Origin of the sequence: Saccharothrix sp. CCNWYY140 (assembly GCF_037401995.1) — a bacterium.
Lineage (GTDB): Bacteria > Actinomycetota > Actinomycetes > Mycobacteriales > Pseudonocardiaceae > Actinosynnema.
Window position 1 is genome coordinate 1 of record NZ_JBBEGC010000009.1, and the last position, 57,671, is coordinate 57,671.

41 protein-coding genes (1 of these 41 running past the window's edge) are annotated in these 57,671 nt (G+C 72.8%); 24 read left to right on the forward strand and 17 right to left on the reverse strand.

What is annotated here, in order from left to right; genetic code table 11:
* The first annotated feature begins 241 nt into the window (after positions 1 to 241).
* The 12 genes from WBN91_RS07645 (at position 242) to WBN91_RS07700 (ending at position 24,518) form a co-directional block, all read left to right on the forward strand.
* Positions 242 to 907, forward strand: coding sequence for a TetR/AcrR family transcriptional regulator (locus tag WBN91_RS07645; RefSeq protein WP_337722557.1), 666 nt, complete (start codon positions 242 to 244; stop codon positions 905 to 907).
* Between the two features lie 51 nt (positions 908 to 958).
* Positions 959 to 2,125: a metallophosphoesterase gene (locus tag WBN91_RS07650; protein ID WP_337722558.1), complete on the forward strand. Its 1,167-nt coding sequence runs from the start codon at positions 959 to 961 to the stop codon at positions 2,123 to 2,125.
* A 257-nt stretch (positions 2,126 to 2,382) separates the two neighbouring features.
* The gene (locus tag WBN91_RS07655) at positions 2,383 to 2,598 is read left to right on the forward strand and encodes an MbtH family protein (protein ID WP_337722559.1); all 216 of its coding nucleotides are present in this window, start codon (positions 2,383 to 2,385) and stop codon (positions 2,596 to 2,598) included.
* A 136-nt stretch (positions 2,599 to 2,734) separates the two neighbouring features.
* On the forward strand, positions 2,735 to 8,362 hold the full coding sequence (locus WBN91_RS07660) for an amino acid adenylation domain-containing protein (RefSeq protein ID WP_337722560.1): 5,628 nt from the start codon (positions 2,735 to 2,737) through the stop codon (positions 8,360 to 8,362).
* A complete protein-coding gene (locus WBN91_RS07665) occupies positions 8,359 to 11,430 on the forward strand; it encodes an amino acid adenylation domain-containing protein (RefSeq protein WP_337722561.1) in 3,072 nt (1,023 codons plus the stop codon). Before WBN91_RS07660 ends, WBN91_RS07665 begins: the two co-directional genes overlap by 4 nt.
* Complete coding sequence (locus WBN91_RS07670) at positions 11,427 to 12,887, forward strand: FAD-dependent oxidoreductase (protein ID WP_337722562.1); 1,461 nt, start codon at positions 11,427 to 11,429, stop codon at positions 12,885 to 12,887. Before WBN91_RS07665 ends, WBN91_RS07670 begins: the two co-directional genes overlap by 4 nt.
* 80 nt (positions 12,888 to 12,967) lie before the next feature.
* Positions 12,968 to 13,651 (forward strand): DUF6875 domain-containing protein, encoded by a 684-nt coding sequence (locus WBN91_RS07675; protein WP_337722563.1) that lies wholly within the window; start codon positions 12,968 to 12,970, stop codon positions 13,649 to 13,651.
* A 2-nt stretch (positions 13,652 to 13,653) separates the two neighbouring features.
* The gene (locus WBN91_RS07680; RefSeq protein ID WP_337722564.1) at positions 13,654 to 16,857 is read left to right on the forward strand and encodes an amino acid adenylation domain-containing protein; all 3,204 of its coding nucleotides are present in this window, start codon (positions 13,654 to 13,656) and stop codon (positions 16,855 to 16,857) included.
* Positions 16,854 to 18,134: an MFS transporter gene (locus WBN91_RS07685; protein WP_337722565.1), complete on the forward strand. Its 1,281-nt coding sequence runs from the start codon at positions 16,854 to 16,856 to the stop codon at positions 18,132 to 18,134. Before WBN91_RS07680 ends, WBN91_RS07685 begins: the two co-directional genes overlap by 4 nt.
* Entirely contained in the window at positions 18,131 to 22,486 is a 4,356-nt protein-coding gene (locus tag WBN91_RS07690; protein WP_337722566.1) for a non-ribosomal peptide synthetase, read from the forward strand. Before WBN91_RS07685 ends, WBN91_RS07690 begins: the two co-directional genes overlap by 4 nt.
* 1 nt (position 22,487) lies before the next feature.
* Positions 22,488 to 23,486 carry a class I SAM-dependent methyltransferase gene (locus WBN91_RS07695; RefSeq protein ID WP_337722567.1) on the forward strand — a complete coding sequence of 333 codons (999 nt, stop codon included), beginning with the start codon at positions 22,488 to 22,490 and terminating at the stop codon, positions 23,484 to 23,486.
* Positions 23,487 to 23,546: 60 nt separating this feature from the next.
* On the forward strand, positions 23,547 to 24,518 hold the full coding sequence (locus WBN91_RS07700) for a phosphotransferase family protein (RefSeq protein WP_337722568.1): 972 nt from the start codon (positions 23,547 to 23,549) through the stop codon (positions 24,516 to 24,518).
* Positions 24,519 to 24,522: 4 nt separating this feature from the next.
* On the opposite strand, the gene WBN91_RS07705 is transcribed toward WBN91_RS07700, so the two are convergent.
* The 8 genes from WBN91_RS07705 to ribA all read right to left on the reverse strand — a co-directional run bounded on the left by WBN91_RS07705 (position 24,523) and on the right by ribA (position 33,932).
* Positions 24,523 to 25,374 carry a GNAT family N-acetyltransferase gene (locus tag WBN91_RS07705; RefSeq protein WP_337722569.1) on the reverse strand — a complete coding sequence of 284 codons (852 nt, stop codon included), beginning with the start codon at positions 25,372 to 25,374 and terminating at the stop codon, positions 24,523 to 24,525.
* 42 nt (positions 25,375 to 25,416) lie between these two features.
* A complete protein-coding gene (locus tag WBN91_RS07710) occupies positions 25,417 to 26,736 on the reverse strand; it encodes an FAD-binding oxidoreductase (protein ID WP_337722570.1) in 1,320 nt (439 codons plus the stop codon).
* Positions 26,729 to 28,591: an ABC transporter ATP-binding protein gene (locus WBN91_RS07715; protein ID WP_337722571.1), complete on the reverse strand. Its 1,863-nt coding sequence runs from the start codon at positions 28,589 to 28,591 to the stop codon at positions 26,729 to 26,731. Before WBN91_RS07715 ends, WBN91_RS07710 begins: the two co-directional genes overlap by 8 nt.
* Positions 28,588 to 31,425, reverse strand: coding sequence for a type 2 lanthipeptide synthetase LanM family protein (locus tag WBN91_RS07720; RefSeq protein WP_337722572.1), 2,838 nt, complete (start codon positions 31,423 to 31,425; stop codon positions 28,588 to 28,590). Before WBN91_RS07720 ends, WBN91_RS07715 begins: the two co-directional genes overlap by 4 nt.
* A gap of 6 nt (positions 31,426 to 31,431) precedes the next feature.
* Positions 31,432 to 31,623 carry a DUF6229 family protein gene (locus WBN91_RS07725; protein WP_309110528.1) on the reverse strand — a complete coding sequence of 64 codons (192 nt, stop codon included), beginning with the start codon at positions 31,621 to 31,623 and terminating at the stop codon, positions 31,432 to 31,434.
* Positions 31,624 to 31,760: 137 nt separating this feature from the next.
* Complete coding sequence (locus WBN91_RS07730; RefSeq protein ID WP_337722573.1) at positions 31,761 to 32,507, reverse strand: AfsR/SARP family transcriptional regulator; 747 nt, start codon at positions 32,505 to 32,507, stop codon at positions 31,761 to 31,763.
* Between the two features lie 156 nt (positions 32,508 to 32,663).
* Positions 32,664 to 33,188 (reverse strand): GNAT family N-acetyltransferase, encoded by a 525-nt coding sequence (locus tag WBN91_RS07735; RefSeq protein ID WP_337722574.1) that lies wholly within the window; start codon positions 33,186 to 33,188, stop codon positions 32,664 to 32,666.
* Between the two features lie 78 nt (positions 33,189 to 33,266).
* Positions 33,267 to 33,932 carry a GTP cyclohydrolase II gene (gene ribA / locus WBN91_RS07740; protein WP_337722575.1) on the reverse strand — a complete coding sequence of 222 codons (666 nt, stop codon included), beginning with the start codon at positions 33,930 to 33,932 and terminating at the stop codon, positions 33,267 to 33,269.
* A gap of 62 nt (positions 33,933 to 33,994) precedes the next feature.
* Between ribA and WBN91_RS07745 the strand changes: the two genes are divergently transcribed.
* The 4 genes from WBN91_RS07745 to WBN91_RS07760 are packed head-to-tail and all read left to right on the forward strand — an operon-like array spanning position 33,995 to position 37,021.
* Positions 33,995 to 34,393: a 6-pyruvoyl trahydropterin synthase family protein gene (locus tag WBN91_RS07745; RefSeq protein WP_337722658.1), complete on the forward strand. Its 399-nt coding sequence runs from the start codon at positions 33,995 to 33,997 to the stop codon at positions 34,391 to 34,393.
* A complete protein-coding gene (locus WBN91_RS07750; protein ID WP_337722576.1) occupies positions 34,390 to 35,403 on the forward strand; it encodes a glycosyltransferase family 4 protein in 1,014 nt (337 codons plus the stop codon). Before WBN91_RS07745 ends, WBN91_RS07750 begins: the two co-directional genes overlap by 4 nt.
* Entirely contained in the window at positions 35,400 to 36,155 is a 756-nt protein-coding gene (locus WBN91_RS07755; RefSeq protein WP_337722577.1) for a class I SAM-dependent methyltransferase, read from the forward strand. The genes WBN91_RS07750 and WBN91_RS07755 overlap by 4 nt, the downstream gene beginning before the upstream one ends.
* Positions 36,152 to 37,021, forward strand: a complete 870-nt coding sequence (locus tag WBN91_RS07760) for a lysylphosphatidylglycerol synthase transmembrane domain-containing protein (RefSeq protein ID WP_337722578.1) — start codon at positions 36,152 to 36,154, stop codon at positions 37,019 to 37,021. Before WBN91_RS07755 ends, WBN91_RS07760 begins: the two co-directional genes overlap by 4 nt.
* Here the strand turns inward: WBN91_RS07760 and WBN91_RS07765 are convergent.
* Both WBN91_RS07765 and WBN91_RS07770 read right to left on the reverse strand, forming a co-directional pair.
* Entirely contained in the window at positions 36,950 to 37,624 is a 675-nt protein-coding gene (locus tag WBN91_RS07765) for a creatininase family protein (protein ID WP_337722579.1), read from the reverse strand. The genes WBN91_RS07760 and WBN91_RS07765 overlap by 72 nt on opposite strands.
* Complete coding sequence (locus WBN91_RS07770) at positions 37,621 to 38,577, reverse strand: zinc-dependent alcohol dehydrogenase (protein ID WP_337722580.1); 957 nt, start codon at positions 38,575 to 38,577, stop codon at positions 37,621 to 37,623. Before WBN91_RS07770 ends, WBN91_RS07765 begins: the two co-directional genes overlap by 4 nt.
* 33 nt (positions 38,578 to 38,610) lie before the next feature.
* Between WBN91_RS07770 and WBN91_RS07775 the strand changes: the two genes are divergently transcribed.
* Together WBN91_RS07775 and WBN91_RS07780 are read left to right on the forward strand one after the other, a co-directional pair.
* Positions 38,611 to 39,351 (forward strand): CDP-alcohol phosphatidyltransferase family protein, encoded by a 741-nt coding sequence (locus WBN91_RS07775; RefSeq protein ID WP_337722581.1) that lies wholly within the window; start codon positions 38,611 to 38,613, stop codon positions 39,349 to 39,351.
* Positions 39,344 to 39,742 (forward strand): DoxX family protein, encoded by a 399-nt coding sequence (locus WBN91_RS07780; RefSeq protein WP_337722582.1) that lies wholly within the window; start codon positions 39,344 to 39,346, stop codon positions 39,740 to 39,742. The genes WBN91_RS07775 and WBN91_RS07780 overlap by 8 nt, the downstream gene beginning before the upstream one ends.
* On the opposite strand, the gene WBN91_RS07785 is transcribed toward WBN91_RS07780, so the two are convergent.
* Entirely contained in the window at positions 39,724 to 40,395 is a 672-nt protein-coding gene (locus WBN91_RS07785; protein WP_337722583.1) for a RibD family protein, read from the reverse strand. The genes WBN91_RS07780 and WBN91_RS07785 overlap by 19 nt on opposite strands.
* A gap of 144 nt (positions 40,396 to 40,539) precedes the next feature.
* Here WBN91_RS07785 and WBN91_RS07790 point away from each other — a divergent pair, with 144 nt between their 5' ends.
* On the forward strand, positions 40,540 to 42,096 hold the full coding sequence (locus tag WBN91_RS07790) for a sulfatase-like hydrolase/transferase (RefSeq protein ID WP_337722584.1): 1,557 nt from the start codon (positions 40,540 to 40,542) through the stop codon (positions 42,094 to 42,096).
* Between the two features lie 22 nt (positions 42,097 to 42,118).
* Here WBN91_RS07790 and WBN91_RS07795 read toward each other — a convergent pair whose 3' ends face one another.
* From WBN91_RS07795 to WBN91_RS07810, 4 genes are all read right to left on the reverse strand, one after another.
* On the reverse strand, positions 42,119 to 43,096 hold the full coding sequence (locus WBN91_RS07795) for a pirin family protein (protein WP_337722585.1): 978 nt from the start codon (positions 43,094 to 43,096) through the stop codon (positions 42,119 to 42,121).
* Positions 43,097 to 43,566: 470 nt separating this feature from the next.
* Entirely contained in the window at positions 43,567 to 43,977 is a 411-nt protein-coding gene (locus WBN91_RS07800) for a VOC family protein (RefSeq protein WP_337722586.1), read from the reverse strand.
* Positions 43,978 to 43,987: 10 nt separating this feature from the next.
* On the reverse strand, positions 43,988 to 44,362 hold the full coding sequence (locus WBN91_RS07805; protein ID WP_443217677.1) for a helix-turn-helix transcriptional regulator: 375 nt from the start codon (positions 44,360 to 44,362) through the stop codon (positions 43,988 to 43,990).
* A gap of 516 nt (positions 44,363 to 44,878) precedes the next feature.
* Positions 44,879 to 46,705, reverse strand: coding sequence for a PIG-L family deacetylase (locus WBN91_RS07810; RefSeq protein ID WP_337722588.1), 1,827 nt, complete (start codon positions 46,703 to 46,705; stop codon positions 44,879 to 44,881).
* Between the two features lie 178 nt (positions 46,706 to 46,883).
* On the opposite strand from WBN91_RS07810, the gene WBN91_RS07815 reads away from it, so the two are divergent.
* The 4 genes from WBN91_RS07815 to WBN91_RS07830 all read left to right on the forward strand — a co-directional run bounded on the left by WBN91_RS07815 (position 46,884) and on the right by WBN91_RS07830 (position 51,612).
* Positions 46,884 to 47,909 (forward strand): glycosyltransferase family 2 protein, encoded by a 1,026-nt coding sequence (locus tag WBN91_RS07815; RefSeq protein WP_337722589.1) that lies wholly within the window; start codon positions 46,884 to 46,886, stop codon positions 47,907 to 47,909.
* A complete protein-coding gene (locus WBN91_RS07820; RefSeq protein ID WP_337722590.1) occupies positions 47,906 to 48,322 on the forward strand; it encodes a GtrA family protein in 417 nt (138 codons plus the stop codon). Before WBN91_RS07815 ends, WBN91_RS07820 begins: the two co-directional genes overlap by 4 nt.
* Positions 48,319 to 50,493, forward strand: a complete 2,175-nt coding sequence (locus WBN91_RS07825; protein WP_337722591.1) for a hypothetical protein — start codon at positions 48,319 to 48,321, stop codon at positions 50,491 to 50,493. Before WBN91_RS07820 ends, WBN91_RS07825 begins: the two co-directional genes overlap by 4 nt.
* Before the next feature lie 147 nt (positions 50,494 to 50,640).
* On the forward strand, positions 50,641 to 51,612 hold the full coding sequence (locus WBN91_RS07830; RefSeq protein WP_337722592.1) for a helix-turn-helix domain-containing protein: 972 nt from the start codon (positions 50,641 to 50,643) through the stop codon (positions 51,610 to 51,612).
* A 108-nt stretch (positions 51,613 to 51,720) separates the two neighbouring features.
* Here the strand turns inward: WBN91_RS07830 and WBN91_RS07835 are convergent, their stop codons facing one another.
* Positions 51,721 to 52,935, reverse strand: coding sequence for a putative glycoside hydrolase (locus WBN91_RS07835; protein ID WP_337722593.1), 1,215 nt, complete (start codon positions 52,933 to 52,935; stop codon positions 51,721 to 51,723).
* 309 nt (positions 52,936 to 53,244) lie between these two features.
* Between WBN91_RS07835 and WBN91_RS07840 the strand changes: the two genes are divergently transcribed.
* Positions 53,245 to 57,381, forward strand: coding sequence for a hypothetical protein (locus tag WBN91_RS07840; protein WP_337722594.1), 4,137 nt, complete (start codon positions 53,245 to 53,247; stop codon positions 57,379 to 57,381).
* Positions 57,382 to 57,408: 27 nt separating this feature from the next.
* Here WBN91_RS07840 and WBN91_RS07845 read toward each other — a convergent pair whose 3' ends face one another.
* Positions 57,409 to 57,671, reverse strand: partial view of a hypothetical protein gene (locus WBN91_RS07845; RefSeq protein ID WP_337722595.1) — the 3' end only. The gene runs 1,663 nt beyond the window's last position; 263 of the gene's 1,926 nt are visible here — the last part of the coding sequence; its start codon lies off the right edge, out of view; it ends in the stop codon at positions 57,409 to 57,411.

The following is a 57,671-nucleotide window of genomic DNA, read 5'->3' on the forward strand; positions in this document are numbered from 1 at the left end:
CGGCTGCAACCCCCGGAAAATGTGGTAGCCCTTCGGGCAGGCCATACGGGGATGACACAAGCAAGAAGCCCAAGTTGCGCTGTGTCCTCCCCGGCGGACTGCCCACTCGCCGGCTCCGCCGAAGAACCCGCGCTGCGCGCCGAAGAACCCGAGTTGCGCGCGGAGAGGGGGTGGGCTGCGGGCGGGGAGGTGCGTGTGTGAGGAGTGTTGGAACAGACCGGTGGTCCGCTAGCCTCTTCGCATGGAGTTTCGGCGGGCTCGGCGGCCCGAGCAGGTTGCGGCTCGGCGGGTGGCGATTCTTGATACTGCCGAGGCCATGTTGGGTGAGGTGCCGGTTACCGAGGTGAGTCTTCGGGAACTGAGCTGTCGGGTTGGGTTGGCCAAGTCCAACGTGTTGCGGTACTTCGACAGTCGGGAAGCCGTCTTCCTCGGGGTGCTTGATCGGCGGTGGGCGGCCTGGTTGGACGATGTCGAGGGTGCCATTCGGGAGGCTCGGGTTGAGGGTGTTCCCTATGGGCGGGCGATTGCTGTTGCCACGGCTCTCGCCGAGTCTGTGGGGCGTCATGCGTTGTTGTGTGATCTTGTCGCCTCGATGGCGGGGGTGTTGGAGCGCAACATCGGGCTGGATACCGCTCGTGCGGTGAAGGCGCGGGCCACCGATCACACCGCTCGGTTGGCCGACCTTGTGCGTGCTGAGCTTCCTCAGCTTGACGAGCCCGCCGCCACCCGGTTTGCGCGGTCGGTGTTGGTTGTCATTGCTGGGTTGTGGCCGCATGCGCAGCCTACCGACGAAGTCGCTCGGGCTTCCGCCGAGTTGGGGTTGCCGCCTGCTGCCGAGCTGTTCGCCACCGACTTGCGTGAGGCACTGGTGAACCAGCTCATCGGGCTGGTCGTTCGGGCCAGTTGACCGCGTACGATTAGAGCCCACTGGTCCGTTAACGAGCACGGAGGCGCTTCTATGGCCACCACCGACGCCCCGCCCCGGCAGTCCGCGCGCCGCCGGACCGTGTTCCTCGCGGTGTTGACGGTGATCAGCACCTTGCTGTTCTGGGTGCCGTGGACCGGGCTGTTGGCACCTGGCGCGCAGTGGCCGGTAGGCGTGACCGTCGTCGGGACGGCCGTGATCGTCGCTGGGTGGGTGGCGTTGCCGCTGTTGGTGGTTCGGGCGTTCACCCGCGGCTCGGATGGGGCCACCCGGATCGCCATGCCGTTGTTGGGGATCGCGTGGATCGCGTTCGCCTGGACGTTGGTCACGCACCTCCTGCGGCTTGTGTTGGCGATCGCGGGGGTGGAGAACCCATTCCGCGCGCGGCTGGTTGCGGTGTTGCTGTTGGTGATCGTGGTGGGCCTCACCCTGCACGGCTACCGGCAGGCGATGCGCGTGCCGCGTGTGCGCCGGCAGGACGTGGTGCTCCCGCGTCTGGACCCGGCCTTCGACGGGCTCACCATCGCCGTGCTCGCGGACACCCACTACGGCCCCATCGACCTCGCTGAGTGGTCGCGTCGGACCGTGCAGCGGGTCAACGAGTTGAACGCCGATGTCGTCGTGCACGTCGGTGACATCGCGGACGGCACTGTAGAGCAGCGCCGCGACCAGTCCACCGCCTTGGGTGACGTCCAAGCGCCGCAACGGTTCTACGTCTCCGGCAACCACGAGTACCTGAGCAACGCCCAGGCGTGGATGGAGCACATGGCCGAGCTGGGCTGGACCTCCCTGCACAACCAGCACCGCGTGCTCGAACGCGACGGCGCACGGCTGGTGTTCGCGGGCATCGACGACATCACCGCCGTGCACTCCGGCGAAGAAGGTCACGGGGCGGACCTGGCGTCGGCGCTCGCGGGCGTCGAGGCGACCGACCCGGTGGTGTTGTTGGCGCACCAGCCCAGCGAGATCGGCAAAGCGGTCGAGGCGGGCGTGGACCTCCAACTGTCCGGGCACACCCACGGCGGCCAGATCTGGCCGTTCCACCTGCTCGTGCGACTCCAGCAACCGGTCCTGCAAGGGCTGTCCGACCACGGCGAGCGCACCCGCCTCTACACCAGCCGGGGCGCGGGGTTCTGGGGACCGCCGTTCCGCGTCTTCGCGCCCTCCGAGATCTCGCTGCTGACGCTGCGCTCGCGGTGACCCCATCGGATCGGGACCGTTCGGCACCCCGGCCTCCCCCGGGTGAGCGATCGGCCGGTGTTCGAATGTCGCAGCAATACCCGTTTCCGTGATCGGCCGACCACGGGCGGCAACGATCGATAGCGTATTCGAATAACCGGAGAACCGATCACCGAATGAACGGTTCGACCGTTCAGTGGATTTTCCGAAAGTCTGCCCGACGCGTAGCGTTGCCTGACCGGCGACCGCCCGCCGGCGAAGGGCAGGAGAACACCGTCATGAGCGACGAGAACACGGATGGCCGTGAATTCCTGGTCGTGGTGAACAACGAGGAGCAGTACTCGGTCTGGTTCGCCGACCGCGAGCTCCCGCTCGGCTGGCGCGCCGAGGGCACAGCCGGGACCAGGCAGGAGTGCCTCGACCACATCGCCGCGGTGTGGACGGACATGCGGCCCCGCAGCGTGCGGGAGCACCTCGCCGCGCACGGCGGCTGAGTCCGGCGCCGGGCCGCGCCGCGGTGCGGACGGCGGCCGTTCCACCACGTGATTCCACACCTTTTTGCGAGCGGTCGAAGGCTGCCCTGAAATAGCGGGCCCTTTCGACATGCCCGTTTGTTTGGGGGAGGCTTTGGTGTACCCGGATCCGGTTGTCCGGACCACGCCCGCACTGCCGTTGCAGAGCGGGATGCTCGCCGCCGGTCTGCGCGACCCGGCCGCGGGCACGGACGTGATCCAGTGCGTGCAGCGGTTCGCCACACCTTCCGAGGCGCGGGCGTGCCTGGCGGCGTGGCGCAGGGCGGTCGAGCGGCACCCGGTGCTGCGGGCGCGGTTCCGGTGGCGGCCCGACGGGCTGGCCGAGCAGTGGTTCGGCCCGGCGGAGGACGTGCCGGTGCTGGTCGACGACGGGGTGACCGACCTCGACGGGTTCCTGGCCGCCGACCGGCGGCAGGGGGTGGACCCGGTGGCCGGGCCGCCGCTGCGGGTGCGGTTGCTGCCGGGCGGGGTCGTGGTGGCGACCTTCCACCACGCGATCCTGGACGGCCGGTCGCTGGCGATCCTGCTGTCGGAGATCGACGACGACTGCGCCTCCGGCGGCACCACGACCTTCCTCGACCGCCCCGAGTTCGCCGACTACGTCCGCTGGTACGCCGAGCGCACCGCACCGGAGCACCCGCTGGCCGCGCAGGACCGCGAGTTCTGGGCGCGCGAACTGGCCGGGCTGCCGGAGCCGGGGCTGTTGCCGTTGGAGCACAGCGGTTCCGCGACACCGGTGATGGGTGTGGCCACCGCCGACCTGTCCGACACGGAGACCGCCGCCGTGCGCGCGCTGGCCGCCGTCGCCGGGGTCACGGTGAACACGGTCGTGCTGGCCGCCTGGGGTCTGGTGCTGGCCACCCACGCCCGCGGTCAGGAGGCCGTGTTCGGCGTGACCCGCGCGGCCCGGCACGGCTCGGTGCCCGGCGCGGAGGACATGGTGGGCCTGCTGCTGGCCACCGTGCCGCTGCGGCTGCCCGTGGACCTCGACGCGCCCGTGTCGCAGTGGCTGCGGACGGTCCGGGAGCGGTCGGTGGCCGCCCGCGACCACCAGTTGACGCCACTGCCGGACATCCAGCGCGCCGCCGGGCACGACCAGCTCATGCGCAGCCTGGTGCTGTTCGAGCACCGCGAGATCAACACCGTGCTGTCCGCCCGGCCCACCGCGCCCGCCGGCCGGACCGTGCACATCCTGCGCAGCCCCGGCTACGCGATGACGCTGTACGCGTTCGCCGAGCCGCACCTGAGCGTGCAGCTGATCCACGACGCGACCCGGTTCCCCGACTGGGCGCCCGACGCGCTGCTCGGGCAGTTCCGGGAGCTGCTGGCGGGCATGGCCGAGGCGCCGGACCGGCCGGTGCGGGAGCTGACCGAGCCGCGCGGCGCGGAGCTGGTGCGGCTGGTGGAGAAGTGGAACGACACGGCCGTGGAGTACCCGGCGGACGCGACCGTGCCGGAGCTGTTCGCCGAGCAGGTGCGGCTGCGGCCGGACGCCGACGCCGTGCACTCCCCCGACGGCTGGCTGTCCTACGCCGAGCTGGACCGGCGGTCCAACCGGGTGGCGCACGCGCTGCTGGCGCGCGGGGCGCGGCCGGACGAGCCGGTGGGCCTGGCGCTGCCGCGCGGGGCGGACCTGGTGACCGCGATGCTGGCGGTGGTGAAGACGGGCGCGGCCTACCTGCCGCTGGACCCGGCCAACCCGGCGGCGCGGGACGCGGCGGCGTTGCGGGAGTCCGGGACCCGGCTCGTGCTGACCGACCGCGAACGTCCGCTGCCCGAAGGGGTTTCCGGCCTCCTCCTGTCCTCTGTGGACGGACCGGACGGGCCGGTGCCGCCGCGGGCGCACCCGCTGAGCGTGGCGTACGTGAACTACACGTCCGGTTCGACCGGGCGGCCCAAGGGTGTGGCGGTGCCGCACCGGGGTGTCGTGCGCCTGGTGAGTCAACCGAACTTCGGGCGGTTCGGGCCGGGGCAGACGTTCCTGCACCTGTCCGCCACCGCGTTCGACCTGACGACGCTGGAGGTGTGGGGCGCGCTGCTGACCGGTGGCCGGGTGGTGGCCGCGCCCGAGGGTCCGCCCGACCCGGCGGTGCTCGGCGCGCTGGTGCGCGAGCACGGGGTGAGCGTGCTGTGGCTGACCGCCGGGCTGTTCCACCAGGTCGTGGCGCACGCGCCGGAGGTGCTGGAGCCGGTGGCCCAGCTGCTGGCCGGCGGTGACGTCCTGGCCCCGGACGCCGTGCGGTCCGCGCTGGTGGCGCGCGGCGGCAAGCCGGTGGTCAACGGGTACGGGCCGACCGAGAACACCACGTTCACCACGTGTGCCGTGCTCACCGACCCCCGGCAGGTCGGGGCGACGGTGCCGATCGGGACGCCGGTCCAGCGCAGCACGGTGTACGTGCTGGACGAGCGGATGCGGCCGGTGCCGGTGGGCGTGCCCGGCGAGCTGTACACCGGGGGCGCGGGCCTGGCGCGCGGGTACTGGGCGAACCCGGCGCTGACGGCGGAGAAGTTCGTGCCGGACCCGTTCGGGGTGCCCGGTGGGCGGCTGTACCGGACCGGTGACCTGGCGCGGTGGCGGCCGGACGGGGTGCTGGAGTTCCTCGGGCGGGCGGACCAGCAGGTGAAGGTGCGCGGGTTCCTGGTGGAGCCGGCCGAGGTGGAGGGCGTGCTGCGGGAGTGCGCCGGGGTGGCCGAGGCGGTCGTGCTGCCGACCGGTGACGGCGAGGCCCGGCACCTGGTCGCGTACGTGACCGGCGCGGTGGACGTGCCCGCGATGCGCCGGCACGTGGAGTCCCGCTTGCCCGCCTACCTGTGCCCCGCGCACTACGTCGTCCTGGACGAACTACCCCTGAACCGCAGTGGGAAGGTCGACCGGGCCGCGCTCCGAGCGGTGTCCTTGCCAGGGAAGCGCTCCGGCACCCCGCCCACGCCCGGGACGCAGCAACGCCTGGCGAGCCTCTGGCAGGCACTGCTGGGCGGCCCGGAAGTGCACGCGGAGGACGACTTCTTCGCGGTCGGCGGCAACTCGCTGCTCGCGGTGCGACTGGCGTTCCGGGTGCGCGAGGAGTTCGGCGTGGACGTGCCGGTCGCCGAACTGCACCGCGCCCGAACGCTGGCCGCGTGCGCGGCGGTCGTCGACGGCACCCGCAACGCCCGGACCCTGACCACGATCACCCGCCGCGACCGGACCGCCTACCGCATCCCCGCGCCGCGCACCCCCGTGCGCACCACGTCCGACGACCACCTCGTGGTCCCCCAAGGCACGGGCAAGTGGGCCGTGTGGCGCTGGGTCGAGTTGCGGGGCACCGGGTTCGGCATCCAGCCGCTGCTCGACATCGCCTCCCCCGACGCCGCCCGCGCCGCCGAAGCGGTGCTCGCGGCCGACGAGATCGTGAGCGAGGCCCGGTGGGCCGCGTTCAAGGCGTTGCGAGCCGTCGAGGACGCGGCACAAGGCGAGGAACGCTCGACACTGCGGCGCATCGGCCGACTGGTGCGCAAGGGCCGGTTCGCCGAAGCGCGGGCCGCGCTGGACGGGCCACCCGAGGTGGACGCCGCCCTGGCCACCGCCGCCCAAGCCGCCGCACGGCACGAAGCCACCCTGGCCGAGTACACCGCCGTGTTCGAGCGGAGCCGCGAGCGCACGGCCGACGTCCTCCACGGGATCAGCGGGGACGCCAAGTTCCGGGAAGCGGTCGCCTGGCAGAACCCCCGTGCCCTCCAGACCGCCGTGGACGCCCTGCACCGCAGCACGAGCCGGGTCCGCAACGTCGACTACCGGCGCTGGGAGCACACGGTCGTCAGCTACCTCCAGCGCTACTGCGCCAAGAACGACACCATCGGCTTCTTCGGCCCGGTCGGCTGGGCGCGCGTGGCCGACGGGGCCGCGCTCACCGTCCGCCCCGGCCCCGACCTGGTCGACCGCCGCACGGTCTACCTGGAGAACTGGGCCGTCCACGAACTCGCCGAGGCGCTGACCACCGACGCCGTCCGGCCGTGGGCGGTGCCGCGCCGGATGCCGTTCCTCGACCTCGACCACGACACCCTGCACGTCCCGCTGGCCGACCCGATCACGCTCCCGCCGCTGGACGCCGCCGTGTTCGCCGCGTGCGACGGCCGCCGCCGGGCCGTGGACATCGCCGACCACCTCGGCGTCGACCGGCAGGACGTCCTGGACACCCTCGACCGCCTGCGCCAGGCCAAGCGGATCGCGTGGACGCTGGAAGTGCCGCCGTCCGCGCTCACCCCGGAACTGGCCCTGCGCAAGCAGATCGACGCCATCGACGACGCCGAGACGCGCACCGAGGTCGCCGGCAAGCTCGACGGCATCGAGCGGGCGCGGGACGCGATCAAGGACGCGGTCGGCGACCCGGACCGGCTCGTCGCTGCCATCGGCGACCTCCAGGAGGAGTTCACCGCCATCACCGGCGCGGAGGCCGTGCGCCGACCGGGCCTGTTCTACGCGGGCCGGACGCTGGTGCACGAGGAGTGCCGCAGGGACCTGGAAGTCACGCTCTCCCCCGCCCTCCTGGACACCCTGTGGCCGGCCCTGGAACTGGTCCTCGAAGCCGCCCGCTGGTTCACGGCCGCGGGCGCGGCCCTCTACTCCCGCGCGCTGCGGGAGGTGTTCACCAAGAACGCCGGCGGCCGGTCGGAGGTCCGGCTCGCGGACTTCTGGCTGTGGGCCAACGACACCATCTTCCGACTCGACGACCGCCTGCTGGACCGCCTGGTCGCCGCACTCCAGCACCGCTGGGCCACGGCGCTGGGCGAGGGCCACCACCACTCCGTCAACGACGTGCGGGAAGCCGTGCTGGAGGCGTTCGCCGCCCCCAGGCCCGGGTGGCGCGGGGCGGTGCAGCACAGCCCGGACGTGCTGCTGGCGGCCAAGGACGCCGACGCGGTCCGGAATGGCGACTTCCAGTGGGTGCTCGGCGAGGTCCACCCCGGCGTGAACACCATGAGGTCCGCGCTGTTCGTCTCCCAGCACCCCGATCCCGCGCAACTGCGGCAAGCGATGGCACGGGACATGGCCGGGCCGCGGGTCGTGCTCACGACGACCCGCGAGCAGGGCGGCACGCCCCAGCGCCTCGCCGACGCCCTGGTGCTGCCGGAGGACCTGCGGATCGTGTTCGGCCACGACTCGTGCGGCCCGGACCTGGAAGGCGCGGTCCCCGTGGGCGCCTGCACGGTGGTCGACGTCGGCGGCAAGCTCAAGGCCCGCAGCCGCGACGGCCGCGTGGACCTCGACCTGGTGGAACTGCTCAACGAGCAGATCATGGCGCAGCTGGTCCAGAAGTTCCGGCTGCTGCCGGCGGGCGCGCACACCCCGCGCACCACGCTGGACCGGTTGGTGATCACCCGGGAGGGCTGGCAGCTCAACGCCGCCGCCAGCCGGTTCGCCTTCGCCCCCGACGAGCCGAGCCGGTTCCTGGGCGCGCAGGCGTGGCGGCGGGAGCACGGCATCCCCCGGTTCGTGTTCGTCAAGAGCCCGGTGGAGCACAAGCCGTTCTACGCGGACCTGGAGAGCGGTCCATCGGTGGAGTTGTTCGCGCACGCGGTGCGCGCGTTGGAGCGGGAGAAGCCGGACGCGTCGCTGGCCGTCGGCGAGATGCTGCCGGGGCCGGACGCGTTGTGGCTGACCGACGCGCACGGCAACCGGCACACCGCGGAATTCCGGCTGGTCGCCGTCGACCGCCGCGGTTGGCACCAAGGAGGAACGCGGTGAGCACGGTGACCCCCGAACTGTTCCGGTTCCCGGCTTCGTCGGGGCAACGCCGGCTGTGGCTGCTCGACCAGCTCATGCCCGCCACCCCGGTCTACAACATCGGCTGGCGGGTGGCGCTGGACGGGCCGCTGGACCCCGACGCCCTGCGCGCGGCGCTGAACGCGGTCGTCGCCCGGCACGAGGCGCTGCGGACCCGGTTCGCCGACGAGGACGGCGTGCCGGTGCAGGTGGTGTCCGAGGCGCAGCCCGTGCCGCTGCCGGTCCTGGAGACCGACGACGTGGACGGGGCCGTGCGGCGGCTGGTGCGCGAGCCGTTCGACCTGCACACCGGTCCGCTGCTGCGGGCGACCCTGGTCAACCACGAGGTGCTGGTCCTGGTGCTGCACCACAGCATCGCCGACGGCTGGTCGTGCGCGGTGCTGTTCGACGAGCTGGCGCGCTGCTACGCCGGGGACACCGACCTGCCGGAGCTGCCCGTCCAGTACCCGGACTACGCGCTGTGGCAGCAGGAGCAGGTCGAGGCCGGCGCGTTCGCCGACGACGCCCGCCACTGGGCGCAGGCCCTGCGCGGCGCGCCGACCGTGCTGCCCCTGCCCACCGATCACCCGCGCCCGGCCTCCCCCACCGGGCGCGGGGCCGAGCTGCGGCGGGAGCTGGCGGTGGCGGACGGGTCGTTCGCGCACCTGTTGGCGCTGTTCCAGTGCGTGCTGCACCGGGTGACCGGGCAGGCCGATTTCCTCCTCGCCACCCCGGTGGCGGCGCGCACCCGTCCGGAGACCGAGGGCCTGGTCGGGTTCGTCGCCAACACCCTGCCGCTGCGGGCGACCTTCGAGCCGGACACCACCCTCGGCGAGGTCACGGCGGCGGCCGAGCAGGCGACCGTGGCGGCGTTGGAGCACCAGGACCTGCCGTTCGAGCAGGTGGTGGACCTCGTCGCACCCGAACGGACCTTGGCGCACGCGCCGCTGGTGCAGGTGATGTTCGCGGTCGAACCGCTGCCGCCGGCGCGGCGGGCGGGCGCGCTGACCCTGCGGCCGGAGCCGGTGTCCAACGGTGGCGCGAAGTTCGACCTGTCCCTGACCGTGGAACGGGACGGGGACAGGTGGTTCGGCCGCTGGCAGTACGACGCCGAACTGTTCGATGAAGCCACGATCGCGGCTCTGCACCACGCTTTCGCCACCCTCACCGCGGGCGTCGACCCCGACACGAAGGTCGCCGAACTGCCCCTCGTCACGACCCCCACGCCCCAAACCCCTGCCCAGGCCACCGAAACCGCGCTCGACGTGATCGTGAAGGCGCTCGCCGCGCACCCCGACGCGGTGGTGGAGAAGCTGACGTACCGGGAACTCGACCGCGCCGCCAACCGCCTCGCGCACGCCCTGAAGTCGGTCGGCGCGCGCCCGGACGACCCGGTGGCGCTGTGCCTGGACCGGGGCGAACCCACGATCATCGGCATCCTCGCCGCGTGGAAGGTCGGCGCGGGCTACCTGCCGTTGGACCCGTCGTGGCCGGTCGAGCGCCTGACGACGATGGCGGTCGACGCCGGCGCGCCGATCGTGGTCACCGACGCGGCCTCCCGGGAGAAGACCGGTGTGCTGCGCGGGCCGTGGGCCACGGTGGACGTCACCGACGCCACCGGTCCGGGCACCCCGCCGGACGCCGTGCCGCCGATCCCGGAAAGCCTGGCGTACATCATCTACACCTCGGGTTCCACCGGGAAGCCCAAGGGTGTCCGGGTCACGCACGGCGGTCTGGCCGCGCTGCTGACGTCGATGGACCGCCTGTTGGACCTCTCCCCCGACGACCGCCTCGCCTCCATCAGCACACCCGCGTTCGACGTGTCCACGGTGGAGATGCTGGTGCCGCTCATGAGAGGCGCCGGGTTCACCGCGATCCCGGCGGCGGACGTGGCCGACGGGGCGCTGCTGCGGCAGCGGATCGCCGACTCCGGGGCCACGGTCGTGCAGGGCGGTCCGGCGAGTTGGCGGATGGTCGTGGCGGCCGGTGGCGTGCCCGCGCGGGTCCGGCTGCGGGTCACCGGCGGCGAGGTGCTGCCCCGGGACCTGGCCGACGACCTCCAGTCCCACGGCGCCACCCTGGTCGACGGCTACGGCCCCACCGAGACCACCGTGTACTCGACGGCCGGCGTGGTGCCGGACAGCCCCGCGCCGATCCGGCTCGGCCCGGCGGTCGACGGCACCACCCTGCACGTGCTGGACCCGTTGCTGCGCCCGGTCCTGCCCGGCGTGATCGGCGAGCTGCACATCGGCGGCGCCGGGGTCGCCCGCGGCTACCACGGCCTGCCCGCGCTGACCGCCGACCGGTTCCTCCCCGACCCGTTCGGCGGCGGACGCCTCTACGCCACCGGCGACCTGGTCCGGCCACGCGCGGACGGCCTCCTGGAGTTCCTGGGCCGCGCCGACCGGCAGGTCAAGGTCCGCGGGTTCCGCATCGAGCCCGGCGAGGTCGAGGCCGTGCTGCGGGCGCACCCGGCCGTGGCCGACGCCGTGGTCACCACGTGGTCGGCTGGTGCGGCGGACGTCCGGCTCGTCGCGCACGTCGTGCTGCGCCGGCCCGTCGCCGACCTGCGCCCGCACCTGGCGGCCAAGCTGCCCGAGTACATGATCCCGGCCGCACTGGTGGAGCTGCCCGCCCTGCCGCGCACCGGGACCGGCAAGATCGACCGGGCCGCGCTGCCCGAGCCCACGTGGACCGGGGCGGCCACCGAGCACGTGCCACCGCGCGACGACACGGAGGCGGCGCTGGCGCGGATCTGGCAGGACGTGCTGAGCCTGCCGGACGGCGTCGGCGTGCACGACAACTTCTTCGCCCTGGGCGGCCACTCCCTGACCGCGACCCAGATGCTGGCCCGCGTCCGCACGGCCCTGGGCGCGGACCTGCCGCTGGCGGCCCTGTTCGCCGCACCCACCATCGCGGGCCTGCGGGCTGCCCTGGACACCGCGGAGGCCGGGACACGCGGTCCCGCGCCGCTGCTGGACCAGCTGGACGACCTGTCCGACGCGGAGATCGACCGGCTGCTGGGCACGTTGAGCGAGGACGAGCTGTGAGCGGCACGGCGAGCGCGGGCAGGGCTGTTGTGAGCGGCACGGCGAGCGCGGGCAGGGCTGCGGCGAGCGCGGGCGGGACTGCTGTGGGCCGCGCGGTGGTGGTGGGCGCGGGTCTGGCGGGCTCGCTGGTGTCGGTCTACCTGGCCCGGCGCGGGTACGCGGTCCGGGTGCTGGAGCGGCGGGAGGACCCGCGCACGCCCGGCGCCCGCGAGGCGGGCCGGTCGATCAACCTCGGCCTGTCCCAACGCGGGATCGTGGCCCTGCGCGAGATCGGCCTGCTGGACACGCTCAAGCCGCTGACCGTGCCGATGCGCGGCCGGGTCGTGCACGCGCCCGACGGGGCGCTGCGCTTCCAGCCCTACGGCACCGAGGAAGACCAGATCCTGCACTCCGTGCTGCGCCACGACCTCAACGTGGCCCTGATCGACGAGGCCGAGAAGCAGGGCGTCGAGTTCCTGTGGGGGCGCAAGGTCGTCGGGCTGGACCGCGAGAAGCCGTCCGTGACCACGGAAACCGACGAGATCGAGGCCGACCTGGTGGTCGGCGCGGACGGGGCGTTCTCCGCCGTGCGCACCCACCTCGGCCGGGGCCGCCGGATGACCCTGCACCAGGAGTACCTGGAGTGGGGGTACAAGGAGCTGCTGATCCCGGTCGGCGACGACGGCGAGCCGCGCACCGAGTTGCGGGCGCTGCACGTGTGGCCGGGGGACGACGGGCTCATCGTGGCCCACCCCAATGCGGACGGCTCGCTGACCGCCACGGTGTTCCTGTCGTTCGACGGACCGCACGGCTTCGCCGGGCTGGACACACCCGCGCGGGTGCGGGAGTTCTTCGCCCGCCGCTTCCCCGACACGCTGACGCTGATCCCGGACGTGGTGGAGCAGTTCCTGGCCCACCCGCCGGCGAGCCTGGTCACCATCCGCACCGCGCCCTGGCACGTGGCCACCGGAGCGGGTCGCGGTGTGGTGCTGCTGGGCGACGCAGCGCACGCCGTGTACCCGTTCTTCGGTCAGGGCATGAACGCGGCCTTCGAGGACTGCTCGGTGCTGGACCGCTGCCTGGCCGCCCACCCGCACGACCTGCCGAAGGCCTTGGCCGCCTTCGAGGACGCCCGCCGGCCGCACACCGACGTGCTCGCGGAGCTGTCCAAGCGCAACTTCGTGGAGCTGCGCGCGAAGCTGCGGTCGCCGCTGTTCCTGGCCCGCAAGAAGGCCGACCTGGTGCTGCACCGGCTGTTCCCGCGTTCCTGGGTGCCGCTCTACACCCTGATCGCCCACACGACCACGCCCTACGGCGAAGCCCTGGCCCGTTCGAAGCGCCAGGACCGCCTGTTGGCCACCACGACCGCGCTCACCGGCGCGGCACTGGCGGGACTCGCACTGCGTTGGATTGCGTCGCCTCCGGCGCCGCGGCGAGGCCGCCTGGAAGTCGGCTCATCGCGCCGCCTTTCCCGGTGATCGAAAAGAGTGATCGCCGGGAAAGGCGACACGACAAGCCGACGCGGCCTCGCCAGAGTCCGCCGCAGAAGGCAGGTGAGATGATGCTGATACACCCGAACCGGCCGGCCCACCCCCTGGTCGAGCCCGGTGACTTCCGCGCCGAACAGCTCCCCGACGAGGTCGCCGCCCACGAAGCGGCGCTGCGGACGGTGTTCGCGTGGGCGGGCGACTACCTGTGCGCCCCGCACCCCGAACTGGGCCGGCGCGGCGACGTGTGCCCGTTCACCGACACGTCGATGCAGAAGGGCCTGTTCTTCCTGTCCGTGCACCCCGGCCGCCCGACCGAGCCGGCCGAGCTGGCGGACCTGCTGCTGCACTACCGCGACTGGTTCGCCGAGCTGGAGCCGCGCACCGGGCCGGGCGCGCAGTTCAAGACGATCCTCGTGCTGTTCCCGGAGCTGCGGGAGCCCGCCGCCTGGTCCGTCGTGGACCGGACCCAGCGGCTGCTCAAACCCGAGTACACCGCCAACGGCCTGATGGTCGGCGAGTTCCACCCCGGTCCGCCGGACAAGGCCGGCCTGTGGAACCCGGTGTTCCGCCCGTTGAACAGCCCGGTGCCCATGCTGGCCATCCGGCACATGGTGCCCACGGACTTCCCGTTCCTGCGCGACGACGACGTGACCCTCACCGCGTACCTGGAGCGCTTCGGCGACCGGGTGCCCTCGCACCTGCGCGGCGACGTCCGCGCCGCCGCCGACCGACTCGCCACGTCCGGGAGCTGACCATGACCCACCCCGACGCCGGGTCCGCCGCGCGCAAGCGGGAGCTGCTGGCCCGCAGGCTGCGGGAACGGGCGGCGAAACCGGCCGCCTACCCGCTGTCGTTCGGGCAGCAACGCCTGTGGTTCCTGGAGAAGTTCGCGCCTGGCGGCGCGGTCTACAACATCCCGCTGGGCCTGCGCCTGCGCGGACCGCTGGACAAGGCCGCGCTCCGCAAGGCACTGGACGCCGTGGTGGCCCGTCACGCGGCCCTGCGCACCACCTTCCCGGACTCCGGCGGCGAGCCCGTGCAGCTGGTCGCACCGACCGGCGCGGCCACCGTCGAGGACTTCGAACTACCCGAGGGCGACCGGGACGCCCTCGCGCGGGCGTTCGCCGACCAGCGCGGCGCGGTGGGCTTCGACCTCCAGCGCGGGCCGCTGTTCACGGCCTCCCTGGGCCGGTTCGCCGACGACGACCACGTGCTGGTGCTCAACCTGCACCACATCACCTCCGACGCCTGGTCGCTGTCGGTGCTGCTGCGCGAGCTGGGCGAGGGGTACGCGGCAGCGCTGGACGGGCGCGCGGCGGACCTGCCGGACCTGCGGTTGCAGTACCCGGACTTCGCGGTGTGGCAACGGGACCGGATGGGGGGCGAGGTCGCGGAGGCCCACCTGGACCACTGGGCGCGGCACCTCGACGGCGCCCCCGAACTGCTGACCCTGCCGACCGACCGGCCGCGCCCGGCCGTGAGCACCTACCGGGGCGCGCTGCGGTACGGCGACGTCCCGGCGGGCACGCTGGCGGCGCTGGAGTCGTTGGCGCGCAAGCACGGCGTGACCCTGTTCATGGTGCTGCTGGCGGCGTTCTCAGCCCGGCTGGGCCGGTTGGCGGGCCAGGACGACGTGGTCGTCGGCACCCCGGTCGCCGGCCGCTCCCACCCCGACCTGGAGAACCTGATCGGGTTCTTCGTCAACACGATCGCCCTGCGCACCCACGTCGGCGACGACCCCACCTTCGCCGAACTGCTGGAACGCGCCAAGAAGTCCACTGTGGACGGACTCGCGCACGCCGAGCTGCCGTTCGAACGGCTAGTGGAACACCTGCGCCCCCAACGCAGCCTGGGCCACGCGCCGCTCTTCCAGGCCCAGCTCATCCTCCAGAACACGCCACCACTGGCCATCGGCCTGCACGGGCTCGCAGTCGAGTCGATCACGCCGGACCCGGGCGTCTCGAAGTTCGACATCACGGTGGCCGCCGAGCACCGCGGCGACGCGCTCGCGCTGGGCGTCGAGTACAGCACGGACCTGTTCGACGAACCCACCATCGCCGACTTCACCGACCGCCTGATCGCCCTGCTCACGGCCGCCGCCGAGCACCCGGAGCGGCGGATCTCCGAGCTGGACGCGCTGACCGGTGTGCGCCGCTGGGAGGTGCTGGAGGGCTTCAACGCCACCGATCTGCCGCTACCGGAGGCCACCACCGCCCTCGACCTGATCTCCGGCGAACCCGACGCGCCCGCGGTCGGCCCGCTGACCTACCGCGGGTTGGACGAACGCTCGGACCACATCGCGGCGCTGCTGCAAGCCCACGGCGTGGGCCGGGGTTCGCTGGTCGCCCTGCACCTGCCGCGCACGTCCGACCTGGTCGCGGCCGTCCTCGGGGTGTGGAAGGCGGGCGCGGCCTACGTCCCGCTCGACCCCGGCTGGCCGTCCTCCCGGCTCGCGCTGATGCTCGCGGACTCGGGCGCGGAGGTCCTGCTGACCGACCCGGCGCTGGAACCGTTGCCGTGCAGGACCATCCTCGATCTGGATGACGTGAAACCGGCGCGACCCGAGCCGTGTCCGATGCACGCCGAAGACCTGGCTTACGTGATCTACACGTCCGGCTCGACCGGCACGCCCAAGGGCGTCGAGGTGCCGCACCGGGCCGTGGTGAACCTGCTGGTGTCGTTCCAGCAGCTGTTCGGGCTGACCCCGGAGGACCGGCTGGCGGCGGTCACCACGCTGTCGTTCGACATCTCCGTGCTGGAACTGCTGCTCCCCCTCACCGCCGGCGCGTCGGTCGCGGTGGTGCCGCCGGAAGTCGCCGGCGACGGCCCGGCGTTGCGGGACGCGCTCGCGGGCGTGACCGCGCTGCAAGCGACCCCGGCCACCTGGCGGCTGCTGGTCGAGGCGGGTGGCGTGCCGGACCACGTCACCACGAGGATCTGCGGCGGCGAAGCGCTCCCCCGTGACCTCGCCGACGACCTGCTGACCGACGACACCCTGCTGTGGAACGTCTACGGCCCCACCGAGACCACCGTGTGGTCGTCCGCCGGGCTCGTCGACCCCTCGCCCGCGCCCGTCGTCCTCGGCCCGCCCATCGGCAACACCCGCCTGTACGTCCTGGACGCCGGCCTGGAGCCGGTGCCGCCGGGCGTGGTGGGCGAGCTGCACATCGGCGGGCTCGGCGTGGCACGCGGCTACCACGACCGGCCGGGGCTGACCGCGAGCCGGTTCGTGCCCGACCCGTTCGCCACGACCCCCGGTGCGCGGCTGTACGCGACCGGGGACCTGGTCCGCCACCGCGCCGACGGCACGCTGGAGTTCCTGGGCCGTGCCGACCACCAGGTGAAGGTGCGCGGGTTCCGGATCGAGCTGGGCGAGGTCGAGGCCGCGCTGGTGGACACCGGCGAGGTCCGGCAGGCCGTCGTGGTGCCCCGGGACGCCCGGCTGGTCGCCTACCTGGTCACCGACCACCCGGTCGACTGGGCGCGGCTGCGCGCGGCGCTGGCCGGGCGGCTGCCGGACTACATGCTGCCCGCGACCGCCGTCGTGCTGGACGCGTTCCCGCTGACCCCCAACGGCAAGATCGACCGCCGGGCGCTGCCCGAGCCGGACTGGACGGCCGCCGGCGACCGGGTGCCGCCGCGCAACGCCGTCGAGGAGGTGCTCGCGGGCATCTGGCGCGAGGTGCTGGCGGTGCCCGAGGTCGGGGTGCACGACGACTTCTTCGCGCTGGGCGGCCACTCCCTGCTGGCGGCCAAGGCGTTGGCGCGGGTGCACGGTGCGTTCGCCGTGGCGGTGCCGATCGGCCGGATGTTCGCCGCGCCGACCGTGGCGGGCCTGGCGTCCACCCTGCTGGCGCTGGACGAACCGGACCGCATCACGGCCGTCGCGGAACTGCGGGTGCAGCTCGCGGGGCTGTCCGACGAGGAGGTCGCGGCCATGCTCGGGGAGGGCTCGTGAAGCGGTTCGCGGTGGTGTGGGCCGGGCAGCTGGTCAGCGTGATCGGCTCGGCGCTGACCGCGTTCGTGCTGGGCGTGTGGGTGTACCTGGGCACGGGGTCGGTGACCCAGTTCGTGCTGATCCAGTTCTGCGCGGTGGTGCCGGGCATCCTGCTCGCGCCCTACGCGGGCGCGGTCGCCGACCGGTACGACCGGCGCAGGATCATGCTCCTCGCCGACTCGGGCGCGGGCCTGGTGACCGCGTTGCTGCTGGTGTCGGTGAGCACGGGTTCCCTTGCCGTGTGGCAGGTCTACGTGGCTTCGGCGCTGACGGCCACGCTGAACTCCTTCCACATCATCGCCTACCAGGCGCTGGTGCCCGCTCTCGTGCCGGCGGAGCACCTGGGGCGGGTCAACGGCCTGATGCAGCTCACCCAGGGCGTGCAGATCGCCGCGCCGCTGGTGGCGGGTGCGCTGCTCGGCCTGGTCGGACTGCGCGGCGTGCTGGTCATCGACGTGGTGTCGATGGTCTTCGCGGTCGCCGCGCTGCTGCTGGCCCGGCTTCCCGCGGGCGCGAGCGGGAGCCGGGGCAGCGGCGCCCAGGGGTTGGGCGCGGGACTGCGGTGGCTGCGCGGCGCCCCGGGGCTGTTCACGCTGTGCGCGGTGTTCGGGGCGTGGAACTTCCTGTTCGCCGTCGCGGGCGGGCTGGTGCAGCCGCTGATCCTGTCGTTCTCCTCCCCGGCCACCCTGGGCGTGCTGATGGCGGCGGGCGGCAGCGGGTTGTTCGTCGGCGGCCTGGTGATGGGCGCGTGGGGCGGGCCGAAGCGGCGGGTGCACGGCATCTACGCCGGGCTGGGCCTGGGCGGGGTGTTCCTGGTGCTGCACAGCCTCGCGCCCTCGCCGTGGCTGATCGGGGTGGCCGCGCCCGCGTTCCTGTTCACGTTGCCGCTGATGAACACGTGCTGCGTGACGTTGTTGCAGACCAAGGTGGACAAGGACGTGCTGGGCCGGGTGCTCGGCGTGGTGCGGACCCTGTCCACGGCGGCGATGCCCATCGCCTACCTGGTGATCGGCCCGCTGTCCGACGGCGTGGCCGAACCGCTGATGGCGCCCGACGGCGCGCTGGCGTCCTCGCTGGGCGCGGTCATCGGCACCGGCGAGGGGCGCGGCATCGCCCTGATCTTCCTCGTGGTCGGCGGGCTGATGCTCGCGCTGACCGCGTTCGCGTGGTCCCGGCCCCGGCTGCGGACCGTGGACGACCTGCCCGACGCGGTCATTCCGGAGAGGACCCACTCGTGACCGAACTGTCCGACCACCGCGAGCGGCTGCTGGAGCGCCTGCTCGCCCAGCGCGGCCTGGCGGGCCGTTCCTCCAGCGTGCCGCGCCGGCCGGAGGGCGCGGTCGTGCCGTTGACCGGCAACCAGCGCGGGCTGTGGCTGACCAGTCGGCTGGGGTTGGACTCCGGGGCCTACGCGATGTTCGCGGCGCTGCGGGTGCACGGCGAGGTCGACGTCGAGCAGTTGCAGCGGGCCGTGGACGTCGTCGTGGACCGGCACGAAGCCCTGCGCACGCGGATCGTGGACGACGAGGGCACGCCGGCGCAGCGGGTGGCGGCGGAGCTGTCGGTGCCGGTCGTGGCGACCGAGCTGGAAGGGTCGCTCGAAGACCTGGTCGTGTCCGAAGTGGACACACCCTTCGACCTGGAGGACGGCCCGCTGGTCCGGGTCCGGCTCATCCGGATGCCCGGCTCGTCGGCCTTGGTCGTGACCGCGCACCACATCGTGTGCGACGACCTGTCCCTGGGCCTGGTGGCCCGGGAGATCGGCGACGTCTACGCGGGTGTGCCGCTGGAACCGGTCGGGGCGCAGTTCCCCGACTACGCGCACTGGCAGTCCGGGCGGCTCGCGGACGGCGAACGCCAGCGCCAACTGGACCACTGGGCCGACCGGCTCGCGGGCGCGCCCGACGTGCTGGACCTGGCCGCCGACCGGCCGCGCACCCGGCACCGGACGGTCGCCGGCGGCAGCCACCGGTTCGTCGTGCCCGCCGCCCTGGCCGCACGGCTGGCCGAGCTGACCCGCGCGCACGGCTGCACCACCTTCGCGGGGCTGCTGGCCGCGTTCGGCCTGGTGCTGTCCCGCCGGTCCGGCACGGACGACCTGGTCGTCGGCTCGCCGACCACGCACCGGCCGTTCCCCGAGCTGGAGCGGTCGGTGGGCATGTTCGTCACCACGACCGCGCTGCGCCTGGACCTGTCCGGCGACCCGACCGTGGCGCAGCTGCTGGCCCGCGCCAAGGCCACCGCGATCGACGCCCTCGACCACGCCGAGGTGAGCTTCGACGAGGTCGCCGCCCGCGTCGCACCCCGCCGGGACGTGGCGCACCACCCGCTGTTCCAGGTCATGCTGGTGCTCAACCGGGGCGGCGGCGCCGGGCGGTGGGCCGGGCTGCCCGCCGAGCCGCTGACCGTGGACCGGGGCACCAGCCGGTTCGACCTGACCCTGCACGTCCGCGAGACCGACGGCGACTGGCCCGCGAACCTCGACTACAGCACGGACCTGTTCGAGCCGGACACCGTGGCCGGGTTCGCACGCCAGCTGCTGACCGTGCTGGAGTCCTGGACCGCAGACAGCCGGCTGTCCGAAGTGGACTGGATCTCCGAGGACGACCGGGCGGCGGCCGAGCGGCTCAACGACCAACCGGCCCCGGACACCCCGGACGTGCTGGACCGCATCGCCGAGCAGGTCGCCGCGCATCCGGACACGACGGCCGTGCTGGAGGTAGGCGGCTCGTCGCTGACGTTCGCGCAGCTGGACCGGCGGGCCAACAAGGTCGCCCACGTCCTCGCGGACCTCGGTGTCGGGCCGGAGGTCCCGGTCGGGCTGGCGCTCAAGGCCGGGACGGACGCGCTCGTGGCGCTGCTGGCGATCCTCAAGGCCGGCGGCGCGTACGTGCCGCTCGACCCGGCGCACCCGCCCGCCCGGCTAGCCGGGTTGCTCGCCGACTGCGCCGCGCCCGTGGTGATCACCGCGCCCGGCACGCGTGACCGGTTCGGCGACTACCACGGGGCGCTGCTGGACACCGCCGACGACGCTTTCACCGGGGAAGCCGCCGAACCGCCTGCGGTCGAGACGTACCCGGGCCGATTGGCGTACGTGATCTACACGTCCGGCTCGACGGGTGTGCCCAAAGGCGTGCAGGTGCAGCACGACACGCTGGCCAACCTCGCGCGGACGTTCGTCGACCTGCACGACTTCGGGCCGGGCGACCGGATCCTGATGATCCCGCCGCTGAGCTTCGACGCGTCCGTGGGTGACGTGTTCCCGGCGTGGTGCGCGGGCGCGGCGGTGGTCGTTCACCCGGAGCCCGCCGCGATCGGCGGCCCGGACCTGCTGCGGCTGTGCGCCGAGCACGACCTGACCGCCGTGGACGCCCCGGCCGCGCTGTGGAAGCGATGGGTGGCCGACCTGGAGGGCGTGACCGACACCGGGAGCCCGTTGCGGGTCATGATGATCGGCGGCGAGGCCGTGCCGCCGGCGACGGTCGCCCAGTGGGCCGCCGCCACCGGGGTCGAGCTGGTCAACCACTACGGGCCGACCGAGACCACGGTGTGCGCGACGGCCTACCGGACGGTGGACGCGTCGGAAGTCACCGCGTCCACGCTGCCCATCGGCCGGCCGCTGCCCGGTGTCCGGGCGTACGTGCTGGACCGGGACCTGCGGCCGGTCGCGGTGGGCGTGCCCGGACAGCTCCACATCGGCGGTCGCGCACCGGCACGCGGGTATCGGGGCGACCCGGCACGCACGGCGTCGGTGTACCTGCCGGACCCGACGGTCCCGGGCGGCCGGATGTACGCGACCGGTGACCTGGTGCGGCTGCTGCCGGACGGGACGCTGGAGTTCCTGGGCCGCGCGGACGACCAGGTCAAGCTGCGCGGGCACCGGATCGAGCCCGGCGAGGTGCGGGCCGCGCTGCTCGGGCACCCCCGCCTGGCAGAGGCGGCGGTGGCCGTGCGGTCGGACACCCTGGTCGCCTACGTGGTGCCGCGCCCCGGGCAGACCGCGCCGGAACTGGACGAGCTGCGGGCGTTCTGCGCCGAGCACCTGCCCGAGGCCATGCTGCCCGGCGCGCGGGTGGTGCTGGAGGAACTCCCGCTCACCGCGCACGGCAAGGTGGACGTGCGCAGGCTGCCCGAGCCGGTGGTGGCCGCCAAGCCCTACGAGCCGCCGCGCACGACCGTCGAGCGGGTGCTCGCGGAGATCTGGTCGGAGGTGCTGGACGCGCCCCTGGTCGGCCGGCACGACTCGTTCTTCGGCCTGGGCGGGCACTCGCTGATCGCGGCGGCCGTGCTGGCCAAGGTCCGGTCGCTGCTGGGCGTCACCGTGCCGCTGCGGGCCTTGTTCGCCACCGCCGACCTCGCCGAGTTGGCCGAGGTGGTGGAGAGCGCCGCCGCGTCGGACCACACGTTCGCCAAGCGGTACTCCTCGGGGCTGCCCAGCGTCGAGCAGATGTGGCGGGACGCCACGCCGCCCGACGACGTGGTCCCGCACGGCCCGGTGGTGACCGGTGCGCCGCAACGGGTCCTGCTGACCGGCGCGACCGGGTTCCTCGGCGCGCACCTGCTGGCCGAACTGCTCGGGCGGACCGAGGCCGAGGTGCACTGCCTGGTGCGGGCGGAGACGCCGGCAGTCGCGTCCGCGCGCCTGCGCGCCAACCTGCGCCGGGCGCACCTGGACGTGCCCGAGGACGTGCTGACGCGGGTCGTGCCGGTGGTGGGTGACATGTCGAAACCCATGCTGGGCTTGGAGTCCCGCGAGTTCGACGCGTTGGCCGAGGGCATGGACGCCGTCTACCACAACGGCGCGGTGATGAACTTCGTGCTGACCTACCAGTGGATGATGCCGCCGCACGTGGGCAGCACCGTGGACGTCCTGCGCCTGGCCACCCGCTACCGGACCAAGCCGCTGCACCTGATGTCCACGCTCGGCGTGTTCCTCGGCGCGTCCTACGACCGGCAGGTGGTCACCGAGTCCGACCGGCCGGAGGACCCGGCGGGCCTGGACACCGGCTACCACACCACGAAGTGGGTCGCCGACATGATGGGCGTGCTGGCCCGCGACCGCGGTGTCCCGGTGTCGATCCACCGGATCGCCGCGATCGTCGGCGACGTGCGGACCGGCACGGCCAAGACCGAGTCCTACCTGAGCCGCCAGATCGCCACCTGCGCGCAGACCGGGGCCGTGCCGCGCACCGAGGACGTGATCGACATGCTGCCGGTGGACCGCCTCGCCGCCGCCATCGCCGGCCTGTCCACCCGCCCCGACCAGGTCGGCCGCGACTTCCACTACTACCGCGCCGACGGCTTCCGCTACGCCGACCTGGGCGACGTGCTGACCGCCAAGGGCTACCCGACCAAGGCGCTGGAGTACCACGACTGGCGGGCGCTGATGCTGGAGAGCCCCGACAGCGCCTTCGGCCCGCTGGCGTTCGGCCTCACCACCACCCGCCGCGCCCACCCCGTGTTCGACTGCTCGGCCACGTGGGCCGCGGCGGCGGAGTGCGGCGTGGAGTTCCCGCCCGCCGACGCCGAGATGATCGGCCGCCACATCGACTTCCTCGCCACCGCGGGCGTCCTGCCGGAAAGGTCCTGACATGCCACTGCACCTCGAACCCGGCGACGGCCCGCCGTCCTTCGTGGACCTGATCGCCACGGCGGGCTACCGCGCGATGGCGGCGGCGCTGCGCCTGGGCGTCTTCGCCGCCCTGTCCGGCGAGCCGCTGACCGCCAAGGACCTGGCGGCGGCCCTGGGCACCGACCCGCGCGGCACGGGCCTGCTGGCCGAGGCGCTGGTCGCGTTCGGCTACCTCGAACGCGACGGCGACACCTACCGCAACACCGCGCCGACGCAGAAGTGGTTGTCCGGCGACGGGTACAGCGAGGTCGACCGGTTCTGGGCGAGCGTGCTGTTCGAGTCGTGGGACGGCCTGGAGGACTCGATCCGCACCGGCACCCCGGCCCTGGACTTCTACGGCTGGCTGTCCGACCGGCCGGAGGCGCTCCAGCGGTTCCAGCGGATGCTGTCCGGGCACGCCGACAGCATCGCGCCGGAGGTCGCCACCCACGTGCCGGTCGGCGCCACCCTGCTGGACGTGGGCGGCGGCCACGCCAAGTACGCGATCCGCCTGTGCACGGCCCACCCCGACCTGCGGGCCACGGTCATCGACCTGCCCGAGGCCCTGGCGGTGGGCGCCGAAGCCGTGGCGGCGGCGGGGCTGGCCGACCGCGTCACCCTGCGTCCGGGCGACTACGACGACCTCGACCTGGGCACGGACTTCGACACCGTGCTGCTGTTCAACGTGGTCCACGGCCGGACCGCGCCCGCCAACCGGGTCCTGCTGGACCGGGTGGCCGCCGCGCTGCGCCCCGGCGGGTCGGTGGTGCTGCTGGAGCACGACGAGCACAGCGAGGACCGGGCCAGCGACGCGTTCGCCCGCGTGTTCAGCCTCAACCTGTTCCACGGCCAGGGCGGCCAGGTCTACCCGGCGTCCGAGATCACGTCGTGGCTCACGGCGGCCGGTTTGACCGACCCGACCACCCACCCGCTGCGCACGTCACCGGGTCAGTCGCTGATCATGGCCCGGCGCCCTTGACCCGTCCGCCGCCGACAGGCAGGGTGGGAGCGCTCCCAACCCACTGAAAGCGGAACACCCTTGCAGAGTCGGACCAAACGCCACCTGTCCCCGCAAGACCTCGACGCCTTGGTGCACCGGTCCCTCGGCGTCGGCTGCCGCCTGGAGACCGAGCTGACCGACGGCTGGTTCAACACGGCCTACCGGGTCCGGCTCCACGACGGCCGGGCCGCCGTGGTCAAGCTGGCGCCGCCGGCCGACGCGGCGGTCCTGCGGTACGAGCGCGGCATCATGGCGACCGAGGCCCTGGTCTACCGGCGGCTCGCGGCGCTGCCCGACGTCCCGGCCCCGGACCTGCTCTGCGCGGGTGCGGACTTCCTCGCCGTCTCTGTGCTGGACGGCGTGCCGTGGGACAAAGCGGTCGACCTGCCCGAGGACACCCAGCGGGCGTTGCGCCGCGAGCTGGGCGCGATCACCGCCCGGCTGCACACCCTGGCCCCGGAGGGTGGCCGGTTCGGCTACCCGGCGGCGGAGTCCGCGCTGTCCGCCCCGAACTGGCGGACGGCGTTCACCGGCATGGTGGACGCGCTGCTGGCCGACGCCGAGCGCTGGGGGACGCCGCTGGGCGTGACCCCTGAGGAAGTCCGGGCACTGGTGGCCGCGGGCGGGTACGCCCTCGACGAGGTCACCGAGCCCCGGCTGGTCCACTTCGACCTGTGGCCGGGCAACATCTTCGTCGACGTGCCCGACGACGGTCCGCCCCGGATCACCGGGCTCATCGACCACGAGCGGGCGTTCTGGGGCGACCCGGCGGCCGAGCTGGTGTCCCTGGCCTTCGGCGGCGACACGGGTCCCGACAGCGACCTCGTGGCCGGGTACACCGCGGCCGGCGGCACCCTCGACGACTCCCCCGCCTTCCGGCACCGGCTGGCCCTCTACCACCTCTACCTGGGGCTGCTGCTGGTCATCGAGTGCGGTCCGCGCGGCTACGGCCCCGACCACGTCGAGTTCTGCCGCGGGCTGCTGGCCCAGTACCTCGACAAGCTGCGGTGACGGGTCAGCCGGCCCGGACCTGGTCCCGGATCTCGGGCAGCGCGCGGAACCCGGCCGACCGGTAGGTGGCGACCGCGCCGGCGTTGGCGCTGGGCGTGGCGACGACCGCGCTGGACGAGCCGAGGTCGCGCAGCGCCGCCGCGGCGGCCACGCTGATCGCCTTGCCGTAGCCGCGACCGCGGTGGTCCCGGTGCACGCCCATCGGCTCCAGCAACCCGGGCTTGCCCGGACCGGCCGACCACACCGTCACCGCCGCCACCGCGTCGTCCTGCTCGTAGGCCACCAGGCACCGCGCGTCGGCGTAGGCCACGCCGGCGGCCATCGTCAGCCAGCGCTCCTCGGAGAACGTGGACCCGTCGAACGCCGCCCGCTGCACCGCCACCCGTTCGGCGACCCGCTCCGGCCCGACGACCTCGACCCGCACGCCCGGGTCCTCGACCGGGTGGGACAGGTCGCGGTGCAGGGGCGTCCACGGCTCGCCGGGGGTCCAGCCCGCCTCGGACAGGAAGTCCTTGAGCAGGAGTCCGGTCGGGGAGTCGACGGCCGCCTCCCCCTCGGGCAGCACACCCCGGGCCGGCTCGGCGATGTCCTCGCACATCCGCCGCGCCAGCTCCGGGTCCCGCCGCACGTCCGGCGCGGTCGTCAGGCGCAGCAGCCCCGGGCCGTCCAGCAGCCCGAGGGCGAGCACCCGGCCGTCCCGCCGCCAGGACCGGACCGCGCCCGTCCCGGCGCCGAACCGCCGGAACCAGCCCAGGTCACCGGGGTGCAGCTGCATCGGCGCACCTTCGACCTGCCACTCCCGCAGGACACCCACGGCCTGGTCGAGGTCGTCCAGCGTGCCCAACACGATCGCCATCCCCCGATCACACACCACGACCTCGGCCGGCCGCATCCGAATTCACAGTGGGATGGACTGGGGGAAGCGGAAGACGTTGTCCGGGTCGTAGTGGCGCTTCACCGCCCTGAGACGGTCGGTGTGGTGGCCGTAGTAAGCGGTCAGCCAGTCGGGCAGGGCCGGGTCCGGGAAGTTCGGGTAGACGCCGCCGGTGCCCCAGGGGTGGACGATGTGCCAGCTGTCCGCCAGCCAGGTCAGCACCTCGTCGCCGCGCCTGGCCGCGCCGCCGGGGCCGACCAGGACGGTGTGCTTGATCAGGAAGTGCGGGTCGCGGTGGACGAACGCGGTGTCGTTGGTTCGGCCGTAGGCACCACCCCACGGGGTGAAGGAGATCTCCCGAAGCTCGCCCATCTCGCGGTTGGCCGCGAAGTGGTGCAGCAAAGCGGTGATGGCCTCGTTGGGGAGGGGCCGGTCGAAGAACTCCGTCTTGGCCGTGGACATCCCGGGGCGTTCGTGGACGAGCGGGATGCTCGTGGGGTCGAGAGCCGCCGCCGAGTACGGGGTGGCGTGCAGGCGGGCCGCGTCCACAGCGGACAGTTCCACCACCTCTGCGGAGATCGGGTCGAGCGGAACCGCCGGGAGGCTGGGGGCGGCGCCGACCAGCAGGGCCACCGGGTCCTCCTCCGGGTACTGCGGACACATCAGCACCAGCTCGGCCGAGACGGCGTCTTCGGCGAACGGTGCCCACTCCTGCCACCACCGGATCAGCTCCGCAGCCCGGTGCAACGGCCACTCCAGGCGGAAGTGGGTGCGCGGGGTGGTGGCGTGGGTGCGGAAGGTCGCCGTCGTGACCACGCCGAAGTTCCCGCCGCCGGCACCGCGCAAAGCCCACAGCAACTCGGGTTCGTCGTCGGTGTGCACGACCCGGCCGTCCGCCAGCACGACCTCCGCCGACAGCAGGGCGTCGCAGGTCAGGCCGTGCAGCCGCCCGTGACTGCCGAACCCGCCGCCCAGCGCGGCCCCGACCAGTCCGACCGACGGGCACGAACCGGACGGCACCACCCGCGCGTGGAGAGCGGCGGCCACCTCACCCACCCGCACGCCCGCGCCGACGGTCACCGTTGTGGTGTCCGGCTTGATGTCGTTGTTGGGGGTCAGGTCGATCAGGAGGCCGGTGGTGCTGGAGTGGCAGGCGTTGCTGTGGCCGCCGCCTCGGACGGCGAACGGCATGTTGTGCGACCGTGCCCAGGCCAAGGCCTCCACCACGGCGTCGGTGTCGGGGCAGAACGCGATGGCCTGCGGCAGGACCTCGACCGGTCGGCCGATGAACTGGCTGCGGGACAACGCGTAGCGGGGGTCGGACGGGAGCACGAGGTCAGGCATCGGCGTACATCCGGGCTTGCAGCTCGTACAGGTCCGCGTACCGGCCACCCAGGGCCAGCAGCTCCGCGTGCGTGCCCTGCTCGACCAGCTTCCCCTCGTGCAGCAACAGGATCCGGTCGGCGTGCCGGACGCTGGCCAGCCGGTGGGTGATCAGCACGACGGTCCGGTCCGCGGCCAACGCCCGCAACGACTCGTACACCGCGAACTCGGCCTTGGCGTCCAGCGGCGCGGTCGGTTCGTCCCAGATCAACAGGGGCGCGTCCCGGAACAGGCCGCGGGCCACCGCCAGGCGCTGCCACTGCCCTCCGGACAGCTCGACGCCGCCCCGGAACTGCTTGGACAGCAACGTCTCCCACCCGGCGGGCAGGCCGTCCACCACCTCGTCGGCGCCGGCCTGGCTCGCGGCCTGCTTCACCGCCACGCCATCCGGGTCGGGCCGGTCGTGCCGGCCCACCCGCACGTTCACGCGGGCGGTGTGCGGCCAGCGGACCGGGTCCTGCAACACCATCATCACCTGGGAGGCCACGCTGTTCCGGTCGGCCGACGCGATGTCGTGCTCGCCCCACAGGACTTGACCGGAGGTGGGCGTGTAGAGGCCGGCGACGAGCTTGGCCAACGTGGTCTTGCCCGACCCGTTCTCACCGACCAGGGCCACCGTCTCGCCCGGCTCGATGGTCAGCGTCACCCCGTCGAGGGCGAGACGGGTGCTGTCCGGGTAGCGGAAGGTGACGTCGTGCAAGGACACCCGGCTGGGGTCGAGGTCGGCCTGGTCGGGTGTCGCCGGTCGGGCGGCGGAGGCCAGGAAGTCCTGGTAGTCCGCGATGTACAGGCCCTGCTCCACGAGCTGGTTGGCCGCCAGCACCAACCGGTTCAACGCGGTCGTGGCCACCCGGATCGCGATCACCGCCGTGCCCGCCACGGCCAGCGGCACCCACTCGTACCGGACCAGCAGGCCCAGCACCACGTACGTCACCGCCAGGCCGAGCCCGGACAGCGCCCGCCCGACCCCGCGCACCCGGGCCTGCGCGGTGGCCAGCCGGACGTCCTCGTCGCGCAGCGGGTCCGCCGCGAGCCGGTACTCCTCCAGCACGAACGGCTCCGCCTGGTAGGCCCGGACCTCGGCGGCCGGCTCCCGTTCGGTGGCAAGGTCGGACACCATCTGCACCCGCCGGTCCAGCACGACCGTGCGGCCCACGCTCGCGTACGCCAGCCGCGCGGCCCGCTGCACGGCCCACCCGTCCGGCAGCACCGCGAGCAGCAGCACCGGCAGCAGCACGGGGTGCAGCACGGCCAGGCTGCCCGCGGCGGCGGCGATCCCGAGCAGCGAGCCGACCAGCTCGACCAGGTTGTCGGCCGCGCGTTCGAGGAAGAACAGGCCCCGGTCGCGGGCGCGGTGCATCCGGTCGTAGAAGCGGGCGTCGTCGAACGCGGCCAGGTCCGCGCCCAGGCTCGCCGCGTACAGCCGTTCCTCGGCCAGCCGCCGCACGGACGGCGTGATGCGGGCGTGGGCGAGCGAGACACCGACGTCCATCGCGCCGCGCAGCCCGAACGCGCCGGCCACCAGCAGCAGGTCCGGCAACGCGGCGACCACCCGGTCGGTCGTCGGGCCGCCGGCGAGCAGGTCGGTCAGGACGCCCGTGGTGGCGAACAGGCCGAACGCCGCCGCGAGCCCCGACACGACCTGCATGACCGCGACCGCCACCGCCGCGCCGGGGGCCGCGTGCCGGATGGTCTTGAGCACCGGCCAGGTCGCCGCCGGCACGTCCCTCAGGCTGCGCCGCGTGGCCGACGAGTCGTCCAGCTGCCAGTGCGGGGTGACCAGGTTGCCGTCACGGGGGTCGTCGGTGTCGGTCATCGCGCCTCGCCCAGGAGGAGGACGGACGGCAGGGTGCAGTCCGGGTGCATCCGGAGCAGTTGGTAGGCGACTCCGCCTGAGCCGGACATGATGCTGGGCGAGTAGACCTCGCGCGCCAGGCCCGTGGTGATGCCGTTGGATTCCAGGCTGCCCAGCACTGTGGCGTCCAGGGTTGCGCGGTCGAGGCCTTCCGGGGCGGCGTTGTGGTTCAGGGCGGTGGTGAGCAGTTCCCAGACGCCGGTGTCGCCGTGGCACAGGGTGTGGGTCCAGCCCAAGCCGTCCCGGTGGGCCGAGAACGCTGCCCGCCGCAGCACGTCCTCGCCTGCCAGCGCGGGGACGTCGGCTGCTGCCAGCCCGACGCCGATCGCGCCGTGGCACCAGGCCGCCGCGATGGTGTCCGGTTCACGTGGGTCCATCCAGGCCTGTCTTTCCTTGCTGTACCAGGTTTCCTCGAACCTCGCCGCGCCCTCGACCAACGCGGTGAACCGTTGTTCTCCGGTTGCGGCACCGAGTTTCGCCAGTGCCCAGGCGATGCCGGTGCCCCCGTGGGCGAAGCCGCCGATGCCGCCGGGGAAGTTGGGAGCGGGCCAGCGCACGACACCGTTGGTGCGGACAGCGTCCTCGGCGAGCTTGTCCCCTGCCGTGAGCGCGAGGTCGGTCCAGGACTGGTCGCCGGTGCGGGCGGCCAGTGCCAGCAGGGGCACGATCGCGCCGGCGGTGCCGACCACGAGGTCCGGGCCTTCGCTGGCGTCGAGGGACGCGGGGAGTTGGCGGGCCAGGAACAGGGCGTCCTCGACGCAGTCCAGGCCCAGGCGGTCCAGGGTGAGCCAGCACCAGATCTGCGAGCCCAGCCCGATGTACCCGCCGGCCGGGTCGGGTCTGCGGCGCGTGTGCTCGGCTTGCGCCGCCCACCACTCCTGCGTCAGGCGGGCGGTGCGGACGGTGGCGTGGAGGAGGTCCGACACGCCTTCGACGGCGTCTGCCCGGCCCGCTTGGACTTCGTGCTCATAGCCCGCCAGCAGGACTGCCACGCCCAGGGTTCCGCCGTACAGGTCGGGGGTCAGAGGTGTGGTCTGCCAGCCGGAGCGGTCCAGGATCGGCGCGAACCACGTGGCTGTGGCGTCGCCGCCCCGCACGGCTTCGGCGGAAAGCTCGCTCATCAGCTGTGCGGCCAGCTTTCGCCGCCGTGTGTCCACAGTGGACTCGTCGAGGGTGCCGGACCACATCCGGCTCAGGTCGGGTTCCGCGCCCTGGTTCAGGTAGGCGCTGACCAGGGCGGCGTGCGTGACCCGGCGTTCCAGCGCGAAGTCCGCCGTGCGCCAGTTGTGCAACGCCAACGCCACCTGGTCCACGCGCGGACCGCACACCAGGCCGCCCGGGGTGTGCAGCCACCCCTCGGCCGGGGTCGTGGTGAACACCGGGATGTCCCCCACCAGCAGTTCGGCGACCTCCGCCGCGTGCACGTCCGGGTCGCCCGGCCCGCGCGTGTTGATCGAGTGCCGGGCCAGCAGCGCCCGCGCCTTGCGCTCGGCGGTCTCCTGGTCGTGCAATCCGGCCGGGTGCCAGAGCATGCGGGCCAACTCGGTGTAGGACTCGGTGTCCCGGACGATCACCCGGACCACGCAGTCGGCGAAGGTCGCCAGCAGCGGTTCCAGCCGGCCCTCGGCGTCCAGCGCGGTGATGCGGGCGGCCATCTCGTCGAACCCGGCCACCACTCCCGGCCAGTGGCGGGCCAGGCGCGGGTGCGGGGTGGGCAGGTTGCGGGTCGGCGGCGGTTGGGAGGGCACGATCGCCACGCGCGCGGTGTCCGTGCCCGCGCCGACCAGGTCGGGCAGACCGATGTCGGGCTGCTCGCCGGGCAGGCCGCCCATCGCGGACCCGTCCACGCCACGCCACCCCAGGCCCGCGCCCCGGCCCGGCAGCAGCCCGGTGCGCAGCACGGTCCCGTTGAGCTGCTCGGCGACCTTGTCGGTGGCCTCGCCGGCCCCGGTGGGCGGGTGCGGGGGTCGGGGCGTGAAGACGCTCTCACAGTCCACGACGACCGGCACCGGGCCGCACGCGATGATGTTCTCCGCGTGCAGGTCCGTGCCGGCGACCAGGCGCATGACCGCCAGCCAGTGGCCGAGGTTGCGGTAGAAGGCGTCCAGCTCGGCGTCGGTGGCGCAGTAGCGGTGGGCCACGTGCTCGGCCCACCCGTGGTCCTCGCGGACGAGCGCTCCGGGCACGCGGATCGGGTGCTCGTCGCCGACGGTCAGCACGGCCAGCAGCTCCGCCAGGCGCTGGTCCACCTGCATCGGCCGAGGCTTGTAGACGACGGTGCCGCCCGTGCAGTGCACCAGAGTCACGGTGTGGCCGCCGTGGTGGCTGTCGCCCGCGCCGAACTCCACCTTCACCAGCTCGCCGGCCTCGGTGCCCAGCAGCGCGGACAGGTGGTGGCGGTCGGCGGCGAACCGGCGGGCCATCAGGTGGATCGCGTCGATCCGGTGGTCGACCGTGGTGCGCAGGCGGGACACCAGGTGCGGGTAGTGGCGGGTGAGGTCGTCCCAGAAGTCGGGGCGCGCGGCCGAGTCGAGGAACTCCGTCCAGCGGCCCGCCGGGTCGGGTGCGGTGAGCCTGCCGGTGATCCGGGCGGCGTTCAATTCCAGCACGAGCACGCGGATCACCTTGCGCCGCACCACGTCCAGGAGGACCTCCCGGGTGGCGGCGAGCACGGCGTCCGCCTCGGCGGCGCCGAGGTCGGCGACCTCGGCCAGGCAGCGGGCCAACCGGTCCGACGCGGGACCGATCAGCCAGTCCAGGGTTCGGTCGAGTGCGCCGACCTCGTCACCGGTCATGTCCGGTCAGCAGCAGTACACCGGACGGGACGCCGTGCACGACGAACAGCGGCTGCCGGGCGGGTTGCACGCCACGATGTCACCCTCGGCGAACTCCCCGTTGGCGAACAGCGGACCGGCCGGGTTGTCGACCTCGTCCAGCCCCGCGCGCCAGCGGGCCACCAGTTCCTCGGCGCTTTCGAGCAGTGCGGTGGTCATCCGAACTCCTTCCGTGGACAGGAGCGGCGAGTGTAGAAATGGGATGCACACGGGAGCGCACACGCGGAAGCGGTGCCCCGGCGGTCAGTCGCGCCTCGGGTCGGTGTCGCGCCTCGGGCCGGGTCGGGGTCGCGTGCTCAGCGGCCGTCGCGGCGGACGGTCTCGTAGAGCGAGGTCGTGGCGGCGCTGGGCTCGACGCCGAGTTCCGCGTCCAGCACTTGGACCAACCTCCCGTACACCGCAAGGGCTTCACTGCGCCGACCAGACGCCGCCAGCGCGCCCACCAGGAGCCGCCACAGCCGTTCGCGCAGCGGGTACTCGACCACCAGACCGGCCAGCGCGGCGACCAGCTCGGCGTGGAACCCCTGTGCCAACCGGACTTCCGCGAGGTCCTCGATGGCACCGACCCGTTGTTCCTCCAGCACGGTCACGTCCGGCCGCACGACGTCCGGAACCAGCACACCGGCCATCACCGGACCGCGCCACAACGCCACCGCCCGCTCCAACGACTGGGCCGCGGCGGCGTCCTCCCCGTGGGCGCGCAACTCGCGGCCCTCCCGCACCAGGCGTTGGAACCGCGTGACGTCCACCGCGTCGGGAGCGGCGGCCAGCACGTAACCGTCGCGGGAGGTCACGATGGACGGACCGCCCGGCGCGAGGTCGGCCAGCAGCCGCCGCAGTTCCGCCAGGTGCGAGCGGACGTTCGCGGCGGCCGAGGCGGGCGGCTTCCCCGGCCACAGCGCGTCGATCACCCACTCCAGCGGCAGCGCCCGGTTGGCCCGGACCGCCAGCACCCCCAACAGGATGCGCACCATCCGCCGCGCGGGGTGCCGCGTGACCCCGTGCCCGCGCACCGCGGGCCGACCCAACACCAGGACCGCCATCGCCCCACCCCTCGCCGAACCGCTCAGGTCCACCAGGATCGGCGAGCATCCGTCGGTTTCAGCGCGCGGCAGGCCCCGCGGTGTGGTGAGACTGCGTGTTCGCGAAGTGGTAAGGGTTTTCGCGCCCGACCGGTGCAGCGGTGCGTGGCCGACCGGTCACCCAGCGGTGCTCCCGCCGACCCGGTCGGACAGCAGCAGCCCCGGCCACTCGCCGACCATGAACGTCTGCACGGGCTGGAACCCGTTGCGCTGGTAGTACTCCGCGAGCCGGCCGTCCCCGCCCGCGTAGCAGTCGACGCGGACCAGGTCGACGCCCTGCTCCCGGGCCTGCGCGCGGGCGTGGTCGAGCAGCGCGCTGCCGACGCCCTTGCCGGCGTGCTCGCGCGAGGTCACCAGCAGCCTGATGTACAGCTCCGGCTCCTCCACCTGCGGCACGTACTCCATCGGCCGCTCGGAGTGCGTCAACGCGCCGGCGGGCGCACCGTCGACCTCCGCGATCCACACGACCTCGTCCCGCAGCTTCTCGGTGACCTTCCGGACCCGGTCCGGGTTCGTCGACCACGGCTCGGAGCCCCACTGCCCGGTGATCCCCTTCGAGCTCAACCACTCCACCGCGCCGTCCAGCATCGCCAGCACCGACGGCAGGTCGTCCAAGCCACCCCGACGGATCTCCACGCCCATCCCCCTTGATCATGCGATTGTCTCTGTGGTTGCGACTTTACGTCGTGAGAGGGGGAAACCCGCGCTTGGTGCGAGCGTTCACCAGGCGCGGGCGGCGTGCGGTCCAGAGTGGATGGTGTTGTCGGGTTGGGTGCCATCGATCTGGGGAAGGTCGTGGCCCAGGCGGTCGCGTTTGGCTTGCAGGTAGGCGATGTTGTGCGTGTTCGGGGGGATGAGCAGCGGGATGCGGGCGGTGACCTGGATGCCGTGGTGTTCCAACGCCTTGATCTTGTCCGGGTTGTTGGACATCAAGCGGACCGACTGGATCCGGAGGTGTCGCAGGACACGGGCTGCCGGGGTGTAGTCGCGGGTGTCAACCGGGAGGCCCAGGGTGGTGGCCGAGTCCAGGGTGTCCAGGCCCTGCTCGTCCTGGAGGACGTGCGTGCGGACCTTTTCCACCAGGCCTATCCCCCGGCCCTCGTGGCCCCTCAGGTAGATCAGGACGCCGCTGCCCTCCCGGACGATGGCGTCCAGGGCGGCGTCCAGCTGTTCGCCGCACTCGCAGCGCATGGCGCCGAAGATGTCGCCGGTCATGCACTCGGAGTGGACGCGGACCAGGACGTGGTCGCGCAGCCGGGTCCTGCCGTGCACCAGGGCCATGTGCTCGTGGCCGTCGGCGCGGAAGGCCACGGCGCGGAACGTGCCCCGGCGGGTCACCAGGTCGGACTCGGCGACGTCCTCGTCGCTGAAGGCGTGCTCGTACATCCGGTCCCTTCGTCATTACGCTCGTGGTTGCACCGTAGCTCGCACACCTGGTGGAGGTCACCCTGTACAGCATCACCGTCCGCGACCACGTGATGATCGCCCACAGCTTCCGCGGCGAGGTGTTCGGTCCGGCGCAACGCCTGCACGGAGCAACGTTCGTCGTGGACGCGAAGTTCAAGCGCGAAGGTCTCGACTCGGACAACATCGTCGTCGACATCGGACTGGCCACCCGGGAGCTGGGCGCCGTGCTGGCCGAGCTGAACTACCGGAACCTCGACGACGTGCCCGAGTTCGCCGGGGTCAACACCTCGACGGAGTTTCTGGCCAGGCACATCGCCGACCGGCTCGCCGACCGCGTCCGCGAGGGCGCGCTGGGGCCGGGCGCGCTGGGTCTGAGCGGCATCGAGGTGACCCTGCACGAGTCGCACGTGGCCTGGGCGAGTTACGAGCGCTCCCTGTGACCTTGTGGTTCGTGGTGCCCGCCGCCGTGGACGATCCCGCCGCACCCAGCGGTGGGAACGGCTACGACCGGCGGGTTTCCGCAGGTCTGGGCATGCGGGACCTGCTGGTGCCGGGGACCTGGCCGCTGCCGTCCGAGGCGTCTCGCCGTGCGTTGGACTCGGCGTTGGGGCGGGTGCCGGACGGCGGGGTCGTGTTGGTCGACGGGCTGGTTGCGTGTGGGGTGCCTGAGGTTGTCCTGCCACATGCCCGGAGGGTGCGGGTGGCCGTGTTGGTGCACCTGCCGTTGGCTGATGAAGTGGGGCTCGACGCGGCGGTGGCCGCTCGGTTGGACGCTGCTGAGCGGGAGTGCCTGCGTGGGGTGGCGGCTGTGGTGGCGACCAGTGCCACGGCGGCGGCGCGGGTGGCTGAGCGTCATGGTCTCGCTCGGGTGCACAGCGTTCCGCCTGGAGTGGAGCCTGCCGAGCTTGCCGCGGGGACCGACGGGGTGTCGAGGCTGCTGAGCGTGGCGTCGATTACGCCCCGCAAGGGGCATGACGTGCTGGTTCGGGCGTTGGCCACGGTGCTGGACCACCAGTGGGTGTGGGCCGTTGTCGGGCCGACACCTGATCGGGTGCACCTGGGTCACGTTCGGGAGTTGGTCTCGGGGTTCGGCGACCGGGTCGAGTGGGTGGGGCCGGTGGTGGGAGACCCGCTTGAGCGGGAGTACTCGCGGGCCGATCTGTTCGTGTTGCCGTCCTTGGCCGAGACCTACGGGATGGTGGTGACCGAGGCGCTGGCGCGTGGGGTGCCGGTGATGGCCAGTGCCGTACCGGACGCGCTGGGGAACGGCGGGCTGCTGCTGCCGGCCGGTGACGTTGGGGCTTGGTCGGCCGCTCTGCGCCGGTGGTTCGAGTCGGCTGAGCTGCGGCGGGAGTTGAAACGGGCGGCGTTGGAGCGGCGGGCGGGGTTGTCCACTTGGGACGAAACGGTCGCGGGAGTGGGGGCGGTGCTGGCTAGTCTGCGCGCATGACGGGATTCGCGCCGGAATGGCTGGCACTGCGGGAGGACGCCGACGCGCGAGCGCGGTCGGTCGAACTGGCGGATCGGGTTCGTGACCTGCTCGCGGTGAACCGGAACCCACCCGTCATCCGTGACCTGGGGTGTGGCACGGGATCGATGGGACGGTGGCTGTCCGCGCGGCTGGGTGGTCCGCAGCACTGGGTGCTGCACGACCGCGACCCGCGCCTGCTGGAACTGGCGGGTGCGTCCCTGAGCGGGGTGACGGTCGAGACGCGGCAGGGCGACCTGACCGCGTTGCGCGCGGCCGACCTCGCGGGGGCGTCGCTGGTGACGGCGTCGGCGTTGTTGGACCTGCTCACCCGCGCCGAGGTGAACGCCTTGGCCGCCGCTTGCGTAGAAGCGGGTGTGCCCGCGCTGTTCACGCTGTCGGTCGCCGGTCGGGTCGAGCTGGACCCGGCCGAGCCGCTCGACGTGCGCTTCCAGGAGGCCTTCAACGCCCACCAGCGGCGGGGCGGGCTCCTGGGGCCGGACGCGCCGGCGGTGGCGGTCGAGGCGTTCGAAGGGCTGGGCGCGCGGGTGGAGACCCGGCCCAGCCCGTGGCGGCTCGGGCCGGGAGCGCTGGTCCAGGAGTGGTTGCGCGGGTGGGTGGAGGCGGCGTGCGAGCAGGAGCCCGGGTTGACGCGGGGGGCGGACGAGTACCTGCGGAGGCGGGAGTCGGCGCGGGCGGTGGTGCACCACGTGGACCTCTTGGCCGTGCCGTGAAGGCGGTGCTGCGGGTCGGGTTGGCCGTGGGGGTGCTGGTGGCGCTCGGGGTGAAACTCGGGGCCGGCGCGTTCCTGGACGGCATCCGGGCCGTGGAGTGGTGGGCGGTCGTAGTCGCGCTGGTCATCGGTGGGGTGACGACCGTGTTCAGCGCGTTGCGGTGGTGTGAGGTGGCGCGCGGGATGGGGTTGGCCATCCGGGTGAAGTCGGCGGTTGCCGACTACTACCGGGGGTTGTTGCTCAACGCGGTGCTGCCCGCCGGGGTGCTCGGGGACGTGCACCGGGCCGTGCGGCACGGGCGGGATGTCGGGGACGTTCGCCGTGGTCTGCGGGCTGTGGTGGTGGAGAGGGTCGCCGGGCAGGTCGTGCTGGTCGTGGTGACGGTGGTCGCGGTGGTGGTGTGGCCGGTGGACGTGCCGGGGATGCCGGGGCGGGACGTGTTGCTGGCCGTGGTGGGTGTGGTGCTGACCGGGGTTGCGCTGTGGGGGCGGGCGGTGCTGTCGTGGCGGGTCGTGGTGTTTTCGCTGGTCACGACTGCTGGGCATGTCGGGCTGTTCGTGCTGGCGGCGCGGGTGGCGGGGGTGTCCGCGTCGATCGGGGACCTGGTGCCGTTGGCGCTGCTCGCGCTGGTGGTGATGGCGATCCCGGTGAACGTGGGCGGGTTCGGGCCGCGGGAGGCGTTCCTGGCCGTGGCGTTCGGGGCCACCGGGTTGGGCGCGGCGCTGGGCGTGACCACGGCGGTGGTGTACGGGGTGCTGGCGTTCGCGGCGAGCCTGCCCGGGGTGGTCGTGCTGCTACAGCGTCGCCAGGTGCCGGGCGAACCCGGTGACCAGCGCCGCGAGCAGGTCCCGGCCCTTGTCGGCTGACGCGCGGGACGGCCGGCCGACCACACCCGACCGGGTGTGCGGGGCCAGGCCGGTGGTCAGCAGGTGCCGCCGGTCGTCGGCCACGTGGTCGCCGGTCTCGTAGCCGGGCCGGACGACCTCGGGGTGGGCGTGCAGCAGGATCGACGTCTCGATCTCGCCGGCGTGCATGTCGGTGTTCGACGGCGTCTCGATGCCGGCCGCCGCGCGGGCCTCCGCCCAGTCCGCCGACGTCGGGTAGAGGGCCATCCGAGGGGACTCCTGCACGACGTTGGACAGCACGTAGTTGCCGCCGTGGGCGTTGACGACGACCAGCGGGAGACCGTGCAGGGACTCGGCGATGTCCGTGACCACGGCGTACAGGGTGCGTGCCGAGATGCTGACCGTGCCTGGCCAGGCCGCGTGCTCGTGGGAGCAGGAGATGGTGATCGGCGGCAGCAACTGCACCGGGTACGCGTCGGCGATGGCCTGCGCGATGGTGCACGCGATGATCGTGTCGGTGGCCAGCGGCAGGTGCGGTCCGTGCTGCTCGAAGCTGCCCACCGGGAGCACCGCGACCGCCGCGCCGCGCTCCCGGACGTCCTCGGTGGTCGCCAGGGTGATCACGAGTCACCGTACCGAACGCGGTGGCACAGCGCGGGCAGCCGCGTGAGCACGTCGGGCAGCTCGTCGAAGGTGCTCTCCCCCGAGATCAACGCGTCGAACCGGTCGTCGGCGAGCAGGTCCAGGGCCAGGGCCATGCGCTGGGCGTACGTGCGGTCCGAGCGGGCGACCGTGCCGACCTGGCTGCCGCGCACGGTCAGCCGCCGGGAGTGGAAGTGCTCCCCCAGCGGCACGGCGACCCGCCGGGAGCCGTACCAGCTCAGCTCGACGACGGTGCCCTCGGGCGCGAGCAGGTTCAGGGAGGTCTCCAGGCCGGCTTCGGACGCGCTGGCGTGCACGACCAGGTCGAGGTCGCCGCGCGCGTCGGCCGGGGTGGCGAAGTCGACGCCCAGGGCGGCGGCGGTCGAGGCTCGGTCCGGGTCGGTGTCCACCAGCTGGAGCCGCACGCCGGGGAACCGGGCGAGGAGGGCGGCGACCGCGCAGCCCACCATGCCGCCGCCGACCACCGCGACCCGGTCGCCGACCAGCGGCCGGGCGTCCCACAGGGCGTTCACGGCGGTCTCCACCGTGCCGGCGAGCACCGCCCGCGCCGGCGGCACGGCCGGCGGGACCGGGGTCACCGCCGAGGCCGGGACCACGTAGTGCGTCTGGTGCGGGTAGAGGCAGAACACCGGTCGTCCGCGCAGGTCGGAAGGCCCTTGTTCGACCACGCCGACGTTGAGGTACCCGTACTTGACCGGCCACGGGAAGTCGCCCTCCTGGAACGGGGCGCGCATGACCGCGTGCTGGTTGGCCGGCACCCCGCCGTGCAGCACGAGCGCCTCGGTGCCCCGGCTGACCCCGCTGAACAGGGTCCGGACCAGCACGTCGTCGGGGCCGGGGTCGGGCAGGCGAGCGGGTCGGATGTCACTCTTGCCCGAACCGGTGAACCAAACCGCCCTCGCGACGCGTGTCATCCAGCAACCTCCGAAAAACGACCGAGGGGCACGATGAGCACACTTCAGCACACCGCCGCGCCGGCCGTCCCGGAACAGGCCGCGTGGGCGGGCGCCCAGGTCCTGGTGCTCGCCGGGCTCGGCGGCACCCTCGGGCTGGGCCTGCCCGGCTGGCTCGCGGGCCTGGCGTACGGGCTGGCCACGTGGGCGCTGCTGGGCGCGGCGATGGCCCGTGCCGGGGTCCGCGCCCTCGGGCCCGCCGACCGGGTGACGCTCGCCCGGGGCCTGCTGGTGGGCGGGGTGACCGCGCTGGTGGCCGACCGGGCCGCGGCGACGGTCGTGGTGGTCGTGCTGGCGTCGGTCGCGTTGGCGCTGGACTTCGTGGACGGGCGGGTCGCGCGCCGGACCGGCACCGCGTCCCCGTTGGGCGCGCGGTTCGACATGGAGGTCGACGCGTTCCTGATCCTGGTGCTCAGCGTGCACGCGGCGCTGGCGTTCGGGCCGTGGGCGCTGGCCATCGGCGCCATGCGGTACGTGTTCGTGGCGGCGTCCTGGGTGGCGCCGTGGTTGCGCGGGGAGCTGCCGCCGAGCTTCGCGCGCAAGGCCGTGGCGGCCGGGCAGGGCGTCCTGCTGGTGGTGGCCGTCGCCGGGGTGGTGCCCTTCGCCGCGGTGCTCGTGGCGGTGGCCCTGGCCGCCCTGGTGTGGTCGTTCGGCCGCGACGTGCGGTGGCTGTGGCGGAACAGGGTTCGCGCGGCGGTGGGCGCCGCGCCGGTGAAGGGATACGCCCGTGTCTGACCAGACCGCCTCGGTGCCGGTGAAGGTGGGCAACATCGTCGTCTGGGCGCTCCAGCTCGCGCTGGCCGCCTACTTCCTCTACAGCGGGTGGATGCTGTTCGGCGACGGCCTCGTGAAGAAGTTCGACGACATCGGCTTCGGCCAGTGGCTGCGCTACCTGACCGGCACGCTGGAGATCGCCGGGGCGCTGGGCCTGCTGATCCCGCGGCTGTGCGGGTTGGCCGCGCTGGGGCTGTTCGGGGTCATGGTCGGGGCGGTGACCACGGAACTGTTCCTGCTGGACAACGGGGACGCCACGCTGCCCGCGCTGCTGGGTCTCGTGGCGCTGGTGATCGCCGTGCTGCGGCGGGACACGATCAGGGCCGTCGTGGCTCAGGTCTTCGGGAAGTAGCGGAGGACGGCGACATCACCGAGCCGGGTGACGTCCTCCAGGTGGAACCTCCGCGCGGGACCGCCCGGGAACCGGGCCGGGTGCAGGAACCGCGGCGCGGTGGCCTGGCCGATCAGCATGGGCGCGACCGCCATGCGGATCTCGTCGGCCAGGCCCTCGGACAGGAAGGCGGTGTGGATGCGGCCACCGCCCTCCACCATCAGCCGCTCCACGCCCCGCGCGCCCAGGTCGTCGAGCAGGCGGCCGAAGTCGACTCGGTGGCCGAGGGTGACGACGGTGGCCAGGTCGTTCAGCTCTCGTTCGGCGATCGGGCGGCCGGTGTCGGTGGTGTAGACGAGTTTGGCTCCGCCGTGGTGCCAGAACAGGAGGTTGGCGTCGAGGTCGCCGGATCGGGTGACGGTGACCTTGAGGGGGTATTCGGGCTTGCCCCGGGCGGTGCGTTCGGCGCGGCGGGCGGCGCTGTTGACCAGCAGGCGAGGGTTGTCCCGGCGCAGGGTCTCCGCGCCTACCAGGACCGCGTCGGACTCGGCGCGCAGGCGGTCCACGTAGTCGAAGTCCTCGGCGTTGGAGAGCGGGAACCGGTCCGCGCCCCGGTCGTCGATGTAGCCGTCGACGCTGACGGCGACGCTGAGCAGCACGTGCGGGCGGGTCACGCGCCCCACCGTAGGGGAGGCCTGAACCGGGTGCACCGGGCGTGCGTTGTCCGAGGGGTGGACGAGTTCTTGGCGGGTCGGCAGCGGGGCGGGTTTGTGGCGGGTCTGCGGGGCGAGTTCGTGGGGACGAGTCGACGGGGGCGGGTGCCTGCTCGAGTGGTGAGCGGGGCGGCGGTGGTGCTGGTGTTGTTCGCGCTGGTGGCGCCCGGTGATCTCGACCAGTTCTCGGTGGGTGCGTTCCTGCGGGTTCCGGTGGAGGGGCTGCTCGGGGTGCTGCTGGTGCTGGTCGTGCCCGGTCGGGCGCGGTGGGTGGTGGCCGGGGTCGGTGGCGCGGTGCTGGGGCTGGTCGTGGTGCTCAAGCTGCTGGACATCGGGTTCGACCTGGTCCTGTACCGGCCGTTCGACCCCGTGCTGGATTGGCCGCTGTTCGAGCCCGCGCTGGACTTCGTGTCGGTCACGGCCGGGCCGGTGGCCGTGGTTGCGGCGGTGGTGGTCGCGGCGGTGGTGGTGTTGGGGCTGGTCGTGCTTTCCGTGCTGGCTGTGCTGCGGTTGAGCCGGGTCGCCGTTCGGCGGCGGCTGCTCGCGACGCGGGTGGTGGCAGTGCTGGCGGTGGCGTGGATCACCTTGGCGTTGCCGGGCGTGCCGGTGGCGTCGGACAGCGCGGCGACGTTCGTGTACGAGCACGCGCGGCAAGTGCGGGTCGGGTTGCACGACCGGGAGGCGTTCGCGGCCTCGGCTTCGGTGGATCCCTTTGGGGACGTTCCCGGCGAGCGGCTGCTGACGTCGTTGCGGGGCAAGGACGTCGTGGTGGTGTTCGTGGAGAGCTACGGGCGGGTGGCACTGGATGACGTTGGTGTCACGCGGGTGTTGGACGACGGGACGCGGCGGCTGTCTGCGGCGGGTTTCGGCTCGCGCAGCGCGTTTCTGACCTCGTCGACGGCTGGGGGCGGGAGTTGGTTGGCGCACGCGACCCTGTTGTCGGGGCTGTACGTGGACAACCAGCAGCGGTACCGGACCCTGGTGAGCAGCGACCGGATGACGTTGAACTCCGCCTTCGCACGGGCCGGGTGGCGGACGGTCGGGGTCATGCCGGGCATCACGCGGGCGTGGCCGGAGGGGGCGTTCTTCGGGTACGACTGCGTGTACCCGGCGGACCGGCTCGGGTACCGGGGGCCGCGGTTCGGGTACGCGACCACGCCGGACCAGTTCACGTTGGAGGCGTTCGAGCGGTTGGAGCGGGGGCGTGGGCCTGTCATGGCGACGATTCCGCTGGTCACCTCGCATGCGCCTTGGGGGCCGGTGCCTCGGATGGTGCCGTGGGAGTCGTTGGGTGACGGGTCGGTGTTCGGGACCATGACGGCTGGTGAGGTGGCGCCGGAGGCGATTTTCAGCCGTGATCCTCGGCAGGTGCGGGCTGATTACGGGCGGTCGGTGGAGTACTCGGTGGAGACGCTGGTGTCTTATGTCGAGCACTACGGGGACGACGAGTTGGTGTTGGTGTTCGTGGGGGATCACCAGCCTGCCCAGGTTGTGACCGGGAGTGGGGCGTCTCGGGATGTGCCGGTCACGGTTGTGGCTCGGGATCCGGGTGTGGTGGAGAGGGTTGCCGGGTGGGGGTGGGAGGAAGGGTTGCGGCCGGGTGGGGATGCTCCGGTGTGGCCGATGGAGGGGTTTCGGGATCGGTTCCTGGGGGCGTTCTAGGTTGGGTTGCGGTGGGGGCGTTCTAGCGGGCGGGCTGGTTTGGGTTGCGGCGAGGCCGGAGGCGGCCGGTGGGGAGGGGCGGGGCTGGGAGTCGGGTACCGGGGTAGCCCTCGACTCGGCCGAAGCGGTCGGATTCGGCCTGCCACTCGTCGCGGAAGCGGGCGATCTCGTCGTGCGTGCGGCCGACGAAGTTCCACCACATGACGATCTCCTCGCCGAACGGCACCCCGCCCAGCAGCACGACCCGGGCTTCGTCGTCGCCGGGGTTGTCCAGGTGGAGGGTCGTCGCGCCGGCGGCCACGTAACCGAGTTCGCCGTGCTTGAGCGTGGTCCCGTTCAGGGTGGTGGAGCCCTGGTCGACCAGGATGCCGTGCTCGAAGGCCGGGTCCACGTCGAGCACCAGGCGTGCGTTCTTCTCCAGCACGAGTTCCGCGCCGAGGAGTGGCGTGTGGGTGGGCACCGGGGAGGTGTCACCGCAGAGCGTCCCGAGGAACACCCGCACGACCGCGCCGTTGAGCGCGACCGGTGACGGGACGTGGTGTTGGAAGGCGCGCGGGGCGTCCCGGTGGGCGTCAGGCAGCGCGATCCAGAGCTGGACGCCGTGCAGGACGGTGGTGGTCGGCGTGGAGACCTCGGAGTGGCAGATCCCCGAACCGCCGGTCATCAGGTTGAGCTCGCCGGGCCGGACCAGGGCGTGCACGCCGAGGCTGTCCCGGTGCTCGATCTCGCCGGTGAACAGCCAACTGGCCGTCTGCAACCCGGTGTGCGGGTGGGGTGCGACGTCCATCCCGCCGGTCTCGGACACGTCGTCGGGACCGTAGTGGTCGGCGAAGCACCAAGCCCCGATCATGGTCCGGTCCCGCTGCGGGAGGGTGCGCCGGACGGACATCGCACGGGGTCCGCCCAGGGGAACGTCTCGGGGGGCCAGCACTTCGACGGGGCTGTGGCCGGCCGTACTGCCGCAGACCAGTTCAACCGGGGTCTCTTCCACGTTGCTCATGACCCCGCCACACGCTCTCTAACCATCGACCCATTCTAGATGCCTGATCTTGTGGCGCTTCGCTTCTTCTTGGATGCGCTTCGCGCTCTCAAGCTGTCGCGCTGCGCGCTCTTGGGACGCGCTTCGCGCTCTCAAGATTAAAAGCGGCGCTCGCCGCGCGGCAGGCCCCCGGGGGTGGAAGGGCGTCGGTTTCTCCCCCGTACGGCCTGCCGGAGGCAACCACCCTTTGGCCCTCTTCGCAACCGGTAGAGCGTGGTTGCAAAGAGGACCAAAGCGTGGTTGGGCTTCGCCCAGGCCGTACGGGGGAGAAACCGAGGCCCTTCCTGTGGCTGGCAGCCACGCGGAGCGCCTGCGGCGCGAAGAGCTTGCGCCTTCGGCGCGGAAGCCCTGCGCATGCGGTGCAGAGGGCGGCGGGGTGCGGGGGGCGGGGTGAACGGGCCTGCCGGGCTGCCGGCAGGCCCGCGCGGTGGTCACTTCTTCTGGTTGAACCGCAGCATGTTGCCGGCCGGGTCGCGGAAGGCGCAGTCGCGGACGCCGTAGGGCTGGTCCATCGGCTCCTGGAGCACCTCGCCACCGGCGGCGCGGACGCGCTCGAAGGTGCCGTCGACGTCGTCGGTCGTGAAGATCACACCGCGCAGCAGCCCCTTGGCCAGCAGCTCGGCGGCGGCCTCCTTGTCGGCGGCGGTGGCGTTGGGCGTGGCGACGGCTGGTTCGAGCACGATGTCCACATCGGGCTGGCCGGGCGCGCCGACGGTCACCCAGCGCATGCCCTCGAAGCCGACGTCGTTGCGCACTTCGAGGCCGAGCGCGTCACGGTAGAAGTCCAGCGCCTTGTCGTGGTCGTCGACCGCGATGAAACAGGTGGAAACCTTGATGTCCATGCCGGTCACGCTAGTTCCGGCGATCGGGTTTCGCTTCTCCGTTCCTGATCGGTCGCAGGTACATCTTGGCGATGCACGCCGGGATGGCCGCACCGTCCTCGTGGTCGCGGGCCCGGTAGGCGCTGGGGCTCTCCCCCACCAGTTCGGTGAAGCGCGTGCTGAACGACCCGAGCGAGGTACAGCCGACCGCGAAGCAGACCTCGGTGACCGAGAGATCACCCCGGCGCAGGAGGGCTTTCGCGCGCTCGATGCGGCGGGTCATCAGGTAGCTGTAGGGGGTTTCGCCGAAGGCGGCGCGGAAGCTGCGCGAGAAGTGTCCCGGCGACATCAGCGCGATCCGGGCCAACGCCGTCACGTCGAGCGGCTGGGCGTAGTCGCGATCCATTGTGTCGCGGGCACGACGCAGCCGAACGATGTCGTCCAACGGCACCCGACCACGATCTTTCACACCGACCACGATCTCACACGAGTGGCCTTGATCGGACCTGGTGTGGGGCGGTTGGCGGGGTGTGGGGACAGGAGGAGTGCGGGGTGTGGGGCGGATGGTGGTGTGTGAGGGCGGGCGGGGTGTGGGGGCAGGCGGAGGGCTGGCGGCCAGCGGCGGCGGTGGCGGGCGGCGGCGGGCGGGCGGGCGTTTGGTTTGCGCGGCTGGGTGTCGGGGTGATGGCTCGGTGTGGTGGGAGTTCTGTGCTCATCGCTTGGACCCGCGACCCTCGCCTGCCGCGCCCTCACCGCCGCCGCCCGCAGCCTTCGCCGACCCCAACCCTCGCCAGCCGTCGCTCTCGCAGGCGTGTTGGGCGTGGCCTCCGGCCCCCGTCTCCATTGTCCCACGGGGGTACGACAGTCCTGATCGGAGCGCCCCTGGGGCTCATTCTGCCGGCGAGCTACGACAAAACCTCGCTCAGCCCGCTGCCTGCCACGGTGTGAAACGGCTGCCGTCCTGTTCGGACGACGTGTGCAGGCGGCCGTCCGGGCCGATCGCCAGCAGGACCAGCCGGCCGCTGCCGTCCACCGCCGCGGTCGGGTAGTCGAGGGGGTTGCCGCCCGTCGGTGTGCCGTTCACCGACACCGTGCCGTCCTTGTCGCGGCCGACCACGGTCACCCGGTCGTGTGCGTAGACCGCCACCGGTCGGCCTGGGCCGCCGGGGGCCGGGGAGCGGGTTGGGGGTGTCCACTTGCCGTCGGTGCGGCGGAGGGTGGCGAGCTCGTCCGTGCCGGCGACGGGGTAGACGAGGGTGAGGGTGTCGTCTGGGCCGTAGACCGCGCTCGGGGGGCCGGCGGGTGGGGGCCACGAGGGTTCCGGCGTGTTCCACGTGCCCGACCAGTGGACCACCGCGTCCGTCGTCGTGCCGAAGACCTCGGGGGTGCCTGATGGGCCGGTCACGGCTGTCAGGCCGTCGGTGATGCCCTGGCCGCCCAGCTTGGTCCAAGCGCCCCAGCGGCCGGAAGGGTCCTGTTCGGATCGGCTGATGCCGCCGCCGGCATCCCGTACGAACACCGCCACGCGGCCGTCGGGGTGGGGTGTGGCGGAGGGGGTGCCTACGCGGAGGTCGCCGGGGTCCGGGCTGCCCAGGTTGGTCCAGCCTCGGTCGTCGCGGCAGGTGATGTCGTGGCTGTCCAGGAGTCGGCCGCAGATCGTCGGGCCGTGCTTTCCCTGGGTGACGGAGAGGCCGAAGGCCAGGCGGCCACCGGGGGTGCCTAGGTCGTCCAGGTTCTCCCAGCGGTCGCCTTGTTGGCGCCAGCCCAGGAGGTGCTTGCCCTGGGCGGCGTAGGCGTGGAGGCCGTTGTCGGTCCTGACCACCCATTGGGTGCCGCGGTCCCAGCGGTAGTACATGCGGCGGGGCCAGGCGTCGTAGGACGGGTGGCCGGTCGCGTGGCGGTCGTGGGTCTGGTAGGCCGCGAAGTCGTCGATCTTCTCCGCCTGTTGGGCGGGCGGGAGGTTCACCGGGGCTTGGTCGGTGTTGTAGTCGCGGTAGCCGATCACGGCCAGGCGGGGGCGGTTCGGTGAGCGCTGGTAGGCGCGGGCGGCTTCCTCGGCGAACCTTGCGCCCATGACGTGGTCGGGGTGGTCGTGCCAGGGCTTCCACTGCGGGTAGTCCGGGTCCGGGTGGCTGTCCTGCACGCGCAGCACGGTCGGCCGGAAGTCGGCCATGAGCTTGACCAGGACCCTGATCAGGCCGTTCCCCGTGTAGGTGGACGGCTTGGGCATCTTGCCGCCGGTCGGCGTGAGGGTGTCCACCGACACCACTCCCCCGGCCCGGTCCTTCCACAGCCGCCGCAGGGCGCCGCGACCGCCGTCCGCGCGGGGGTCGGCGTCCTCGGGGAGGTTCAGGAAGACCAGCTTGACCTGCGGTTTTGCCTTCAGCGTGTAGCGCTCGCCGACCCGGCCGCCCGCCAGGTCCTCGGCGGCGCCGTCCCACTCGTCGGGCACGCCGGCCATCCGCGCGTACGCCGCCCGCGCCCCGGCCTGGCGGGACGCCGAGTAGCCGTTCGCGTCGGGCACCTCGGCCTCGCCGGCGGTGAGGAACACCGTCATCAGCCGCCGCCCGGACCGGACCGCCTCGCGCACGTCGGGGTTCATGAACAGCAGGTCGTCGTCGTGGTGGGCCACTACCTGGAGGTAGGCGACCTCGGAGGCGCCGGCGGGGTCGTGGGCGGGGTCGCCGCAGGCCATGACCAGCCCGAGGACGAGTGCGGCCAGCGCCACCACCGGTCGTGCACGTGCCATCGGTCAGCGTCGCCCCCATCCCCGCCTGTCGGCGCCCGACAGGCTACCGACAGAATGGCCGCCGGGGACGAGCAGGACGGGCGGAGCAACGCAATACGGGTCTCCGGCGTCGGTAATGGCAGAGGGCCGCCGCCGATAGTCCCAGGGGTACTCGGATCAACAGGGGTCAAGGGGAGTTGTGCGCATCTCAGTCGTGGTGCCGTGCTTCAACGAGGAAGCCGGCCTGGAAGAGCTGTTCGCGGCGCTGAGCCGCGTGCTCCCACCGTTGGGCGGGGATTTCGAGGTCCTGCTCGTCGACGACGGCAGCACGGACAAGACGCTGCCCCTCCTGCGCACGATCGCCGAGCGGGACGCCCGGTTCAAGTACCTCGCCCTGAGCCGCAACTTCGGCAAGGAAGCCGCCATGCTGGCGGGCCTGAGCCACGCCACCGGCGACTACGTGGCGATCATGGACGCCGACCTCCAGCACCCGCCCGAGCTGCTGGGACGCATGGTCGAGATGGTCGGCGCGGGCTACGACCAGGTCATCGCGCGGCGCACCCGCAAGGGCGAGGCGACGGTCCGCAAGCTGGTCTCCACCCTGTACTACAAGATGATCAACAAGGTGATCGACGTCGAGCTGGAGAACGGCGTCGGCGACTTCCGCGTGCTGAGCAGGCGCGCGGTGCAGGCGCTGCTGTCGCTGGGCGAGTACAACCGGTTCTCCAAGGGCCTGTTCGCCTGGATCGGCTTCGACACGGCCGTGATCGACTACGAGAACGTCACCCGCGCGGCCGGCAGCAGCAGCTGGACCTTCCGCAAGCTGCTCAACTACGGCATCGACGGCGTGGTGTCGTTCAACTCCAAGCCGCTGCGGGTCGCGATCTACCTGGGCGCGCTGGTGACCGTCCTGGCCTTCGCCTACGCGGTGTGGGTGCTGGTGGACGCGGTGCGCAACGGCGTGGACGCGCCCGGGTACGTGACGCTGATGTGCGGCGTGCTCGTGCTGGGCGGCCTGCAACTGCTGTTCCTGGGCGTGATCGGCGAGTACGTCGGCCGCATCTACTTCGAGTCCAAGCGCCGGCCGCACTTCCTGGTCAAGGAGTCGGCGGGCGCGGGCCACATCCCGGTGACCCTGCCGCTGGGACGTGAGCTGCCCGAGCACGCCGCCGAGGTGCGCGGCGAGGTCGTGGCCGGTCCGTTCGCGGAGCGGTCGACGTCGTGACCGCGAAACTCGGCCGGATCATCCGGTTCGGACTGGTCGGCGTGCTCAACACGGCCGTGTACTACGCCCTGTACTACCTGTTCCAGCTCGCCCTGCCGTACATGGTCGCGCACGTGACCGCGTTCGTGCTGGCGATGGTCGGCTCGTACTTCATGAACTGCTTCTTCACGTTCCGCACGAAGCCGTCATGGCGGACGTTCCTGCTGTTCCCGCTGTCCAACGTGACCAACTTCGTGGTCACCAGCGCGGGGCTGTGGGTGCTGGTGAGGTGGTTCGAGGTCGACCAGCGGATAGCTCCCCTGCTCGCCGCCGCGGTGGCGATCCCGTTCACGTTCATCGTGGCGCAGCTGGTGCTCACCGGCCGGTCGAAGCCCGTCGCGCCACCGATCAGGGAAGAGGAACGGACGTCGTGACGACGCTCGTCCGGCGGCGGGTGTGGGGCCCGCTGGTCGCGTTCGGCGTGTGCGCCGCTGTCGTGCTGCTGGCCCAGGTGCCGTACCTGCGCAACAAGCTGTTCTACGTGTGGGACGACAGCGCGGTGCAGTTCATGCCCACCTGGCACCACCTGGGACAACGGCTGCTGGACGGCGACTGGCCGCCGCTGCTGGACGTCGACGGCTGGATGGGCGGCAACCTGCCCGCCGAGGCGCTGTTCGGCATCTGGAACCCGGTCAACCTGGGCAACTACATCCTGGTGTCGCGGTTCGACGACCTCGGGCTGGCCGCGCTGGTGGTCAAGTCGGAGATCCTGGCGCTGCTGGCGCTGGGCGTCTACCTGGTGTGCCGGGAGCACGGCGCCGGTCGCGGGCCGTCGGCGGTGGTGGCGATCGCGCTGCCGTTCAGCGGGTTCACCTTGTACTTCGACACCTCGTCGTGGATCGCCGGGCTGATGGCCTTCGCGTGGCTGCCCTACACGTGGTGGGCGGCGCGGCGGGCGGCCCGGGGCGCGTCCAGCCCGCTGTGGGCGGTGCTGTTCGGGGCGCTCGCGGTGACCACCGGCAACCCGTACGGGCTGCTGGGCGTGTGCGTGGTGCTGGCGGCGCTGCTGGTGGAGAACTGGCTGCGCCGGGACCGGGCGGCGGTGCTCAAGCTGTTCCTGGTCGGCGGGCTGGTGGCGTTGTTCGTGCCGCTGGTGTACCTGCCGCTGCTGGGGACGTCGTCGGTGACCATGCGCGCCGGGCAGGGGTTCGCCAGCGACGGCATCCTGATGCCGCGCCTGTCGGACCTGCTGTCGATGAGCATGCCCAGCCACCGGCCGATGATCCGCTCGTTCAACCTGGACTACCGGCTGCACACGCCGGGCGTGTACTTCGCGTGGTTCCTGGTGCCGCTGCTGCCGTGGCTGCACTGGCGGCGGCTGCGCGAGCGGTGGCGGGAGCTGGCGGGCGTGCTGGTCGTGCTCACGGCGTACGTGCTCCTGGCGATCGGGCCGTCGAACATGTGGATGTTCCGGTTCCCGCTGCGCCATCTGGAGGTCGTGTACCTGGCGATCGGCGTGCTGTTCGCGGTGGCGTTCACCGGCGGGCCGCGGTTCGACCACGTGCGGCGGCGGGTGGCGTGGACGGTCGCGGCGGTGCTGCTGTCGGGGTACCTGAGCTTCGCGTCGCAGCCGTGGCAGTGGCGGCAGCACCTGGTGGCGTTCGCGCTGCTGGCGGTCGGGGTCGCGGTGGCCGTGGCGCTGGCCCGGTTCGTGCGCCCGCAGGCCACCTACGCGGCGCTGGTCGCGGGCGTGGGCGCGGCGCTGTTCCTCCAGACGTCGTGGTTCCCGCTGAACCTGGACGTCGCCGGGTACGGGTTCCCCAAGTCGGTGAAGGAGCTGAAGGCGCAGGCCCCGCCGCACGAGGGCACGACGTTCCCGGTCGGCACCGTGCTGCCGGGCAACGTGGCCCTGGTGACCGACTTGAAGTCCACCGGCGCGTACTCGGGCATGTCGTTCCGCGAGTTCGCCACCGCGACCTGCATGAACTACAAGGGCAGCACGTGCGCCGCGAGCTTCCAGCAGATCCTCGCGCCGACCGCCGTCGACGGGCGTCCGCTGGTGGACCTGATGCGGGTGGGCACGATCCTGGTCCAGAACGAGGTGCTGCCCGACGTCCAGGCCCCGCCCGGGTGGCGTATCGCGGACCGGACTCCCACGCACACCGCGCTGCGCCGCGACCAGCCGTTGTCGTGGCCCGATGGCCGGCTGTCCCACACGACCTCCGGCGTGCGGGTGACCGCGGATGTCTCGCCGGACGACCGGAACGAGTCGGTCAAGTTCGCGAAAGACCGAGGTCAGACGGGTTCGCTGGTGTTCGCCCGGCTCGCCTGGCCCGGGTACCGGGCGGAGCTGAACGGCCGTGAACTGGCCACCCGGCAGGGACCTGCGGGCCTGCTCGTGGTGGACCTGCCCGCGGACGTCGAGTCCGGCGAGGTCACGATCCGCTGGACCCCGCCCGGTCTCGGCCTGGGCGTCGCCCTGGCGCTCGCGGGCCTGCTCGGGGCGCTGGGCTACGCCGTGATCAGCCGCCGGAGGCCACGGCGCGAACGTCCCGCGCCCGCCGCGGAGGCTCCCCAGGAGAACCTCGCGGTCGCGAACGCGTGACCCTCGGCGGGTAGCCCCCCACCGCCGGTTCCCCCTGCTCCGCTCGCGCCGTGGCGTGGCCACGCTACGGCGCGAGCGGTGGGGTTGATCGCCGAAACGTGCACGGTGCGTTGTCGATCCGCGTACGGTGGGCGGCGGGGAGGCGCCGTGCCCGAGTTCACCACCGAGCCCGCCGAACCGCCCGCGGACCGCGTCGAACGGTTCCAGGCGGCGGCGTCGACCGCGTTCGCGCCCCTGCGGGTCAGGGCGCACGAAGGCCCGCCGTTCCACGCGGCGATCCGCGCGGAGAGCGCCGGCGCGCTGCTGGTCTCCGACATCCGCACCTCGCCGGTCACGGTCAGCCGGCACGCCCGGCAGATCAGCTCCACCGACAACGACGTGTACAAGGTGGCGCTCCAGCTGTCCGGCACGATGGGCGTCGCCCAGGACGGGCGGCACGAGGTCATGCGACCGGGTGACCTGGCCGTCTACGACATCACCCGTCCGTACTCGCTGGAACACTTCGACGCGCCCGCGGACGGCGTCCGCACCGTCGTCATCACCTGCCCGCGCCGGACGTTCCCCGGCGGCCCGGACGCACTGCGCCGGATCGTGGCGACCCCGATCCCGGCCGACCGGGGCGTGACCCGGCTGGTGGCGGGCTTCTTCACGGGGCTGGCCGACGAACTGCCGGACCTGGGCAGCGGCCCCCACCTCGCCGACGCGGTGGTGGACCTGATCGGCCTGGCCTTCACCGGCCCGCAGCCCGTCGACGACCGGTCGGCCCTGGTGGAGCGGATGATCGCCTACTGCGAGGCCAACCTGGGCGACCCGACCCTGTCACCGCGCACGGTGGCTCGAGCGCACCACCTGTCGGTGCGGTACGTGCACCACCTGTTCGCGCAGACCGACCGTTCTCTGGCGGCGTGGATCAGATCCCGCCGCCTGGACCACATCCGCCGCGACCTGGAAAACCCACTGCTGGCACACCGAACCGTGTCCTCCATCGCGGCCCGCTGGGGCCTGTACGACGCACCCCACGTGAGCCGCCTGTTCCGCGCGGCCTACGGCGTGAGCCCCTCCACCTACCGCCGCTCGGCCGGGATCATCGGTCGCTCCGGAATTGCCGGCGGCTCGTAAGCTGCCGGTGACCCAGGAATTGTCGCTGGCCCGGGAATTGTCGGTGGCTCGTGAGACGATCGAAGCGGGGGCCGGAGGCCGCGCCCTGCTTTCGCCGCCACGGGCGCGTCAGCAGGACTTGCGCAGGACGGTGCCGGAGGTCCCGGGCAGCGAGACCGACGTGACCGGCACGTTGCGCTCGTCGGCGTACGGCTCGGCCAGCTCGACGCGCACCGCCGGCGACCCGGTCGGGTTCGCGTTGACGATCACCGTGCCGCAGGTGAAGTCCCGCTGGAACAGCTTCGGCGCGATCTCGCGGTAGGGCTTCTCGGCCTTGCCGAGGTCCCAGTGGTACATGGGGTCGCGGGCCGTGGGGTCGCCGTAGTCGTCGGTCTTCTCCATCTCGGCGATCGCGGCCTTGTCGCCCACGACCAGGAAGTAGCTCGCCATCGCGTAGCGCAGCGGCTGGGTGCGGTTCGGGCTGAAGTGCGGCTGCACCCAGGTCAGCTTGCCGCGCCGCTCGTTGGCGGCGATCTCGGCGACCTGGCGGCTCCAGCCCTGGTCGTAGTCGGGCAGCAGGTTGTCGTTGGAGAACGCGATCCACCACTCGTCGAACCCGCCGTCGAGGTGCTCGGTGTAGACCTCCCACGCGCCGTCGTGCAGGCGGGCGTTGGACATGTTGGCCACGGTCTTCAGCTTCGCCTCGGTGAACTTCGGGCGGGTGTTGGCCAGCATCGCCTTGTACGCGGTCTGGATGGCGGTGTCGGTCGGGTACTTCTTCGGGCAGACGCCCGGGTGGTAGGCGTCGCAGGGGAACAGGGCGTTGTCCATGAACACGCCGTCGAAGCCGCCGGCCTTGGCGTCGGCGATCACGTTGTCGGCCCAGGTGTTCTGGTAGGCGGGGTTGCCGACGTCCATCTGCCAGTGGCCGGGGTAGCCGTCGTACTCCAGGCGCTTGCCCTTGCCGTCGAGCAGGAACCACTCGGGGTGGTCGCGGTCGGCGGCGCAGTAGCCCACCCCGGCGGGGAGGTGCTTGTCGTCCACGCCGCCGCGGCAGGCGTAGCTGCGCGTGGAGGAGAGGTCCTTGTAGACGAAGAGCTGGACGTCGGGGTTGTAGCGCTTGATGCGGCGGCCGATGTCGTGCTCCCAGGCGTTGAGCACGATGTAGGCGTGCCGACGGGCTTCGGCGGCCAACATCCACTCCGGCGTGGGCGTGCCGTTGAGGTGCAACCAGAACGACCGCGCGTCCCCGACCCCGACGTACGAGTTGCCGACAGCAGGCGTGACCACCACGGCCACCATCATCCCCACCACCGCGACCAGCCGACCACCCCACCCACTCATGACCCACCTCGCCGCCCGTATGACACCGCCACTCCACGTTCGAGTGACGGCCCCGGTCACACTGCGTCCACTGTGGATGGTCTACCCCGGGACGAAGCGGTGAAACGTCCGGACCAGCGGACCGACCGGAGCACCGGCCGCACTCACTATTTGTCCATACCAATCCCCCACCCACGACCGAATTTCTCCCGATCAACGCTCACTTTTCCGCACAACCGACCGACCAGTACTCACAAAAAAAGGGAATTCACGGAGGAAATTCGCGCGTCGCACTACTCCGGAAGCGCGAACATCGGCATGATTGCCGACGTGGACGCAGAACTGCATCACGGGCACGCGACTTTGCTCGATCGGGTGACGTCCGCGTCGAACTCGCTGTCGGGCACGGTCTCGGGCCACGTGGTGCAGGCAGGTCACATCCACCACCTGAACCTGCGGACCGGGGAGCCGGTCCGCGCCCGCTACCACCTCCAGGTGCGCCGCATCGCCCCTCGCTCGCTGATCGGCAGATCCGCCGAACTCGACGAACTCGCGGCTTTCTGCACATCATCCGATCCATTCACCCGTTATTGGTGGTGGCGGGCAGACGCCTGGTCAGGAAAATCCGCGCTCATGGCGTGGTTCGCGCTGCACCCACCCGCCGGCGTGCGAGTGGTGTCGTTCTTCGTGACGGCCCGCTTGCACGGGCAGAACGACAGGTCGGCGTTCGTCGACAACGTGCTGGAGCAACTGCTCGCCCTCCTCGGCGAGGACATGCCGCAGTTCCTCGGCGAGTCCACTCGGGAGGCCCACCTGCTGGGTCTGCTCGCCGACGCCGCCGAGGCGTGTCGTGCCCGGGACGAGCGGTTGGTCCTGCTCGTCGACGGTCTCGACGAGGATCGCGGTGTGGACACCGGACCGGATGTCCACAGCATCGCCGCGCTCCTGCCCGCCGAACCCCCGGCGGGTATGCGGGTGGTCGTCTCCGGCCGACCCAACCCGCCCATCCCGTCCGACGTTCCGCGCCACCACCCGCTCCGCCGCGGCGCGGTCGTCAGGGACCTCGCTCCGTCGCCCGAGGCGCACGCCGTGCGCACCGAGATGGAACGTGAACTCAGGAAGCTCGTGCGCGGCAGTCCGGCCGAGCGGGACCTCCTGGGTCTGGTGGCCACCACCGGCGGCGGCCTGACCGCCGCCGACCTCGCCGCGCTCACCGGCCGGTCGGAGTGGCAGGTCCACGACCACCTCGCCACCGTGACGGGGCGCAGCTTCGCCCGCCGGGAGTCGCGTCGCCACCCGGGTGACACCCGAGAGGTCTACGTCCTGGCGCACGAGGAACTCCAGGCCGCCGCTCTGGACATGCTGGGACCGTCCCGCCTGGCGGAGTACCGGGAACGCGTGCACCGGTGGGCCGACCACTACCGGGAACTGCGCTGGCCGCCGGACACCCCGGAGTACCTGCTGCGCGGCTACTACCCGATGTTGGTCGCGGCAGGTGACTCGACCCGCATGGTGGCCTGCGCGACAGACCCCGACCGGCACGACCGCATGCTCGACCTGTCCGGTGGCGACGCCGCGAGTCTCGCCGAGGTGACCACCGCGCAGCACGTGCTGGTGTCCGACGAGGAGCCGGAGGTCACCGAGATGATCCGGCTCGCCGTCCACCGCGACCACCTCGTCGAGCGCAACAGCGGGGTCCCGGTCGACCTTCCGGCGGTCTGGGCGCGGATGGGACACCCGAACCGCGCCGAGTCGATCGCCAACTCGATGCCCGACCTCGCCAACCGCGTCCGGGCCCTCGCCGCGGTCGCCGCGGCGTCAACCGGCCGCGGCGGCCGTGCGGTCACCCTGCTGGATCACGCCGAGCACATCGCCAGGGCGATCGGCGACCCGCCCCGCCGGGACGACGCACTGGTCACCGTCGCTCGCACGGCCGCCGCTCTGGGCGAGGTGCGGCGGGCCGAGGGCATCGCGCGGTCGCTCGCCGATCCGGCGGCCCGAGCGACCGCGTGGACCGGGATCGCGTCGGCCGGCGGCGATCCCGCCCACCTGGACGCCGCCGAGTCCGCGGCGCGTGCGCTGAGCGATCACGCCGAGCAGGCGTGGCTGCTCGGCGCGGTGCTGCGGGTAGCGGCGGAACTCGGCGAGTGGGGCAGGGCCGAGGCCATCGCGGGGTCCTTGGTGAACCCGGTGTCGCGGAACTCGGCGCTGTTGTCCGTGGCGTCCGCCGCGGCCCTGCGAGCGGTCGAGAAAGCCCGCTGCGGCAGCGAGCTCCTCGCCTACGCCGAGGCGGTCGCGAGATCGGCGACGGCCTGCGCCGACCAGGTGGCCACCTTCGCCTCGCTCGCCCGGACGGCCGCCAGCATCGGGGACCACGCCCTCGCGGCCCGGCTGGTCGACACCGCGGAGCGGACAGCGCTGGCGATCGGCCACCCCACCGCGCGGGCGTGGGCGCTCACCTCCGCGGCCCGCTGCGCAGCGGTGGCGGGCGAGGACGTCCGAGCGCGGTCCTTGGTGTGGGAAGCCGAGAGCGTCGTGGTGACGGTCCGCTCCGCCGTCGAGCGCATCAGGCTGGCCGTGGCGGTGGCGGAGGCGACCGCGCACATCGGCGAACCCGCTCGCGCGGAAGCGCTCGCCCGTGCGATCAGCGATCCCGAAGCGAGGGCGAAGGCGCTCGCCAAGGTGGTGCGAGCCGCCGTGGACTCCGGTGAGTTCGCCCGAGCCGAGATCCTGGCGGGCGCCATCGACTCCGCGCAGGTGCGCACCGAAGCGTTGACAATGCTGGTCCGGCAGGCCTCTGCCCGGGGCGAGCTGCGCCGAGCCGAAGCCGTGGCCCGCTCCATCGACGACCCGGCCGAGCGCGCGAGCGCGCTCACCACCGTCGCCGGGTCGGCGGTCGACGCCGGGGCCGTCGACCGGGCCGCGAAGTTGTTGCGGCAGGCCGTGACAGCGGCCCGCGCGACCAGCGACTCCGCGGAACGGGCACGGGCACTGAGCCGGGTCGTGGCGCTGGTGGCCTCCTCGGACGACCCGGCGCGCACGGCCGGCGTCCTCGACCGGGTCGAGCGCCTGTCGACATCGGTCACCGGTACGACCGAACGCGGCTGGGTGCTGGCGGCGGTAGCCGAGACCGCGGCGGCCATCGGCCAGTTCGCGCGGGCGGAGCACACGGCAGGTCTGATCGCCGACCACACGGAGCGTGCCCGCGCTCTGGCGTCGGTAGGACGAGCCGCCACGAGGACCGGTGACCTCACCCGCGCGGAGAACATCGCGGACGCGGTGACGGACATCGTCGAGCAGGCGGCGGTCCTGGTCGCGGTCGCGCGCGCCGCCACAGCCGCGGCAAATCCGGAACGGGCGTCGAAAGCGCTGGCGAGACTGCACGCTCTCGCCGACAGCACGATCGACGACCGCAGCCGTGCGGTGGTGCTCGCCGCGCTGGCGGAGGCCGCGGCCGGCATGGGTGACCTGTCCGGCTTCCGTGCCGCTGTCGGGGAGATCACGAGCGTCACGGACCGGAGCGCGCCACTGGCCGCGCTCGTGCGGACGGCCGTGGACATCGACCAGTTCTTCGACGCCGCGGGCATCGCGTGGTGCATCGCCGACCCCGTCGACCAAGCGGAGGCCTTGTGGTCCGTGGCCGCGGCGGCGGCAGGCGCGGGCAGGTTCGCCGACGCGGTCGCAGTCGGCCGCACCATCCCCGGAGCCGTCCGGCAAACCCGCGCGCTGGCGGCGATCGTCCGCGCGACGGCGGGCTCGGCACTGGAGGAACGGGGTGTCGAACTGCTGGAGTACGCGGACGCGATCGCGCACGCCGTGGTCGACCCGACCGAGCGCGCCCTGGCGCTGGCGGCGGTGGTCGACGCCGCCGCCGGGCTCGACCGGATCCAGCGGGCCGAGGAGATCACGCGGGAGATCACCAAGCCGGCCGAACACTCGGCGGCCCTGATGACCGTGCTGCGGGCCGCGATCCGGGTCGGCGACCTCGCCCGCGCGGAGGTCGTGGCGCGTGGCATGGCGAACCCGGCCGACCGGGCTTGGGCGCTGACCGCGGTAGCCGACGCCGCGTCGGCCGCCGGGCACCGGGTGCGTGCCCACCTGCTACTCGGCGACGCCGGCTACACGGCGGCGCACATCACCAACCCCGTGGAGCGGTCCCGCACGCTGACGTCCGTCGCCTTGGCGGCTCGTGCCCAGGCTCCCGACCGTGCCGAAGAACTGCTCGACGAGGCCGAGGACACCGCCAGGTCCATTCACGACTCGGCGCTCCAGACGTCCGCGTACCGTGCGCTGGCCGACGACACCGGTCCGGCGCGCCGGGCACGCGCCATCGCCCGCATCTTCCTGGTGAACCGCTGGCCCATCGCGCTTCAGGCCGTGGGTGACCTCATGCCGGAAGCGTGCTCGCGGATCGCCGACGAGTTGGCGGCCATCGCCGGGTCCTCGGTCGCCGCACGGACCGGGTGACCCGGCCCGGTACGGCGTCCCACCTCCTCAGCCCACCGCTGCCAGCCAGGACTGGCGGGCCACGGCTCGGGTGAACTCGCGGACGTGGAGGCCGGCTTGGAGCCAGGCCGTGGGGAAGGCTTCGGTGTCGTCTTGGAGGACTCGGCCGAAGGCGTCTCGGGTGCGGTCGTGGCAGGTGGTGGCCAGGGTGGTGAGGAGGGTGGCGGTGGTGGTCAGGCCTGTTGCGGTCAGGGTGGTGGCGGCTCTGGTGGTGGAGGGTGGGGCTCCTGCTGGGCGACCGCCGAGGGTGA

What these genes read in the sequence shown, in the direction of transcription:
- WBN91_RS07645 (WP_337722557.1), top strand. Translation starts at nt 242, where the DNA reads ATGGAGTTTCGGCGGGCTCGGCGGCCCGAGCAGGTTGCGGCTCGGCGG.
- WBN91_RS07650 (WP_337722558.1), top strand. Translation starts at nt 959, where the DNA reads ATGGCCACCACCGACGCCCCGCCCCGGCAGTCCGCGCGCCGCCGGACC.
- WBN91_RS07655 (WP_337722559.1), top strand. Translation starts at nt 2,383, where the DNA reads ATGAGCGACGAGAACACGGATGGCCGTGAATTCCTGGTCGTGGTGAAC.
- WBN91_RS07675 (WP_337722563.1), top strand. Translation starts at nt 12,968, where the DNA reads ATGATGCTGATACACCCGAACCGGCCGGCCCACCCCCTGGTCGAGCCC.
- WBN91_RS07680 (WP_337722564.1), top strand. Translation starts at nt 13,654, where the DNA reads ATGACCCACCCCGACGCCGGGTCCGCCGCGCGCAAGCGGGAGCTGCTG.
- WBN91_RS07695 (WP_337722567.1), top strand. Translation starts at nt 22,488, where the DNA reads ATGCCACTGCACCTCGAACCCGGCGACGGCCCGCCGTCCTTCGTGGAC.
- WBN91_RS07705 (WP_337722569.1), bottom strand. Translation starts at nt 25,374, where the DNA reads ATGGCGATCGTGTTGGGCACGCTGGACGACCTCGACCAGGCCGTGGGT.
- WBN91_RS07710 (WP_337722570.1), bottom strand. Translation starts at nt 26,736, where the DNA reads ATGCCTGACCTCGTGCTCCCGTCCGACCCCCGCTACGCGTTGTCCCGC.
- WBN91_RS07715 (WP_337722571.1), bottom strand. Translation starts at nt 28,591, where the DNA reads ATGACCGACACCGACGACCCCCGTGACGGCAACCTGGTCACCCCGCAC.
- WBN91_RS07720 (WP_337722572.1), bottom strand. Translation starts at nt 31,425, where the DNA reads ATGACCGGTGACGAGGTCGGCGCACTCGACCGAACCCTGGACTGGCTG.
- WBN91_RS07725 (WP_309110528.1), bottom strand. Translation starts at nt 31,623, where the DNA reads ATGACCACCGCACTGCTCGAAAGCGCCGAGGAACTGGTGGCCCGCTGG.
- WBN91_RS07730 (WP_337722573.1), bottom strand. Translation starts at nt 32,507, where the DNA reads ATGGCGGTCCTGGTGTTGGGTCGGCCCGCGGTGCGCGGGCACGGGGTC.
- WBN91_RS07735 (WP_337722574.1), bottom strand. Translation starts at nt 33,188, where the DNA reads ATGGGCGTGGAGATCCGTCGGGGTGGCTTGGACGACCTGCCGTCGGTG.
- ribA (WP_337722575.1), bottom strand. Translation starts at nt 33,932, where the DNA reads ATGTACGAGCACGCCTTCAGCGACGAGGACGTCGCCGAGTCCGACCTG.
- WBN91_RS07755 (WP_337722577.1), top strand. Translation starts at nt 35,400, where the DNA reads ATGACGGGATTCGCGCCGGAATGGCTGGCACTGCGGGAGGACGCCGAC.
- WBN91_RS07770 (WP_337722580.1), bottom strand. Translation starts at nt 38,577, where the DNA reads ATGACACGCGTCGCGAGGGCGGTTTGGTTCACCGGTTCGGGCAAGAGT.
- WBN91_RS07775 (WP_337722581.1), top strand. Translation starts at nt 38,611, where the DNA reads ATGAGCACACTTCAGCACACCGCCGCGCCGGCCGTCCCGGAACAGGCC.
- WBN91_RS07795 (WP_337722585.1), bottom strand. Translation starts at nt 43,096, where the DNA reads ATGAGCAACGTGGAAGAGACCCCGGTTGAACTGGTCTGCGGCAGTACG.
- WBN91_RS07800 (WP_337722586.1), bottom strand. Translation starts at nt 43,977, where the DNA reads ATGGACATCAAGGTTTCCACCTGTTTCATCGCGGTCGACGACCACGAC.
- WBN91_RS07805 (WP_443217677.1), bottom strand. Translation starts at nt 44,362, where the DNA reads ATGGATCGCGACTACGCCCAGCCGCTCGACGTGACGGCGTTGGCCCGG.
- WBN91_RS07810 (WP_337722588.1), bottom strand. Translation starts at nt 46,705, where the DNA reads ATGGCACGTGCACGACCGGTGGTGGCGCTGGCCGCACTCGTCCTCGGG.
- WBN91_RS07835 (WP_337722593.1), bottom strand. Translation starts at nt 52,935, where the DNA reads ATGAGTGGGTGGGGTGGTCGGCTGGTCGCGGTGGTGGGGATGATGGTG.